Genomic DNA, 55,326 nt, shown 5'->3' with positions numbered 1-55,326 from the left:
GAGAAGAACTTCGTACGCGCCAGCAGCGTCATCACGGGCTTGGTGAAGAGGAACACCACGACCACGTCGAGCAGGGTGGTCAGACCCAGCGTGAAGGCGAAGCCCTGCACCTTGCCGACGGTGACGATGAACAGCACCGCGGCGGCGAGGAACGACACGAAGTCGGAGACCAGGATCGTGCGGCGGGCACGCGGCCAGGCGCGCTCGACGGCCGGACGCAGGGTGCGGCCCTCGCGGATCTCGTCGCGGATGCGCTCGAAGTACACGATGAACGAGTCCGCGGTGATACCGATGGCGACGATCGCACCGCAGACGGCCGGCAGGTTCAGCGCGAAGCCGATGCCCTTCCCGAGCAGCGCCATGATCGTGTAGGTCAGGATCGCGGAGACCAGGAGGCTGACGATCGCGATGAAGGCCAGGCCGCGGTAGTAGACCAGCAGGTAGACGACCACGAGCAGGAGGCCGATCGCACCGGCGATCAGGCCGGCCCGCAGCTGCTCGCCGCCGAGCGCGGCGGTGACGGTGGTGACGCTGTCCTCCTGGAAGGACAGCGGCAGGGCGCCGTACGAGAGCATGTTGCCCAGGTCCTGCGCGGACTGCTGGTCGAAGCCGCCGGAGATCTGCGCGTTGCCGCCGGTGATCGCCGTGCTGACGGACGGGTCGGAGATGACGTCGCCGTCGAGGACGATCGCGAACTGGTTCTGCGGCATCTGCTTCGCCGCCAGCTCGCCGGTGACCTTGGCGAAGGCGTCCGCGCCGTGGTCGTTGAAGTTCATCGTGACGATCCACTGACCCGACTGCGGGTCGATCTCGCCCTTGGCGCTCTTCACGTCCTTGCCCTCGACCGCGGCGGGGCCGAGGAGCCACTTGCCCCACTGCTCACCGCGCTGGCCGCAGGCGAGCGTCGGGTCGGTGGGCTTGACGCCCTTGCCCACGTCCGCGCGCTGCGCCTCGTTCGTGCAGTCGAGCGCGGCGAACTTGGCCTGCAGGTCCGCGGCGGCCGGATCTGGCGCGGGGGCGCTCGCGGACGGCGACGGGGCCGCCTTGTCGTCTGCCTTCTTCGACTCGCTCGCCGACGGCGTGGGAGTGGGCGCGTTCGGGGCCTTGAGGCCCTCGCTGAGCGCGCGGCCCTGGGAAGTGGCGCTGGACGACGGGGTGGCGGACGGGGTGGTCTTGTTCCCGTCCTGGGCCTTGGGAGCGCCGGAGCCGCTCGCGGAGGGGCTCGGGCTCTGGGTGCCCTCGGGAGCGGCGGGGGCGCCGTCCGCGAACGCGATGACCGGGCGGAAGTAGAGCTGGGCGGTGGTGCCGACCTGCTCGCGCGCCTGCTTCTCGTTCATCCCCTTGGGGATGTTGACGATGATGTGGTCGCGTCCCTGCGTCTGGACCTCGGCCTCGGAGACGCCGAGTCCGTTGACGCGGCGCTCGATGATGCCGACCGCCGTGTTCATGTTGGTCTCGTTGACGGCGTTCTCTTTGCCGGGCTCGCTCTTGGCCTTGAGCGTGATGCTCGTGCCGCCGGCGAGGTCGATGCCCAGCCGGGGAGTCGTCTGCTTGGAGATGAACATCCCCGCGGTGAGCGCCACCATCGCGATCAGGATGATCGCCAGGGCGCGCCCCGGCCTCCCCTGAGCCCCCGTGGGCCGCCGGCCCTTCTTCGGTGCTGCCACCTTGTCGTTTCTCCCTGTCCAACCGCCCCGCGCCGGGTCAGCGCGCGGACGGCCACGAAATGTGTGGTGGGGACCCCTGCCCCCCGCAGAAGTGTCACTGACGGGGACCGCGCCGACCGCCGGTCGGGCGCCCGCACGGTCCCCGGCCGCGCGCTACTTCGCGCCGGCCTCGCCGTCGGTCTTGCCGTCCTTGGGCTCGTCGTCGCCCGTGGACTGATCCTTCTTGCCCAGGTCCAGCTTCGGCGCCTCGTCCTCGCCCTTGCCGAGGTCCGTCTTCGGGGCCTCGGTGAGGGACGACGCGTCGTCCGGGACGGCCGGGGTGTCGGTCGTCACGTCGTCGATGCCGTGGACGATGCGGTTGTACTCCGCGTCCTCCAGGACGGCGCCGATGGCGTTCTTCGCGTAGATCGCGTGGACACCGGGAGCCACCTCGAGGGTGACCGTGTCGTCGCCGATCTCCTTCACCGTGGCGTACATGCCGCCGATGGTGCGGACGCCCGTGCCGGGCGTCATCTGGTCGCGCATCTGCGCGGCCTGCTGCTGCTTCTTCTTCGCGGAGCGGGTCATCAGGAACATCGCCGCGATGATCGCGATGAACGGGAGGAGTGTCACGAGATTCACGGGACGGAAATCCTTCGCACGACCGCACGCGGACGGCGGCCTTTTCTACGGGGGGTGGGCACGCCGACCCGAAGGGTCGGCATCGGCGGAGTCTAGGCGAGTCCGCACCGATGGAACAACGCCCAGCATGGCACCGCAGTTCCTGAGGGGGCGAACCTCCGCGCCGTCAGGCCCCGAACAGGCCCTGTTGCCCCGTTGATCCACTTCCGCCGTGCTGCGGCGCGACAAGCCCCAGGTGAGCCCATGCGGCGGGGGTCGCGACCCGCCCCCTGGGGGTACGGGCGAGCAGGCCTTCGCGGACCAGGAAGGGTTCCGCGACCTCCTCCACGGTCTCCCGTTCCTCCCCCACCGCCACGGCGAGGGTCGACAGCCCGACGGGCCCGCCGCCGAACAGCTTGAGGAGAGCCTCCAGAACGGCGCGATCCAGTCGGTCGAGCCCGCGGGCGTCCACCTCGTACACCTGGAGGGCGGTGGCGGCCACCTCGCGGTTGATCACACCGTCCGCCCGGACCTGGGCGTAGTCGCGCACGCGGCGCAGCAGCCGGTTGGCGATGCGCGGGGTGCCGCGGGAGCGCCCGGCGATCTCGGCGGCGCCGTCGGTGTCGATCTCCACGTCGAGGAGGCGGGCGGAGCGGTGGATGACGCGTTCCAGCTCCTCGGGCGCGTAGAACTCCATGTGGCCGGTGAACCCGAAGCGGTCCCGCAGCGGCGGGGGCAGCAGTCCGGCCCGGGTGGTGGCGCCGACCAGGGTGAAGGGCGGCAACTCCAGCGGGATCGCGGTGGCCCCGGGCCCCTTGCCGACGATCACGTCGACGCGGAAGTCCTCCATGGCCATGTAGAGCATCTCCTCGGCGGGCCGGGACATGCGGTGGATCTCGTCGAGGAAGAGGACCTCGCCCTCCTGGAGGGAGGAGAGGATGGCGGCGAGGTCGCCGGCGTGCTGGATGGCGGGGCCGGAGGTGATCCGGATGGGCGCCCCCATCTCGGCCGCGATGATCATCGAGAGGGTGGTCTTGCCGAGTCCGGGCGCGCCGGACAGCAGGACGTGGTCCGCGGTGGCCCCGCGCTGCCTGGCCGCCTTCAGGACCAGGTCCAGCTGCTGGCGGACCTTCTCCTGGCCGACGAACTCCCCGAGGTCCTTGGGGCGCAGGGCCGCCTCGACGGCGGTGTCCTCCCCGTCGGCGGCGGCCGCCACGATCCGGTCGTCGCTCTCGTCGTCCCAGTTCACGGTGTTCAGTCTGCCTTCTACGTCGTTGCGTTGGTCGACCCGGGCCCCGCTGCGGCCTTACCGGTCCCGCGCGGCGGCGGCAGCGGCGTCAGCGGGCGCGGTTCAGGGACTGCAGGGCGGCTCGCAGCAGCTGCGGGACGGGGGCCGAGCCGCCGGCGGCGATGGCCGCCTCCGCCTGCGGGGTCACCGCCACGACCGCCTCGTCCGCCTCGCGCGACGCGTAGCCGAGGCCGATCAGCGCGGCCGAGAGCTGCTCGGTCCAGGGGGCGGGCCCCGAGGCGACCGCGCGCTGGGCGCCCACCACCGGGGCGGGGGCGCCCAGCTTGCCCTTGAGCTCCAGCAGCAGCTTCTGCGCGCCCTTCGGCCCGATGCCCGGCACCGCGGTCAGCGCCTTCGCGTCGCCCGCGGCGAAGGCCGCGCGCAGGGCGTCCGGGCTGTGCACGCCGAGCATGGCCTGCGCCACGCGCGGTCCGACGCCGCTCGCGGTCTGGAGGAGCTCGAAGACCTGGCGCTCGTCGTCGTCGGCGAAGCCGTACAGGGTCAGCGAGTCCTCCCGTACGACCAGGGAGGTGGCCAGCCGGGCCTGCTCGCCCGTCCGCAGGCCGGCGATGGTGTTCGGGGTGCAGTGCACGGCCATGCCCACTCCCCCGACCTCGATCACGGCGAGGGTGGGGGTGAGCGCGGCGACCGCGCCGTTGACGAAGGCGATCATCGGGTACGGCCTTTCGAGGCGTGCTGGGCGACCGCCCGCTGGAGGCGGTTCTGGGCGGGGGCCCGCCAGATGTGGCAGATGGCGAGGGCGAGGGCGTCGGCGGCGTCGGCGGGCCTGGGCGGTTCGGCCAGCCGCAGCAGGCGGGTGACCATCGCGCCGACCTGCGCCTTGTCGGCCCGGCCGCTGCCGGTGACGGCGGCCTTTACCTCGCTCGGGGTGTGCAGGGCGACCGGTATGCCGCGGCGGGCGGCGCACAGCATCGCGACGGCGCTCGCCTGGGCGGTGCCCATCACCGTGCTGACGTTGTGCTGGCTGAAGACCCGCTCCACGGCGACGATCTCGGGCCGGTGCGTGTCGAGCCATTCCTCGATGCCCTGCTCGACGGCGACGAGCCGGTCTCCCAGCTCCGCGTCCGCGGGCGTGCGTACGACCCCCACCCCGAGCATGGTGAGGGGACGGCCGGCCACGCCTTCGACGACGCCGACACCGCATCGCGTCAGCCCCGGGTCCACGCCCAGTACCCGCACCGCCCACCCCTCTTCACCGCACGACCGTGCCGCCTTCGCGGGCCCGACGGGCCGCGCACGCCGACGGTGATCGCCGGCGCCGTCAGGCTATCCGCTGCCACTGACAACGACGGCGGGCCGGTGGGACGTGTCCCACCGGCCCGCCGCCGACCGCTCGGTGCGCGGCAGCGTTACGCGTCGACCTTCTCCATGACCTCGTCCGAGACGTCGAAGTTGGCGAAGACGTTCTGGACGTCGTCGCTGTCCTCGAGCGCGTCGATGAGCTTGAAGATCTTGCGGGCGCCCTCTTCGTCGAGTTCGACCTGCATGGTCGGGACGAAGCTGGAGTCCGCCGAGTCGTAGTCGATGCCGGCTTCCTGGAGCGCGGTGCGGACCGCGACCAGGTCGGTGGCCTCGCTGATGATCTCGAAGGTGTCGCCGTTGTCGTTGACCTCTTCGGCGCCGGCCTCCAGGACCGCGCCGAGGACGTCGTCCTCGCTCAGCTCGGCCTTGGGCAGGATGATGACGCCCTTGCGGTTGAACAGGTAGGAGACCGAGCCCGGGTCGGCCATCGAGCCGCCGTTGCGGGTCATGGCGACGCGGACGTCGGAGGCGGCGCGGTTGCGGTTGTCGGTGAGGCACTCGATGAGCACCGCGACACCGTTGGGACCGTAGCCCTCGTACATGATCGTCTCGTAGTCGGCGCCGCCGGCCTCGAGGCCGCCGCCGCGCTTGACCGCGGAGTCGATGTTCTTGTTCGGGACCGACTGCTTCTTGGCCTTCTGGACCGCGTCGAAGAGGGTCGGGTTGCCGTCGATGTCGGCACCGCCCATACGCGCCGCGACCTCGATGTTCTTGATCAGCTTCGCGAAGAGCTTGCCGCGCTTGGCATCGATCACGGCCTTCTTGTGCTTCGTCGTAGCCCATTTAGAGTGGCCGGACATCCGCCTGTCTCCTTCGCGTAACCAACAGTGTTCGCCTCAGATCCTACCGGGAGCTCGTCACAGCCCGGCGCGCACCATCTCGACGAAGTACGCGTGGACGCGGTCGTCGCCGGTCAGTTCGGGGTGGAACGAGGTCGCCAGGACGTTGCCCTGGCGCACGGCGACCGTGTGGCCGTCGTAGGTGGCGAGCACCTCGGCGGCGCCGCCGACGGACTCGACCCACGGGGCGCGGATGAAGACGCCCTCGACCGGGCCGCCCTCGATGCCGGTGAAGTCGATCTTCGCCTCGAAGGACTCGTTCTGGCGGCCGAAGGCGTTGCGGCGCACGATCATGTCGATGCCGCCCAGGGTCTCCTGGTCCTCACGGCCGTCGAGGAGCTTGTCCGCCAGCATGATCATGCCGGCGCACGTGCCGTACACCGGCATGCCCGCCGCCACGCGCTCGCGCAGCGGCTCCAGCATGCCGAAGAGCACGGCGAGCTTCGACATCGTCGTGGACTCGCCGCCGGGGATCACCAGGGCGTCGACCTCGGCGAGCTCCTCGGGGCGCCGGACCGGCCTGGCCACGGCGTCCGCCGCGGCCAGGGCGATCAGGTGCTCCCGTACGTCGCCCTGGAGGGCCAGGACACCGATCACGGGGGTGTTCGTCATGTCGGTACTACCAGCCGCGGTTGGCGTAGCGCTCGGTCTCGGGGAGGGTGTCGCAGTTGATGCCGACCATGGCCTCGCCCAGGTTGCGGGAGGCGTCCGCGATGATCTTCGGGTCGTCGAAGAAGGTGGTCGCCTTGACGATGGCGGCGGCGCGCTTGGCCGGGTCGCCCGACTTGAAGATGCCGGAGCCGACGAAGACACCCTCGGCGCCGAGCTGGCGCATCAGGGCGGCGTCGGCCGGGGTGGCGACACCACCGGCGGAGAACAGCACCACGGGAAGCTTGCCGAGCTCGGCGACCTCCTTGACGAGCTCGTACGGGGCGCGCAGCTCCTTGGCGGCGGCGTACAGCTCGTTGTTGTCGAAGCCGCGCAGCTTGGCGATCTCGTTCTTGATCTGGCGCAAGTGGCGGACGGCCTCGACGACGTTGCCGGTGCCGGCCTCGCCCTTCGAGCGGATCATGGCCGCGCCCTCGGCGATACGGCGCAGGGCCTCGCCCAGGTTGGTGGCGCCACAGACGAAGGGGGTGGTGAACGCCCACTTGTCGGAGTGGTTGACCTCGTCGGCCGGGGTCAGGACCTCGGACTCGTCGATGTAGTCGACGCCGAGGGACTGCAGGACCTGGGCCTCGACGAAGTGACCGATGCGGGACTTGGCCATCACGGGGATGGACACGGCCTCGATGATCTCTTCGATCATGTTCGGGTCGGACATGCGCGCGACGCCGCCGTCCTTGCGGATGTCGGCCGGAACCCGCTCCAGGGCCATGACGGCCACGGCGCCGGCGTCCTCGGCGATCTTCGCCTGCTCGGCGTTGACCACGTCCATGATCACGCCGCCCTTGAGCTGCTCGGCCATGCCGCGCTTGACGCGCGAGGTGCCGATCGCCGACTCGGCGGACTGGGGGGAGGTGGGAAGCGTGCTCACGGATTGACCTCACTCGAAAGGAAGACGGGTACTACTCCCGCTGAGGAAACCCCAGAGGATCAGTCCACTACAAGGGCCAATGTGGAGCCAGTGGCTCTTTCATTTGTCCCTTGTGGCCCTAGGGAGTGTCGTCGAAGTGGCGTCGGCCGCCCGAAGGGCGTGGCCGGCGGGACTTTGACGACACGACCCAGAGGTCCCGGACCTGCGCCCCAAGGGGTGTCTAGGTCGGCCGGTCCGCGAGGTCCGCCGGGGGCTCGTCGTCCATTTCGAAGGCCAGCGGGAACGGCGCGTGTCCGGCCAGTCTGAACCAGCGGACCTTGCGGTGGCGGCGCAGCGCGCGGGCGGCCCGTACGGCGTCGTTGTGGAAGCGCCGGGCCATCGGTACCCGGCGGACGGCCGCCGCCAGCTCCTCCGTGGCCTGCGCCCCGCCGGGAGCGGCCTTCAGCACCTCGACCTGGTCCGCGTCGGCGAAGACCGCCCGCAGCGCCTGGCTCAGCTCGCTCTCGGCGACCTCGCGCTGGTCCTCCTCGGCCTGCCGGGCCGCGTGCGCGGCCTCGTACAGCACCAGCGAGGAGGCGGGGTCGAGGGCTCCGGAAGTGGCCACCTCCAGTGCCACCGAGGCCCGCCGGACGAGCTGCGCGTCGAGCGCGGCCCGCGCGGCGTCCATCCGCGCGTGCAGCCGGTCCAGTCGGCCGGCGGTCCAGCTGAGGTAGACGCCGATGACGGCCAGGGCCAGGGCGATCCAGACAAGGGTTTCGATCACGCTGCGCGACCCTACCGCTCCGGGGGCAGCGGGCTCCCATCGGGCCCTGCCGGGCCGGACCCGGTCCCGCAGGGTGCATGATCATCGACGACCCGGGGGGACGCGGCCGGTCAGGAGGCCGTGGTGTCCTTCGAGAAGCCCAGGCGGGTGCGGAGCGGGACGCGTTCGTCGGCGCCGACCGCCGCCGCGCCGTCCGTGACCGTCTCGTAGACCGCCAGGATGTCCGCCCCGACCGTGGACCAGTCGAAGCGGCGCACGTGCGCCGAGCCGCTGGCGCTGAGCCGTGCCCGGCGCTCCGGGTCCCGCAGCAGGGTGATCGCGCCCGCCGCGAGGGCGTCCGCGTTCTCGTTGGCGAAGAGGTCGCCGGCCCCGCCCTGGTCCAGGACCTGCGCGAAGGCGTCCAGGTCGGACGCCAGCACCGCGGCGCCCGCCGACAGGGCCTCGACCAGGATGATGCCGAAGCTCTCGCCGCCCGTGTTGGGGGCCACGTAGACGTCGACACTGCGCAGCAGACGCGCCTTGTCCTCGTCCGAGACCATCCCGAGGAATTCGACCCGCGAGCGGATCTCGGCGGGCAGCGTGGCCACCGCCTCCTCCTCGTCGCCGCGGCCCGCGACCAGCAGCCGTACGTCCGGGCAGGCCTCGACGATCTTCGGGAAGGCGGCCATGAGCACCGGCAGGCCCTTGCGCGGCTCGTCGATGCGGCCGATGAAGCCGAGCGTCTGACCGCCCCACTCCGCCTTGGGCCGGGCCTTCGCGAAGAAGTCCACGTCCACGCCGTTGGGGATCACGACCGCGTCCCCGCCCAGGTGCTCCACCAGCGTGCGCCGCGCGTACTCGCTCACCGCGATCCGCGCGCTGATCTTCTCCAGCGCGGGCTGCAGGATCGGGTAAGCGGCGATCATGGCCCGGGAGCGCGGGTTCGAGGTGTGGAAGGTGGCCACGATCGGCCCCTGCGCCGCCCAGCAGGAGAGCAGTCCCAGCGAGGGCGAGGCCGGCTCGTGGATGTGGATCACGTCGAAGGTGCCGTCGTGCAGCCAGCGCCGGACCCGGGCGGCCGACAGGAATCCGAAGTTCAGCCGCGCCACGGAGCCGTTGTACGGGACCGGCACGGCCCGCCCGGCGGAGACCACGTACGGCGGCAGCGGGGTCTCGTCGTCGGCCGGGGCCAGCACGGACACCTCGTGGCCGAGGCCGATCAGGTGCTCGGCGAGGTCCCGGATGTGGAACTGGACGCCGCCCGGCACGTCCCACGAGTACGGGCACACGATGCCGATCTTCACTGCGTGCGCTCCTCCAGGTCTTCCAGCCAGAGCCGCTGCAGCATGTGCCAGTCCTCCGGGTGCTCGGCGATGCCCCACGCGAAGGCGTCCGCCACCGCCTGGGTCATGGCGGTGGTCTTCTCGGCCCGGGTCCCGGTCTTGGGGACCTCCACCTCGGGGTGGATCCGGCCGTACATCTTCGGCGTCTCGCCGTAGTACAGGGTCGCCGGGAGCAGCACCGCGCCCGTCTGCTGGGCCAGCAGCGCCGGCCCGGCCGGCATGCGCGCCTTCGCGCCGAAGAAGTCCACCTCGACGCCGGAGGCCGACAGGTCCCGGTCCGCCACCAGGCAGACCAGGCCTCCGGAGCGCAGCCGCCGGGCGAGGGTGCCGAAGGCGGCGCCGCCGCTGTGCGGCAGGACCTCCATGCCCAGGCTCTCCCGGTAGGCCACGAAGCGGTCGTAGAGGGTCTCCGGCTTGAGCCGCTCGGCGACCGTGGTGAACGGCACGCCGATGTGGCCGATGGCCCAGGCCCCGGCGAGGTCCCAGTTGGCGAGGTGCGGCAGGGCCACGACGACTCCGCGCCCGGAGGCGAGGGCATCGCGCAGGATGTTCTCGTCCTTGAACTCGACGTCCGTACCGAACCGCCGCGGGTCCATGGTCGGCAACCGGAAGGACTCCATCCAGTACCGCATGTACGAGCGCATGCCGGCCTTGGACAGCTCGCGCAGCCGCTCCGGGCCGGCGTCGGGCACCACCCGGGCCAGGTTCGACTCCAGCCGCAGCACGCTCTTCCCGCGGCGCTTCCACGCATAGTCCGCGATCCGTCGGCCGAGGGCGACCGCGGCGGGCTCGGGCAGCTTCTTGACTCCGGCCCAGCCCAGCCCGTACAGCCCGTCGACCAGCTTGTCCTGTGCGGTACCCATCAGGCGGCGCCGCCCTCGGGAGCGGCCGCGGCGTCGGCCTCGGCGGACTCGCGCCGTACCGTGACCACGCGCTGGATCAGCGTGACGAGCGAGCCGGCGGCCACCACCCACAGGCCGATCGGCAGGAGGACGCCGATCCAGGACGGCACCCCGAAGGCCTGCAGTCCGGACAGGCCGGCCGCGACCAGCGAGATCACCAGCCGCTCGGCGCGTTCGATGAGCCCGTTGACGGCCACCGGCAGCCCGATCGACTCGCCGCGCGCCTTGGTGTAGGACACCACCTGGCCGCTGGCCAGGCAGAAGATCGCGACCGCGCACAGCGCGTTGTCGTTGCCGGAGCCCGCGTACCAGAGGGCCAGGCCGCCGAAGATCGCCGCGTCGGCCACCCGGTCGAGGGTGGAGTCGAGGAAGGCGCCCCACCGGCTGGAGATGCCGGCCTGGCGGGCCATGTTCCCGTCGACGAGGTCGGAGAAGACGAAGAGGGTGATGGTGATGGTGCCCCAGAAGAACTCCCCGCGGGGGAAGAAGACCAGTGCGCCCGCCACCACTCCGGCCGTGCCGATCAGGGTGACCGCGTCCGGGCTCACCCCCCGCCGGAGCAGAAATGCGGCGAATGGCGTGAGAACACGCGTGAAGAATGCACGCGCGTACTTGTTCAGCATGGCCTTCCCGGAGGGTCGCTGGGCCGCACGGCCACCACGGCCACCGGCTGGCCCATCGTAGCCAGCACGCCGCCGCCGGAACGCCGCGCACCCACCGGTTCTCGCCCGTAAGGCGTTCTTCATGCCGTGGACCGCTGCCCGTGCGCCACGGGTACGGCCCCGGTACGACGTATGGACGCGATGTGACAGCAGTGCAAAGCTCGTAGAACCGCGCATTCCTCATGCGCGGGGACAAGGAACCCACCTCCTCACCGTCACCACCGGGAGGCACGAGCACCATGGGAGCCACATCACACCAAGCCGGAGCCGCCGGCAGGGCACTGACGGCCGACCGCCCCTCTTCCGTACGGAACGTCGTGCTGGTCGGCCACAGCGGATCCGGCAAGACCACGCTGGTCGAAGCCCTCGCCCTGACCGCCGGAGCGGTCAACCGGGCCGGTCGGGTCGAGGACGGCGCCACCGTCTCCGACTACGACGAGATCGAACACCGACGCCACCGCTCCATCCAGCTCTCCCTCGTCCCCGTCGAATGGGACGGGATCAAGATCAACATCGTGGACACCCCCGGATACGCCGATTTCGTCGGGGAACTCAGGGCCGGTCTGCGCGCGGCGGACGCGGCCCTTTTCGTCGTCTCGGCCTCGGACGGGATCGACGGCGCCACCCGCATGGTCTGGGACGAGTGCGAGGCCGTCGGCATGCCCCGCGCCATCGTCGTGACCCACCTGGAGGCCGCCCGCTCCGACTACACGCAGATGACCGCCGTCTGCGGCGAGATCTTCGGCGCCGACGACCCCGACGCGGTCATCCCCCTCTACCTCCCCCTGCACGGCCCCGCCGGCCCGGACGGCCACGCGCCCGTCACCGGCCTGCTCGGCCTGCTCTCCCAGCGCGTGTACGAGTACGCCTCCGGCGAGCGCGTGGAGCGCGACCCGGACCCGGCGGAGCTGGCCCTCATCACCGAGGCCCGTTCGCGCCTGATCGAGGGGATCATCGCCGAGAGCGAGGACGAGACCCTCATGGACCGCTACCTCGGCGGCGAGGACATCGACCTGAAGACCCTCGTCGACGACCTGGAGCGCGCCGTCGCCCGCGGCACCTTCCACCCCGTCCTGATGGCCGCGCCCGCCGCCGACGGCGCCCGGCAGGGCCTGGGCACGGTGGAACTGCTCGAACTGATCACCGGCGGCTTCCCCACGCCCCTGGAGCGCCCCGCCGTCCCGGTCACCCGTCCCGACGGCTCCGCCCGCCCCGACGTCACCTGCGATCCCGCCGGGCCCCTGGTCGCCGAGGTCGTCAAGACCTCCTCCGACCCCTACGTCGGCCGCGTCTCCCTCGTGCGCGTCTTCTCCGGCACCCTGCACCCCGACGAGACCGTCCACGTCAGCGGGAACGGCGTCGCCGACCGCGGACACGAGGGCCGCTCCCTGCACGAAGCAGACGAGCGGATCGGCACCCTCACCGCCCCCTTCGGCAAACAGCAGCGCGTCCTGGACCGGTGCATCGCCGGCGACCTGGCCTGCGTGGCGAAACTGAGCCGTGCGGAGACCGGCGACACCCTCTCCGCCAAGGACGACCCGCTCCTCATGGCGCCCTGGACGATGCCCGAGCCCCTGCTCCCCCTCGCCATCGAGGCCCACAGCAAGGCCGACGAGGACAAGCTCTCGCAGGGTCTGGCGCGGCTCGTCGCCGAGGACCCCACCATGCGGTTGGAGCAGAACCCGCACACCCACCAGGTCGTCCTGTGGAGCCTCGGCGAGGCCCACCAGGACGTCGCCCTGGAGCGGCTGCGCACCCGCTACGGCGTCCAGGTCGATCCCGTCCCGCACAAGGTGAGCCTGCGCGAGACCTTCGGGGCCAGGGCGGCCGGCCGCGGCCGGCACGTCAAACAGTCCGGCGGCCACGGCCAGTTCGCCATCTGCGAGATCGAGGTGGAGCCGCTCCCGCCCGGCAGCGGCATCGAGTTCGTCGACAAGGTCGTCGGCGGCTCCGTGCCCCGCCAGTTCATCCCGTCCGTGGAGAAGGGCGTGCGCAGCCAGGCCGCCCGCGGGGTCGCGGCGGGCTACCCGCTGGTCGACGTACGCATCACCCTCCTCGACGGCAAGGCGCACTCGGTGGACTCCTCGGACGCCGCCTTCCAGACCGCCGGCGCCCTCGCCCTGCGCGAGGCCGCCGCCGAGGCCCGCATCGACCTGCTCGAACCGGTCGCCGAGCTCGACGTCCTGATCCCCGACGAGTACGTCGGCCCCGTCATGAGCGATCTCGCGGGCCGCCGCGGCCGTGTCGTCGGCACCGACCAGGCCGGGTCCGGGCGTACTCGGGTCCGCGCCGAGATCCCCGAGATCGAGATCAGCCGCTACGCCGTCGAGCTGCGCTCGGTCTCGCACGGCACGGGCCGCTTCGCCCGCGCCTACGCCCGGCACGAGCCCATGCCGCCCCAGATCGCGGAGAAGGTGCGCGAACAGGCGGAGAAGGGAAGCTAGTTGGGGTGATCCCCAGGAAGAGCCGCCCACCCGACCAGCTTGCGGTGGGCGGCATTTCCCTGTCCCATGACCGTGGGGCGAGATCCGCCGATAGGCTCGTCGGCGCACCAAAAGAGCAGGAACGCACAGCGATGGGGGCAGCGGTGGCGGACGACGGATTCGACTTCAGGCCCGGCGCGCAGATTCCTCTGCAGAACGGCGGGGGGCAGACGGCGGCGACCAACGCCCTCGCCTCGGCCGCGTACCGCGACGGCGGCAAGGACAGCAAGCTCGACGCGATACTCGGGGCCAACAGCGAGAACCACCCGGCCACGGTGAAACCCCCGAAGCTCTCGCTCTTCGAGCCGAGCCTCGGTGAGGCCTTCTGCCGGGCCGTCGAGGCGCGCACCCTGGGGGCCGGCCGCAAGCCGCTCATCCAGTCCTTCGGCGCCGACCCGCAGACGGTCGTGGAGCACTGCCTGGCGGCGTCCCGGATCCGCAAGGAGCGGGACCGCAGGCTCCGCCTGATCATGCTGGTCTGCGGTGTGCTGTTCCTGCCGGGGCTGCTGCTGTGGCTGGGCCTCTTCCAGCTCCGCAAGTCCCTGTCCTCGAAGGACGGCAAGCACTCCTGGCTGGGCACCGTGCTGCTGGTGGGCGTCGGCCTCGTGGTGGCCGTCCTGATGTTCAGGCTGCCGCTCACCGGGTTCCTCGGCCTCTACGTCCGCGGCATGGTCATCGCGCCCGCACTGGGCTGGCTGCTCGCCCGCCGCATCTGCGAGTCGACCGCCCGCGACCTGCGCGAGCGCTGGGACGGGCTGCTGTCCGGCGGCGGGGTCGCCGCCAAGATCCCGGAGGCCGTGCCCGGCAACCCCGACGAGAAGGCCCGTGAGGACCTGCGCCACCAGCTGGCCAAGCTCACCGCGGAGGACCGCAGCAACCAGGTCTTCTACGCGGGCCCCAAGGGCATCCTCGGCATGGGCACCCGCTGGGGGAACTGGCAGATGGCCGAGGAGCTCGCCCCGAAGGACGAGGCCAAGGAGATCCACCCCTTCCGGGCCTGGGACGTCATACGCGCGATCGACGCCCAGCTGCGCAAGCTGGAGCGCGGCCCGCTGCACACCGGGGGCTTCCCGCCCGCCGCGATCCAGCACTGGATCGTCACCCCGGTCGGCGAGGGCGCCGCCGAGGTGGCCCGCCCCACCGGCGAGAACGTCGACGCCTTCCTCGTCAAGCCCCACGAGGTCACCCGGATCTGCAACGAGCAGCAGTTCAACTCCGGGAACCGGCACTACCTGGGCATCCAGTACCCGCTCTGGGACGGCCAGCTGATCATCAACATGCTGGTCACGGTCACCGTGCTCTACAAGACCCTGCGCGTGGACGTCACCGCGCACGCCCTGGGCCCCGTACACGGCCTGTTCACCACCAAGTCCAAGGCCCCGGTGGTGGAGGTGCCCAAGAGCATCCGCTTCTGGGAGACCGTGGAGAAGCCGCTGCCGCTGGTGGACACCCAGGAGGTGGTGCGCCTCGCCGTACGGGCACCGCTGACCTGGTACCCGCCGGTCCTCGACTTCTTCGGCGGCAAGCTCGTCCTGCCCGAGCCGTTCGGCCTGCGCCACGTCTGGGCGAGCTCGATGTGGCGCCACCGGTTCATGGCAGACGACGCCCTGCGCACAGTGGCCCCCGTCCTGAGGTCGATCCACACGGCGACCTTCAAGGTCCTGGAGGAGAACGGCGTGGACACCGAGCGCTTCACCAACCGGTCCTCGATCATGAGCGGCCTCATCCAGGAGCCGTCGCCGCGGAAGGCGGACGTGTACGACGCCTAGCAGGGGAGGGCCTGGCTAGGGTGGAGGAGGAGACGGCCCGAGGAGGCAACCGTGACCGAGCGCAAACCGCCTGGCGTGGACTTCGAGTCCTTCGTGGACCGGCAGATCAGACAGGCCACCGCACGCGGCGACTTCGCGGAGCTGCCGGGCTTCGGCAAGCCGCTGGCCTCGCTCGACGCGCCCTACGACGACCTGTGGTGGGTCAAGGACAAGATGCACCCGCGAGGGCCTCGCCGTCCTGCCCCCGGCGCTCGCGCTGCGCAAGGAGGCCGAGGACGCCCTGAGGGCGGCCCTGGCGGCGCGGACCGAGCAGCGGGCCCGGACGGTCCTCACGGAGATCAACGAGAAGATCCGCGCGGCCCTGCGCATGCCGCCGCCGGGGCCGCCCCTGGGCCTGAGCGAGTTCGACGTCGACGAGGTGCTCGGCACCTGGCGCGCGTCACACCCGGACAGCGCCTGATCGGCGCCCGATCAGCCGACCGGCCAGGCGTCGGCGAGCATCTGGCGGGTGTCCGCCAGGAGTTGGGGCAGCACCTTGGTGTGCCCGACCACCGGCATGAAGTTCGTGTCCCCGCCCCAGCGCGGCACGATGTGCTGGTGCAGGTGCGCGGCGATGCCGGCGCCGGCCGCCGCACCCTGGTTCATGCCGATGTTGAACCCGTGCGCCCCCGAGGCCTTGCGGAGCGCCACCATCGCGCGCTTCGTGAGGTCGGCCAGCTCGGCCGTCTCCGGGGCGTCGAGCTCGGTGTAGTCGGCGACGTGGCGGTACGGCACGACCATCAGGTGGCCGCCGTTGTACGGGTAGAGGTTCAGTACGGCGTAGACGTGCCGGCCCCGCGCCACCACCAGGCCGTCCTGGTCGGACATCTCCGGAATCCCGCAGAAGGGACAGCCGTCCCCGGCCTCCGGGCCGGTCGGCTTGTTCTCCCCTTGGATGTAGGCCATCCGGTGGGGCGTCCACAGACGCTGGAACGCGTCCTGCGTGCCCACCCCGATCTGCTGCTCCGGCTCAGTCGTCATGGCATGCAGCATATGACCTTGCCCGCGCGGACGAGGAAGGCCCCCGGAAAGTGATCACTTCCGGGGGCCCTCGTCACTATCAGACCTGGACGCGGTCGGCGACGACCTTCGCCAGCTTGGCGAGCGCCTCGTCCTTGGGGATGCCGTTCTCCTGCGAACCGTCGCGGTAACGGAAGGAGACCGTCCCCGCCGCCATGTCCTCGTCACCGACGATGATCATGAACGGCACCTTGAGCTTCTGGTGGTTGCGGATCTTCTTCTGCATCCGGTCGGAAGAGGCGTCCACCTCGACCCGCAGGCCCTGCTTCTTCGCCTCGGCGGCGAACTCCTGCAGGTACTCCACGTGCCCGTCGCCGATCGGGATGCCGACGGCCTGGACCGGGGCAAGCCACGGCGGCATGGCACCCGCGTAGTGCTCCAGCAGCACGGCGAAGAACCGCTCGATCGAGCCGAACAGCGCGCGGTGGATCATGACCGGGCGCTGGCGGGAGCCGTCCGGGGCGGTGTACTCCAGGTTGAAGCGCTCCGGCAGGTTGAAGTCGAGCTGCACGGTCGACATCTGCCAGGTACGGCCGATGGCGTCGCGCGCCTGCACGGAGATCTTCGGGCCGTAGAAGGCCGCGCCGCCCGGGTCGGGGGTCAGCGGGAGGCCCTGCTTCTCGGCGACCTGCTGGAGGACCGAGGTGGCCTCCTCCCAGACCTCGTCCGAGCCGACGAACTTCTCCGGGTCCTTGGTGGACAGCTCCAGGTAGAAGTCGGTCAGGCCGTAGTCGCGCAGCAGGTTCAGCACGAAGGTGAGCGTGCGGTCGAGCTCCTCCGCCATCTGCTCACGGGTGCAGTAGATGTGCGCGTCGTCCTGGGTGAAGCCGCGGGCCCGGGTCAGGCCGTGCACGACGCCGGACTTCTCGTACCGGTACACGGTGCCGAACTCGAAGAGGCGCAGCGGCAGTTCGCGGTAGGAGCGGCCGCGCGCGTCGAAGATCAGGTTGTGCATCGGGCAGTTCATGGGCTTGAGGTAGTAGTCGGTACCACCGTCGAGCTGCATGGGGGGGTACATGCCCTCCGCGTACCAGTCCAGGTGGCCGCTCTTCTCGAAGAGGGCGCCCTTGGTGGCGTGCGGCGAGTAGACGAACTCGTAGCCCTCCTCCTCGTGCCGGCGGCGCGAGTAGTCCTCCATGGTGCGGCGGATGATGCCGCCGCGCGGGTGGAAGACGGCGAGGCCGGAGCCGATCTCGTCCGGGACGGAGAAGAGGTCGAGCTCGTTGCCGAGCTTGCGGTGGTCGCGCTTCTCGGCCTCGGCGAGGAAGTCGAGGTGGGCCTTCAGCTCCTCCTTCGACGGCCAGGCGGTGCCGTAGATGCGCTGGAGCATCGGGTTCTTCTCGCTGCCGCGCCAGTAGGCGGCCGCGTTTCGCATGAGCTTGAACGCCGGGATGTTGCGGGTGGTGGGCAGGTGGGGACCGCGGCAGAGGTCCTTCCAGCACAGCTCGCCGGTCTTGGCGTCCAGGTTGTCGTAGATGGTCAGCTCGCCGCCGCCCACCTCGACGTTCGCACCGTCGTCGGTGGACGCGGAACCCTTGATGCCGATGAGCTCCAGCTTGTACGGCTCGTCCGCGAGCTCCTCGCGGGCGGCCTCGTCGCTGACGACGCGGCGGGAGAAGCGCTGGCCCCGCTTCTGGATCTCCTGCATCTTCTTCTCGACGGCCTTGAGGTCCTCCGGGGTGAAGGGCCGGGCCACGTCGAAGTCGTAGTAGAAGCCGTCACGGACCGGCGGGCCGATGCCGAGCTTGGCCTCGGGGAACAGCTCCTGCACGGCCTGCGCCATCACGTGCGCGGTCGAGTGGCGCAGGATGTTGAGGCCGTCCTCGGAGGAGATCTCCACCGGCTCGACGGTCTCGCCGTCCTGCACCTCGTACGCGAGGTCCTTGAGCTCGCCCGCGACGCGGGCGGCGACGATGGTGCGCTCGCCGGCGAAGAGCTCCGCCGCCGTAGTGCCCGTGGCCACCACGCGCTCGTCCCGCTCGGAATCGCGTTGGATGATCACACGGACGTCTGACACCGGTCTCTCCTGACTCAGGGGATGCGCGAGCGAACGCCGCGCGCCTGAATCGTACCGAGCGGAGTGGCTGCGCCGCTAAACGGTTCCTCCCGGGCCCGGCCCGGACCCGTGCTCGCGAGCCGTGGCCAAGGCCCCGGCCCGTGGGGCGGGGTAGTCCCCACAGGCCGGGCGAACCCACCGCCGACCAGCGGGCCGGACCGGCGCAGGGTTCGCGAGCCGAGGAGACACCCCGGAGGGGCACCACCCCGCCCCGAAGCCCGGCCTCCTGCCCGAACCGCCATGGCCCGCGCAGCCCCAAGGCACCGCCCCACACGGACCCGCCCAGCCCGAGCCATGCCCGCGCAGCAAGGGCACCGCCCCGCACCGAGCCCCCGCCCGACCCGAACCGGCATGCCCGCGCAACCCAAGGGGCCCGCCCCAGGCGAGCTCCCGCTCGGCCCGAGCGGGGGCATGGCCGGGCAGGTCCGGAGGTCCCGGCCGTCTCCGGCCCGGACGGGCAGGCGCCGCCAGCGGAAATTGCGGGCCGCCGCCGGGGGCCACCGGTAGCGTGGGGGCGCCCCAGCCCCCGGAGGGACCCGTATGCCGAGCCCCCAGATACGCCCGCTCGACCTGGCCGACGACGCCACCGCCCGCGCCGTGCACCGGATCGGCCGGGCCGCGTACGCCGTCGAGGCGGAGATCATCGGCTTCGACGGGATCCCCGCCCTGCACGAGAGTCTCCCCGAGATGCGCGCGCAGGACCTGCGCTGGGTCGGGGCCGTCTCCGAGAGCGGGGAGCTGGCGGGCTTCCTCGCCTGGGAGGAGGTGCCCGACGGCGGCACCGGCACGGGCGCAGGCATCGGCATCGACCGGCTCTGCGTCGCCCCGGCCTTCTTCCGCCGCGGCGTCGCCTCCCTGCTGCTGCGCCACGCCCTCGCCGAGCTCTTCCCCGGCCGCCCCGTGAACGTCACCACGGGCGCCGCCAACGCCCCCGCCGTCCGCCTCTACGAAGGCCTCGGCTTCGTCCGCGGCGCGGACTTCTCCCCCGCCCCGGGACTGACCATGGCCTCCTTCAGTCGTCCGACGGCAGTACGTCCGCCGGGTCGAAGGACTCGTCCAGCGACTTCATGAGGCGGTCCCGCTCGACCTCGTCCAGGGGTACGGGGCTCACGTCCCTGGCATCGGTGAGCCTCCGGAAGCCGCCCCGCCGCTGCAGCCGCCCGCTGATCCGGATCGGCAGGCCCACCAGGTGCGCGTGGCCCGCCACCCGGTACGCCTCCTCGTCGAGCGCGGCGCGTACGTACGGGACCTCCGCCCCGGCGAGGACCCGCAGCCGGACCGTGCCCCCGCCGCCCGGGGCCGAGCGCCGCATCCGGACCACCGCCCCCGCGACGCGCACCGGCACGGCCGGCTCGCCGCGGGTGTAGCGCGCCGCCGCCTCCCGCAGGACCGGCAGGTCGCCCGGGGAGAACTCCACCGGCTCGGGCCGCGCCGCGCAGCCCGCCGGAACCCCCGCCGCCGGCGCCCAGGCCAGCCCGACGCGGGCACCCTCCGAGCCCCGCACCAGCGCGATCAGCGCCTCGGCGAGCTCCCGGCTGACCCCCGCGCCCACGGCGGCGTCGAAGGCCTCCATGCCGCCGGTGGCCCGCTGGTAGTCCGCGGCCTCGCGGGCCGCGTGCAGGGCGTGGTGCAGCCGCGTCACGATGCCCCGCCCGCCGTCCACCGGCACGTACGCGCTCAGATGCCGCCCGCCCGGCTGCGGCCCCACCAGGACGGGGTCCAGGGCCCGTTCGGCCTGGGCCCGGTGGCGGGCGCCGTAGTAGCCGGCCCTCGCCCGTACGGCGAGCGCCCCGGCGAGCAGCAACTGCCGTGCGGCCGAGCGCAACTGCTCCTGCACGGTCCAGGCGGCCTCGCCCTCCAGGCCGTACGCCCCGGGCGGGACCTCCCGCTCCCAGCGGATCTCGTCGCTGGGCACGCTCAGCCCGTAAAGGACCTCCCGCGCGGACGGGAGCGTGCTGCGCGAGAGCGCGGTCAGCGCCTCCTCCAGGAGGTCGGCGCAGTCGGGGAAGGCCCGGTTCTCGGGGACGAGCACGCTGGTGCCGGCGTACCCGGGCGGTGTCCAGCGCCCGTACCGGCCGGCTGCCCCGCCCCGGCGCAGCCATCCGTGCCGGTGCAGCAGCGCGCCGAGCACGGCCGGGTCGACCTGTGCGGGATCGGGCACGGCGGACTGCGGGAAGGCCGGGAAGTGCCCGGGGCGGGCGTGGTCCGGGGGCAGGAGTGGTTCGAGGTTCGACGGGTGCCAGTGCATCAGGGTGTCCCTCCCGACCCGACCCGGGTCATGATCTCGCACAGTGCCCGGTCGTCGAAGATCCGCGCGGTCGGTATCCGTACGGTGGTCCGGCGCCGGCCGGTCACCGGGTGTCCGGCGAGATTGGTCCAGTAGCAGCAGTGCCGCAGGTCGAGCCGGTCGTGTCCGGCGGCGAGCCACTGGTCGCGCTCCCGCGGGACGAGCATCACGACGAGGATCTTGTGGACGGCGACCGGGGTGCGGGCCAGCTTCACCAGGTGCTCGTTGTCGAGGGTGAAGGCGAAGGTGGGGCCGGGCGGCCGGGGCGGTACCTGGTAGGTCGCCTTCAACTGCACCTTGACGGTGACCTCGTCGTCGACGACGTGCTCGGGGGCCCCGTGACTGACGTGCCAGTCCACGCCGTTGTCCGGGAAGGGCTGGGACAGCGAGCAGCCGGCCGCGGCGGCGACGGCGTGCAGGTATCCCACCTGGAGGGTCTCCATGCAGGCGGTGGTGGCGAGTGTGCCGCGCAGCGGTACGGCCCGCGTCCCGTCCGGTGTACCTGTACCGGTACCGGTCCGCGGTTCGATCCGCCCCGCCAGCACCCCGCCCGGTTCGGGCTGTGCGAGCGCCATGGCCGGCTCCCCGTGCCTTCCGGGCTCTGCCTTCGGTGGTGGGTGGGTGACGACCGGTCATGTGTACGGCCTCCCATGAAGGTTGTCTCCGCACCCGGGTCGCGGCAAACGGCGTACGGAACAAACAGCCCGGGTATCACCGATTCGGGCAGGGGCGGCACGTTCCGAGGCGGCGGCGCCCGGCTGCACCCCAACTGCCGACCGGGGACGAGGAGTTCGCCATGAACCGCTGGTATGAGGGCCCGCTGGCCGCATTCGACACGGAGACGACCGGGGTGGACGTGGAGCAGGACCGGATCGTGTCCGCCGCGCTCATCGTGCAGGAGTGCGCGGGCGGCCGGGTCCGCACGACGCGCTGGCTGGTCAATCCCGGCGTGCCGGTGCCCGCGGGCGCGACGGAAGTGCACGGCCTCACCGACGAGCACCTGCAGCGCCACGGGCGCTGGCCGGCGCCGGTGGTGGAGGAGATAGCCCGCGCGCTCGGGGAGCAGCAGATCGCGGGCCGGCCGGTGGTGGTGATGAACGCCCCGTTCGACCTGACGCTGCTGGACCGGGAGTTGCGCCGGCACCGGGCGTCGTCGTTGTCGCGATACCTGGACAACCGGCCGCTGACGGTGCTGGACCCGCGGGTGCTGGACAAGCACCTGGACCGGTACCGCAAGGGCCGCCGGACGCTGACGGACCTGTGCGCGCACTACGGGATCGAGCTGGAGGGCGCGCACGACGCGGCGGCGGACGCGCTGGCCTCGCTGGAGCTCGTACGGGCGGTGGGGCGCCGGTTCGCCTCGCGGCTGGAGCGGCTGACGCCGGCCGAACTCCACACGCTGCAGGCGGTGTGGCACGCGGCGCAGGCGCGCGGTCTGCAGGCGTGGTTCGCGCGGCAGGGGACCCCGGAGCCGGTTGATCCGCACTGGCCGCTGCGGCCGGACCTGTCGGCGGCCGCGTAGCCGGGCAGGAGGCCCGGACATGCGGAAGGCCGGTCCGTCGTCGACGGACCGGCCTGACCCGGTGGGCGATACTGGGATCGAACCAGTGACCCCTTCGGTGTGAACGAAGTGCTCTCCCGCTGAGCTAATCGCCCGGGAACGCACTGAACAATACAGAAGCCTCGGGGCTGGTTCAAACCGCTTCCCCGGCCGGGCCCGCCCGGGGGTACTCAGGGCGTACTTGAGTACCCCCGCCCATGCCCCGACCGGGTGACGGGCGCCACACTCCGCATATGAACTCCCCTCTGCCGCCGGCCGAAGAGCTGGCGCTCATCGACCGTGAGCTGGCCCAACTCGATGCCCGGCGCCTGTATTTGCTGGCCCGCCGGGACTGGCTGCTGCGTCTGCTCCAGCAGTCGGGTGCGGCGGTGGCCCCCTGGGGGCCCGCCGCGTCCGGTTCGCCGGCCCCGCCCGCCCGGTCCGCCGGCCCGGCGAAGGAGGCTTCGGCTCCCGGCGCGCAGAACGTGCTGCTCACCCTGGGCGCGGTGCTCCTGGCCGTGGCCGCGCTGGCGTTCACTCTGGTCAGCTGGGGGTCCATGGGGATCGCCGGGCGTTCGGCGGTGCTGGCCGTGGTGACGGCGGCGGCGCTGGCCGCCCCCGCGGTGCTGCTGCGCCGCGGGCTGCGGTCGACGGCGGAGTCGGTGGCCGCCGTGGGGCTGCTGCTGACGGTGCTGGACGCGTACGCCCTGTACGCGGTCGGCATGCCGGACGCGGACGGCACCGGGTACGCGGCCGGCGCGGCCGCGGTGCTGGCGGCGGTGTGGGCCGGGTACGGGTCGGCGCTGCGCACGCTGCGGATACCGCTGCCGGCGGCGGTGGTCGCGGCGCAGCTGCCGCTGCCGCTGGCGGCGGTGGCCTGGCAGGCGGGCCCGCTGGGGCTCGGCTGGGCGCTGCTGGTGACGGCGGCGCTGGACGCGGCGCTGGCGCTGCGGGTCCGGGCGGCGGCGGTCCCGGCGGCGCTGCTGGGCTCGGCGGCGCTGCTCGTCGGGGCGGTCCAGTCGTGGTCGGCGGGGTCGGCGGTGCAGGCCCTGGCTCCGGCGGCGCTGCTGCTGGCGGGCGCGGCCCTGGGCGCGGCGGCCGCCTGGCGGGAGCCGCGGGTCTGGGGTGCCGCGCTGGTGGGCGGCGTGGCGGCCGTGGTGGCCGTGGCCGGCGTGGCCCGGCCGGAGCTCGCACCGGGCTGGGCGGTGGTGGCGCACCTGCTGGTGGGTCTGCCGCTGCTGGCGGCGGTACGGGTGCCCGCGCTGCCGGAGGCGGTGCGGCGCGGAGCGGTCGCGGCCGGTGCGGTGGTGGGCGCCCTCGGCGCGCTGGCGGCCGGCGCGGCGGTGGCTCCGGTGCTGGCGGCCCGGCTGCGGGTGCTGGAGGAGGTGTGGGCCGCGACCACCCCGGCGGCGGACCCGTACGGTCCGGGGGCGTCGCCCGCGGTGGGGCTGCTGCTGACGGCGGCGGCGGCCTGGTGGCTGTCGCGGGTGTCGGCGCGGCCGGAGCCCGGAGTTCTGGCGGTGGTGCCGGCCTGGGCGGGCCTGTTCTCGGCGCCGGTGCTGCTGGGGTTCCCGGTGGCGGCGGTGTTCGCGGTGCAGCTCGCGGTGACGGGCGCGGCGGGGGCCCTGGCCCTGCGCTCCTCCGGGCGGGGGGCCGGGATCGCAGCGGCCGGGTGTGCGCTGGCGGGGGCCGTGAACGTGTCCCTGGGCGCGCTGGACGGCCGCACGGCGACCTTCGCGGTCTGGGGCCTGCTGGGCGCGGCCTGTGCGGCGGGAGCGGCGTACGGGGCCGCCGCGCGGTGGGTGCGCTCGGGGGCGGCCGTGTGCGCGGTCGGTTACGCGACGGGGCTGCTGGTGGCGGCTGCCGCGGTGACGGACCTGGCGGTGGTCTGGTGGGCGCTGCCGGTGCTCGCGGTGCCGGCGCTGGTGGCGGCCCTCGGGCCGCGGCTGGGGGCCGTGCGGCTGCCGGCCGAGATCGCGGCGGCCGTGTCGGGTGTCCTGGCCCTGGCCCTGTCCGCGGGGCGGCCCGGGACGCTGGCGCTGGTCCTGGCGCTGTCCGGGGTGGTCTGCGCGGGGGCCGCGGTGCGGCCGGAGCGGCGGGTGCTGGGCTGGGCGGCGGGTGCGCTGTTCGCGGCGGCGACGTGGGTACGGCTGGCGGAGGCCGGGATCACGGCCCCGGAGGCCTACACGCTGCCGGTCACCGTGTCCGCGCTCGCGGTGGGCTTCCTGCGCAGGCGCCGGGACGCGCGGGCCTCGTCCTGGACGGCGTACGGACCGGGGCTGGCGGCGACGCTGCTGCCGAGCCTGCTGGCGGCCTGGGGCGACGCGGGCTGGGTGCGCCCGCTGGTGCTGGGGGTGGCCGCGCTGGCGGTGACCCTGGCGGGCGGCCGGTGGCGGCTGCAGGCCCCGCTCCTGCTGGGCGGCGCGGTGCTTGCGGCGGTGGCGGTGCACGAGCTGGCCCCGTACGTGGTGCAGGTCGCGGGGGCGCTGCCGCGCTGGGTGCCGCCGGCCCTGGCGGGCGTGCTGCTGCTGGCGGTGGGCGCGACGTACGAGAAGCGGCTGCGCGACGCCCGCAGGCTGCGGTCCGTGATCGGGCGGCTGCGCTAGGTCGTGTCCGGGCGGGAACGCCAGAGGCCCGGAGACGGTGAAGTCTCCGGGCCTCTGGTCCGGGTGGGCGATACTGGGTTCGAACCAGTGACCCCTTCGGTGTGAACGAAGTGCTCTCCCACTGAGCTAATCGCCCGGACGCACCGCAAACATTACCCCATGTCAGCGGTGCTCTTTGACCGTCACTGGTCCTTGAGGTCCCAGGGCAGGACGAGCCCGTACTTCCACAGGTAGAAGCCGATCAGGGCGCCCGCGATGACGAGGCCCGCGGTGGTCAGGATGATGTTGCGGCGGCGCACCTTCGGGTCGAGCGCCTTCTGGGCGGCCTCGGTGACCTTGCGCTTGGTCCAGCGCAGCACGAGGTGTGCCCAGGCGAACTCGGTGGCCCAGATCGCCAGGCCCGCGAAGATCGCGACCCAGCCGGGGCCGGGCAGGACGAGCATGGCGACGCCGGCGGCGATCACCGCGAGTCCGACGACGAAGACTCCGACCTGCCAGCTGAGGTGCAGGCTCTTGCGGGCCTTGATGAAGGCGGGCGCCTTCGAGACGTGCGGCTTTTCCTCCGCCGCCTCCTTGCCGTTCTCGCCGGCGGCCTGTGCGGTGGCTTCCGTGGCGGCGTCACCGGTAGCGGACTCGTTCGTTCCGCGGTCACTCCCCGTATTCATAGGTCGAATCTACCCGAGCGGGAAGCACACGGGAACGGCGGTTTGGATCCGCCGTCCGAGGGACCCAGAGGTCCGCAAAACGGTCAGAGGGGTTTACAACGACACCGTAGGTGGCATGTCGATTTCGCCGACGTGCGAATCCCCGAGCGCACACTGAGCGAAAGGCCCTGGCGCTTATGAACACCACGGTCAGCTGCGAGCTGCACCTGCGCCTCGTTGTGTCGAGCGAGTCCTCACTGCCTGTTCCCGCGGGCCTGCGGTATGACACGGCCGACCCCTACGCCGTGCACGCCACCTTCCACACCGGCGCCGAGGAGACGGTCGAATGGGTGTTCGCCCGCGACCTCCTCGCGGAGGGCCTCCACCGGCCCACCGGTACCGGCGACGTCCGCGTCTGGCCCTCCCGCAGTCACGGTCAGGGCGTCGTCTGCATCGCCCTGAGCTCACCGGAGGGAGAAGCGCTTCTCGAAGCACCCGCCCGAGCCCTGGAGTCGTTCCTCAAGCGGACGGACGCCGCGGTTCCACCCGGGACCGAGCACCGGCACTTCGACCTCGACAAGGAGCTCTCCCACATCCTGGCCGAAAGCTGAGCCAGGCTCTCAGCCGCTCGGCACCGTCCGACTCGGGGCGACGGTGCGGAGCGGACAACCACATACGCCTGCGCCCGGCGCTGTTCCCGCGGAAGCCACCCGCGAGGACGGCGCCTGTGTGCTGTGCGGGGACCGGCTATTGTCGGGCGGCATCGGCGGCGCCCGTCGCCGCAGGCCCGGCCCCCAGGGAGACACCGTGCAGATCCCACACGACACCCGTCGCGCGCTCGACGTCGTCGTCGCGCTGGTGAACACCGCGGCCGAATCTGACCAGCCCGACGGGCTCTCGGACATCGGCGCGCTGCGCGACTTCGTCCAGGAGTACTCGATCAGCGACGTCGGTGAGCTCGGCGCCCGCGATCTGGCCGGTGTGCGGACCGTGCGCTCGAAGTTCGCCCAGGTCTTCGCGGCGCCGACCGCCCGCGCCGCGTCCGTGCTGATCAACGAGCTGGTGGCAACCGCGGGCACCACCCCGCAGCTGACCGACCACGACGGCTACGACTGGCACGTGCACTACTTCGCGCCGGGCGCGTCGGTGGGCGACCACCTGGCGGCCGACGGCGGCATGGCACTGGCCTTCATCGTGGTCTCCGGGGAACAGGAGCGGCTGCGCCGCTGCGAGGCCCCCGACTGCCGGCGCGCCTTCGTGGACCTCTCGCGGAACCGGTCCCGGCGCTACTGCGACAGCCGGACCTGCGGGAACCGGCTGCACGTGGCGGCGTACCGGGCCCGCCGCAAGGAGGCCGACGCGGGACCGTCAGAGCAGGAAGAGATCGTGCACGGCGGCGAGCAGCAACAGGATTCCGATCACCGCTAGGAAGATCATCAGGGGTGGCTGGGAAAGCGCGAACAGACAGCCCCTCGGCTCGTCGGCGACAGGGTCGGGTACCGCGACGGGCACCGCGGGGTCACTCTGCGATGTCTCGAACATGTCGGGGCGATGATGGCGCAGCGCGCCGCCCCGCACCCCTCAACACGCCAACACTCGCGCGGCAGTTCGCTCGATCTCGTGGACGCACCGCCCTCTCCGCCCCCGTTTCACCCCCCGGCGTGCATTCCGCGCCGACACCGCGCGCCGAGGCCGCGCCCGCAACCTGCACCGCGTGCCCCTGGCGTGCGCCCCCGCTTCCGCCCGAGGACTCGACCACTGTCACTCGGTGACAGAGACCCGAGAGCGTGGGATCCGTGCGGGCGCGCCTCGGCGGGCGGGTCAGATGCCGTGCTTCTTGAGGATGGCCTCGATGTCGGAGAAGTCGTCCGCGGGGGCCCGGGTCGGGCCGGCGCTGCCCAGGGAGGGCTTGGAGGCGGCCGGGGCGACGGCCTCCGGGGAGGGGCCGGTCTTCGCCTTCTTCACGGGCTCGCCGGCACCGCCAGGGCGGCGCCGCTCCACGGCCCGGGTGGTGGCGAGGATCAGCCAGGCCAGGCCCAGCAGCCCGAATCCGAGCCAGACGGTCGGGTTGAAGACGATGCCGGTCAGCCACTCCACGACACCCGTCATCACGAGGCCGACCGGCACCAGCGCGTACGCCGTGATCCGCGCGGCGGCCAGGAACCGCCTGCGGTAGGCGGTCACAGCGGCGATGCCCAGGCCCGCCGCGGACACCGCGGAGCAAATGGTCTCGGCAAGCATGCGGTCCTCCGGACTCTCGGTGGCGGGGCGATCTGTCCCCGTCCGTCCATCGTGCACCGCCCGCCGCCGTACGGGCCAGGCGCTGGGCCGCTTCCGTACGGATCTCCGGGGGATCTCGGGGTCGGGGTCCTCCGCAGGTGCCGGTCGGTGGGGCGGGCGGGGGCTGGGAGACTGTTCGCATGACCGATTCCGTGATCCTCGACGTCTGGTGCGAACTGCAGTGCCCGGACTGCCACCGCGCCCTGGACGACGTCCGCGCCCTGCGGGCCCGCTACGGCGACCGGCTGGACATCCGGCTGCGCCACTTCCCCCTGGAGAAGCACAAGCACGCGTTCGCCGCCGCGCAGGCGGCCGAGGAGGCCGCCGAGCAGGGGCAGGGCTGGCCCTACGCGGAGGCCCTGCTGGCCCGTACGGCGGAGCTGGCCGAGAAGGGCGAGCCCGTGCTGCTGGACGTGGCCCGCGGTCTGGGTCTGGACGTCGAGGAGTTCGACACCGCCCTGATCGACGGACGGCACATCCTGATCGTCGACGCCGACCAGGCCGAGGGCAAGGCGATCGGCGTGACCGGCACCCCGACGTACGTGATCGACGGCGAGCGTATCGACGGCGGCAAGAGCCAGGAGGGCCTGCGCGCCCGCATCGAGGAGATCGTCGACCGTCTGACCGCGTCCTAGATCGCGTCGTCAAAGTCCCGCCTGGCCGGCGGGGCGCCCGCCCCGCCCTTCGGCCGGCCGACGCCGCTTCGGCGACACTCCCTAGATCAGCTCCTTGGAAGCGTTCACCGCGATGTCCCGGTAGCCGAGCGACTCGTAGAGCCGCCGGGCCGGGGTGTTGCCCTCGACCACGTGCAGGCCCAGCCGGCAGCCTCCGGCGGCCAGGACGGTCCGCTCGGCGAGGAGCATGAGGGTCCGCCCGTGGCCCTGCCCGCGGTGCTCGGGGGCGACCTTGACGTCGTACACGTACGGGACGGCGCCGAGGCCGGGCAGTTCGCACTCCCCGATCCACACCGTGCCCAGGGTCTCCCCCGCCGGGGTCTCCAGCAGGAGGAAGTCCGCTCCGGGGGTGTCCGGGCCGTCGGGCAGCATCCTGGCGTGTTCGGCTCGGGAGGCGGCCACACCCTGCTCGTCGGTCATGCCCGGGGCCACGAGCCGGCGGCCGTACTCCACGATGCCCGGTTCGAGCCAGGCGTCGAACTCGGCCCGGGTCATCGGCCGGCCGACGCTGCCCGCCGGGAGGCCCGGCGGCTGCGCCGGCAGTTCCTTGACCATGATCCGGCCGGTCTCCCGGTAGCCCAGGGCCGCGGCCATCCGCAGCGCCGGTTCGGCGTCGGCGGGCACCGACACCGCGATCCCGGTGCAGCGCCAGGAGCGCAGCACCTCCTCGGCGGCGAGCGCGGCGACCGTGCCGCGGCCGCGCCGGCGGTCGCCCTCCTCGATCCGCAGCCCCCGGATCACGCCGATGGAGGGCTGGGCGGCGGACCGGGTGGCCAGTTCGAGCGTGCCGACCCGACGGCTGTTGACCCGGACCTCGTAGGTCTGCCGCCGGGTGCCGTCACTGTTTCGCTGGAGCGGCTGCGCGGGCCGCAGGGTGGTGGTCATCACTTGGAGTTCTACCTGCCCCGCGGCTCCACGTCACTGGTGTGCGCGGACCGGTGTTCACGGATCGGGGGGCTCACGGGTCGAGGTCCGCGCCGGCCTTCACCTCGAAGATCCGCATGACCTCGGCCGTGACGGGTCCGGGACCGGTTCCCGTTCCGGTTCCGAGTTTGCGGCCGTCGAGGCGGACGACCGCCTGGGCGTCGCGCAGCGAGGAGGTCACGAAGACCTCCTCGGCCTCCGCGAGCACCTCGAAGGGCAGGTCGGTCTCCTTGGCGCCGGCCCAGTCGACGATGAGGGCCCGGGTGATGCCGGCGAGGCAGCCGGATTGCAGGGGCGGGGTGTGCAGTTCCCCGTCGAGCACGACGAACACGTTGGAGCCCGTGCCTTCACAGAGCCGCCCGACGGTGTTGGCCAGCAGCGCCTCGGAGGCCCCTGCCCGGTACGCGGCGGCGAGCGCGACCACGTTCTCGGCGTACGAGGTGGTCTTCAGGCCGGCCACGGCGGAGCGCTCGTTGCGGACCCAGGGAACCGTGACGACGGAGGTGGTGTCCGGGCGGCGGGGGGACGCGGCGACGGCGGCGATCAGGGTGGGCGCGGCGTCGCCGCGGTCGGAGCCGAGCGGGGCGACGCCGCCGGTGTAGGTGAGGCGCAGCCGCCCGTGCTCGACCGGTTCGGCCTCCAGGACGGCGGCGCAGGCGCGGCGCACCTCGTCGAGGTCGGGGTCGGGGAGGCCGAGGCCGCGGGCCGAGCGGGTCAGCCGTTCCAGGTGGCGGGTGAGCGCGAAGGGCCGGCCGCGAACGGCCTTGAGCGTCTCGAAGACGCCGTCGCCCACGGTGAGCCCGTGGTCCAGGACGGACACCGTCGCGCTGTCGACGTCCCTCAGGGCTCCGTCGAGCCAGATTCTCATGGTGCTGTCCTTCCGGTGGTGCCGTTCGCCCCCTGGGTCGCGCTGGTCTCCCGGCCCGCCGCGACCCGCAGCAGGCGGGCGGCCTTGAGCTCGGTCTCGGCCCACTCGCGGTCGGGGTCGGACCCCCAGGTGATGCCGGCCCCGGTGCCGAAGAGCAGGCGGGGACCGCCGGGGGCCGCCCGGTCGATCCAGAAGGTACGGATGCCGACGGCGAGCTCGCCGGCGCCGCGGTCGGCGTCGACCCAGCCGATGCCTCCGCAGTAGGGGCCGCGCGGGGCGGTCTCCAGGGCCTCGATGATCCGCAGGGCGGAGGACTTGGGCGCGCCCGTGACGGATCCGGGCGGGAAGGTCGCGTCGAGGAGTTCGGGCCAGCCGGTGCCGTCGGCCAGTTCGCCGCTCACGGTGGAGACGAGGTGTACGAGGCCGGGGTGCTCCTCGACGGCGCACAGCTCGGGAACGGATACGGAGCCCGTGGCGCAGACCCGGCCGAGGTCGTTGCGTACGAGGTCCACGATCATCACGTTCTCGGCGTGGTCCTTGGGCAGGAGGTCGGCGACGGTGCGGCCGGTGCCCTTGATGGGTCCGGACTCGACCCGCCGGCCGTTGCGGCGCAGGAAGAGCTCGGGCGAGGCGGTGGCGATCTCCACGCCGTGAGCGGCGAGGCGAATCGTTCCTGCAAAGGGTGCGGGGTTGCCGCGGGCGAGGAGCGCGGTGAGGGCGTCGACGTCGGCGCGGTCCGGGTCGGGCAGCGGCGCCGACAGCACCCGGCAGAGGTTCGCCTGGTAGACCTCGCCGGCCGCGATGTGCTCGCGGATGCGGCGTACTCCGGCGAGGTACGCGGCGCGATCGAGCGAGGAGGTCCACCGGTCGGCGTCGGGACCGCTCCAGGCACCGGGCGCGGGATCGGGGACGGGGTCGGGTCGCACGTCCCCGAAACGCGCGCAGACGAGGCGCCCTTCGAAGTCGGCGGCCACCGCCCAGAAGCCGGTGGAGTCGAGGGCGGCGGGGTCACTGGTGACATCCCGCAGGTCGGTCGCGAGGAGGCCGCCGAAGCGGGCCATGGGGGGCAGGTCGTGCACGGCTGCGAGTCTATGACCGGCGACGCGACCGCGCCGGTGCGGTGACGGCCGGGTGACCTGTGGTGATCGAGCGGCAGCACGCTGCGGAAACGCGTTTTTGAGCTGGACGGGGAATCCGCTAGAGTTCAACACGTCGCCAGGGAGCGAAGGGGGAACACCCCGGAGCGAACAAGGTGACCTGCGGACGTAGCTCAGTTGGTAGAGCACCACCTTGCCAAGGTGGATGTCGCGAGTTCGAGTCTCGTCGTCCGCTCGAAGTGGGGGATCTTCCCGAGAACCCCTGCAGCTCCATGGTGGAGTGGCCGAGAGGCGAGGCAACGGCCTGCAAAGCCGTCTACACGGGTTCAAATCCCGTCTCCACCTCCAAGGACGATTAGCTCAGCGGGAGAGCGCTTCCCTGACACGGAAGAGGTCACTGGTTCAATCCCAGTATCGTCCACTGGTCCGCAAGGATCCCCGCGCGATTAGCTCAGCGGGAGAGCGCTTCCCTGACACGGAAGAGGTCACTGGTTCAATCCCAGTATCGCGCACGCAGTACACGTACCACCTGCGGTTTCGCACCGCGGTCCCGCGCGATTAGCTCAGCGGGAGAGCGCTTCCCTGACACGGAAGAGGTCACTGGTTCAATCCCAGTATCGCGCACCACCGGAGAGCCCCGGCCGTTTCGACGGCCGGGGCTCTCGCGTTCCTCCACACGGGTGTGCGGGCGTCAAAAAGGGTGCTGCCCGTACGACTCCCCAGTCGTACGGGCAGCACCCTTCACCTGCCGTCCGTCGCGCCCCCGTCCCCACGGGGTACGACAGGCCGATGTCCCGGCCCGGGCCGCTCTCCCGGGCCCGGGGCGCCGCTCAGCGCCCCGGCATCATGCCCACGGACGACGCCTGTGCCGCCAGCTGATCGAATCCTCCGAAGAGGAAGAGCAGCAGCGCGGCCAGGGGGAGCACCATGGCCGCGGCCACCAGTGGGTGGCGGGTGCCGGACTCATGGCTGTTGAACGCGAATGCCTTGCGTCCCTGCCGTGCGATGCCCGCCATGGCCCTCTCCCTGTCGTCTGGCAGCGGCGGGCTCTTGACCTCGGGGGACGAGTGCATCACCCGCCGCTTGACTTCAACACTAGGCGGGCGGGCGGCCGCCGGCCTCATGCCCTCGTACCCATTGCCGGGCCTCCAGGAGGATGACGGCGGCCCCGCCGTGTACACCCCTGGGTGGAGAGCGTCCCCCTTGCGTCGGGGTCTTCCCCGAGGGGATGACCGGAGGGTAGTGACTTCCCTCACTTCCGTCACTCCCTGTTCATGCGTGTCCGTCGACCGGGCATCCGCAAGATCGACTCGGGTCGCGGCGGCTCCGGCGCGCGCTCCGGTGCGCGCCGGCCTGCCGTGGTGCGCCAATCCCCTTGCCTGAAGGGCCGTTTGAGCCCCCCGTCGGCCACGGCCGGACCGGGTCCGCGGATCCCTGAGACTCCCTCAAGTGTGCTGTGCCGCACTGACGATCGAATCTCCCGACGAGGGCGCGGCCTCTGAGCACGCATGGCGGATGGTCCGTAAGCTGTGCCACGTCAACAGGACGACCGTCAGCGGGGTGGACATGGCGATGATGCGGCTCCGGCGCGAGGACCCGCGTGTCGTCGGCTCGTTCAGACTGCACCGGCGGCTCGGGGCCGGCGGCATGGGCGTGGTCTACCTGGGTTCGGACCGGCGCGGGCAGCGGGTCGCCCTCAAGGTCATCCGGCCGGACCTCGCCGAGGACCAGGAGTTCCGCTCGCGGTTCGCCCGCGAGGTGTCCGCGGCCCGGCGGATCCGGGGCGGGTGCACGGCACGCCTGGTCGCCGCGGACCTGGAGGCCGAGCGGCCGTGGTTCGCCACGCAGTACGTGCCCGGGCCCTCGCTGCACGACAGGGTCGCCGAGGAGGGCCCCCTGACGGCCGCGCAGATCGCCGCCGTCGGCGCCGCGCTCTCCGAGGGGCTGGTCGCCGTCCACGAGGCGGGGGTCGTCCACCGGGACCTGAAGCCCTCGAACATCCTCCTGTCCCCCAAGGGCCCGCGGATCATCGACTTCGGCATCGCCTGGGCGACCGGGGCGAGCACCCTCACCCATGTGGGTACGGCCGTCGGCTCCCCCGGGTTTCTCGCACCCGAGCAGGTTCGGGGCGCCGCCGTCACCCCGGCCACCGACGTCTTCGCGCTCGGCGCCACCCTCGCCTACGCGGCGACCGCCGACTCGCCCTTCGGGCACGGCAGTTCCGAGGTCATGCTGTACCGCGTGGTGCACGAGGAACCGCACCTGCAGGGCGTCCCGGACGCACTGGCGCCCCTGGTACGGGCCTGCCTGGCCAAGGACCCCGAGGAGCGGCCCAGCACGCTCCAGTTGTCGATGCGGCTCAAAGAGATCGCGGCCCGCGAGGCTCAGGGGCTGTCGGACGGCCGCCCGCCCGCGCAGCGGGCGAGGACGGAACGGCTGCCCGAGGGCGCCCCGGACCACTCGGAGCAGCGTGCGGAGCGTCGTACGGGCGGCAGCGCGCCCAGGGCGGCCCAGGGCGGCGCACCCGGCGGCCCGCACTCGCGGCCCTCCTCCTCGCGCAACTCGCGCAGTCCCGGCGGCCCGTCCTCCCGGCCGACCGCGGGACGCACGGGCGGCCGCCCGGCGCCGAGGACGACGGGCACGGGACGGCGCCCCTCGCGGCCGGACCCGAAGCTGATGCGCCAGCGCCTGATCGTGTTCATCGTGGTCACGCTGGTCGTGGCGCTGGGCATCGCGGCCGCCCAGAAGCTGTAGCGCCAGGGGGCGGCTACCGGCCCTGGGCCACCGCGTAGAAGGCGACCGCCGCGGCGGCGCCCACGTTCAGCGAGTCCACACCGTGGGCCATGGGGATGCGCACCCACTCGTCGGCAGCGACCAGCGCCCGCGTCGACAGGCCGTCGCCCTCGGCACCGAGCATCAGGGCGACCCGCTCCAGGGACTGCGGAGCGGCCACCTCGATCGGCGTCGCCTTCTCGTGGGGGGTCAGCGCCAGCAGTTTGAAGCCGGCCTCGCGCACCGAGTCCAGGCTCTTGGGCCAGGCCTCCAGGCGGGCGTAGGGCACGGAGAACACCGCGCCCATGGAGACCTTCACCGAGCGCCGGTATAGCGGGTCGGCGCAGTCGGGCGACAGGAGCACCGCGTCCATGCCGAGGGCGGCGGCGCTGCGGAAGATGGCCCCGATGTTGGTGTGGTCGTTGACCGCTTCCATGACGACCACGCGGCGGGTCGTGGCCAGGAGTTCCTCGGCCGTGGGCAGCGGCTTGCGCTGCATGGAGGCGAGGGCCCCCCGGTGCACGTGGTAACCGGTGACGCGTTCGGCAAGGTCGGGGCTGACGGCGTAGACCGGTGCCGGGAGCTCGTCGATGACGTCGCGCATGACGTCGACCCACTTGGCGGAGAGCAGCATCGAGCGCATCTCGTACCCGGCGTCCTTGGCCCGTCTGATGACCTTCTCGCCCTCGGCGATGAAGAGGCCTTCCGCGGGCTCTCGCCTGCGCCGGAGTTCGACGTCGGTCAGGCCCGTGTAGTCGCGCAGGCGCGGGTCGTCGGGGTCGGTGATGGTGATGAGATCAGCCACAGGGTGATACTGCCTTGTCCTGGGTGCGGTGCCAACGGCCTGTCAGGCGCTGGTGGGGGGAAGGTCCGGGGCTCCGACACGGACGACCTCGCCGATGACGATGACGGCGGGCGGGCGGACCTCCTCGGCGCGGACCGTCTCGCCGACCGTGGCGAGGGTGGCGTCCACCCGGCGCTGGGCGGCGGTGGTGCCCTCCTGGACGACGGCGACGGGGGTGTCGGCGGAGCGGCCGTGCCGGACGAGCGCCTCGGCGATCAGGCCGATCTTGTCGACGCCCATGAGGACCACCAGGGTGCCGGTGAGCTTGGCGAGGGAGGCCCAGTCCACGAGGGACCGCGGGTCGTCGGGGCCGACGTGGCCGCTGACCACGGTGAACTCGTGGGCCACGCCCCGGTGGGTGACCGGAATGCCGACGGCCGCGGGCACCGAGATGGAGCTGGAGATGCCGGGCACGACGGTGCAGGGGATCCCCTCCTCGGCGAGGGCCAGCAGCTCCTCCATCCCCCGTCCGAAGACGTACGGGTCGCCGCCCTTGAGCCGGACCACGGCCTTGCCGGCCTTGGCGTGCTCGATCAGCGCGTTGTTGATGGCCTCCTGGGCCATGAACCGGCCGTACGGGATCTTCGCGGCGTCGATGACCTCGACGTGCGGGGGGAGTTCGTCGAGCAGGTCGCGGGGGCCGAGCCGGTCGGCGATGACCACGTCGGCCTCGGCGAGGAGGCGGCGGCCGCGCACGGTGATCAGGTCGGGGTCGCCGGGGCCGCCACCGACGAGGGCGACGCCCGGGGTGGACTTGTGGCGGTGGCCGGGGGCGGCGAGGCTGCCGTCGCGCAGGCCCTCGATCACCGCGTCCCGCACGGCGGCGGAACGGCGCGGGTCGTTGCCCGTCAGCACGGCGACGGTGACACCTTCGATGCGGCCGGTGGCCGGGGTCCAGGCGGTGGCCGCCGAGGCGTCGTCGGCGCGGACGCACCAGACGCGCTCGCGCTCGGCCTCGGCGGATGCCTGCTCGTTGACGTCGCGGTGCTGCGTGGCGATGAGGGCGTACCAGGCACCGGCGAGGTCGCCGTCCTGGTAGCGGCGGCGCTCCCAGCGGATTTCGCCGGTCTCGGCCATGGCGTCCACGGAGGGCGTGGCGGAGGGCGAGACGAGCAGGACGTCGGCGCCGGCCGCGATGAGCGCCGGGAGGCGGCGCTGGGCGACCTGGCCACCGCCGATGACGACGACGCGGCGGCCGGCGAGGCGGAGTCCTACGGGGTAGGCGGGGGTGTCGGCCATGGCGGTGCGGCTCCTGAAGGCGGCGGTTCTGTGCGTGCCGCTGCGGCGTTGGAGCGGCGGTGTACTGACGTGCGGTGATCCGGTGCGGGTCCACCATACGGCGCGGGCCGTCCCGTAGCGCGGACGGGGGCTGCGCCCGGCCTCCCGGGGCTCCGCCCCGGACCCCGCGCCTCAGACGCCGGCGGGGCTGGATCTGCGCCGGTCCGGCTCAAGGATCGGGGCTCCTCCCGGACCCGGGTGTCCCGGCCCGGAGGGCGGGGTTCGAGGCGGCTTCGCGGTGGGGCGGTGCCCCTCCGGCAGGTCTCCTCGGCTCGCGGACCCTGAGCCGGACCGGACCGGCGCTCGGCGATGGGTTCGCTCGGCCTGCGGGGACCTCTTGCGGGGGTGCGAGGCGGAGCACCGCTCCTTGAACGGCGCCCGCCCGCAGGGCCCGGGCCGGGCCTACTTCTCCGTGACGCCCGCCGAGTCGAACGTGGCGACCTCGTGCATCGCGCGGGCCGCGCTCTGGACCAGCGGGAGGGCCAGCAGGGCTCCGGTGCCCTCGCCGAGGCGGAGGTCCAGGTCGACCAGGGGGCGCAGACCCAGCTTGTTCAGGGCCGCCACGTGTCCCGGCTCGGCGCTGCGGTGGCCGGCGATGCAGGCCGACAGCGACTCGGGCGCGATGGCACGGGCCACCAGCGCGGCGGCCCCGGCGCTGACGCCGTCCAGGATCACCGGCGTGCGCAGGGACGCGCCACCCAGGAGGAGGCCCACGATCGCCGCGTGCTCCAGGCCGCCGATCGCGGCGAGGACGCCGATCGGGTCCGCCGGGTCGGGCTGGTGGAGCTCCAGGGCACGGCGTACGACGTCGACCTTGCGGGCGTGCGTCTCGTCGTTGATGCCGGTGCCGCGGCCGGTGACCTCCGCCGGGTCGACTCCCGTGAAGACCGAGATCAGGGCTGCGGAGACCGTGGTGTTCGCGATGCCCATCTCGCCCGTGAGGAGCGCCTTGTTGCCCGCCGCGACCAGGTCGCGGGCCGTCTCGATGCCGACCTCGATCGCCGCGATCGCTTCCTCGCGGGTCATCGCCGGGCCGGTGGACAGGTCGGCCGTGCCCGGGCGTACCTTGCGGGGCAGGAGGCCCGGGGTGGCGGGCAGGTCGCCCGCGACGCCGACGTCGATGACGCAGACCTCGGCGCCCACCTGGTTGGCGAAGGCGTTGCAGACCGCGCCGCCGCCCAGGAAGTTGGCGACCATCTGCGTGGTGACCTCCTGCGGCCACGGGGTGACGCCCTGGGCGTGCACGCCGTGGTCGCCCGCGAAGATCGCGACGGCGGCCGGCTCGGGGATCGGCGGCGGGCAGACCCGGGACAGGCCCGCCAGCTGGGCCGAGATGATCTCCAGCATGCCCAGCGCGCCGGCCGGCTTGGTCATGCGCTTCTGGCGCTCCCAGGCCTCGCCGAGCGCCTTCGCGTCGAGCGGGCGGATGCCGGCGACCGTCTCGGAGAGGAGGTCGTGCGGTTCCTCACCGGGCAGCGCGCGGCGGCCGTAGGTCTCCTCGTGGACCACCCAGGAGAGGGGGCGGCGCTGCGACCAGCCGGCCTGGGCCAGCTCGGGCTCCTCCGGGAACTCGTCGACGTAGCCGACGCACAGGTACGCGACGACCTCCAGGTGCTCCGGCAGGCCGAGCTCGCGGACCATCTCGCGCTCGTCGAAGAAGCTCACCCAGCCGACGCCGAGGCCTTCGGCGCGCGCGGCGAGCCACAGGTTCTCGACGGCGAGGGCCGAGGAGTACGGGGCCATCTGCGGCTGGGTGTGCCGGCCGAGGGTGTGGCGGCCGCCGCGGGTGGGGTCGGCGGTGACGACGATGTTCACCGGGGTGTCGAGGATGGCCTCGATCTTGAGTTCCTTGAACTGCTTCGCCCGGCCCTTGGGCAGCGATTTCGCGTAGGCCTCGCGCTGGCGCTGGGCGAGCTCGTGCATCGTCCGACGGGTCTCGGCGGAGCGGATGACGACGAAGTCCCAGGGCTGGGAGTGGCCGACGCTGGGCGCGGTGTGGGCCGCCTCCAGGACGCGGAGCAACACCTCGTGCGGGATCGGGTCGGTGCGGAAGCCCTTGCGGATGTCGCGGCGCTCGCGCATCACGCGCAGGACTGCCTCACGCTCGGCGTCGGCGTAGCCGGGGGCCGGCTCGCCGGCGGCGGCGGGCTCCGCCTCGACGACCGCCTCGGCGGCCTCGGATTCGGCTTCGGATTCGGCCTCGGGGCCGGGCTGGGGCGCGGGCTCCGCCTCGGGCTGTGCCTCAAGCTGTGCCTCGGGCTCGACGGCCTCAACCTGCCCGACCGGCTCCTCGGGGGCGGCCGCCACGGGCTGCGGCTCGACCGGGACGGCAGCGGCTACGGCCGCCACCGGCTCCGCAGGGGCGACCGCCACGGGCTCCGGCTGGACGGGCTCGGGCTGAACCGGCTCGGGCTGAACCGGCTCGGGCGCGACAGGCGCCACCGGCTGCTCTTCGGGGGCGGCCGCCACGGGCTGCGGCTCGACGGCCACCGGCTCGGCCGGGACGGGGGCTGCCTCGACCGGCGCCGACTGGACCGCCTCGGCGGCGACGGCCCCGACCGGTTCGGCGGCCTCGACCGGCTCCACGGGAGCGACCGGAGCGACGGCCACGGGTACGACGGCCGGTGCCTCGGCAGCGACCGGCTCGGGGCCCTCCGCCACGGGGAGCGCCTCGGCCGGTACGGCCTCGGGCTGCGTCTGGGCGTGAGCCACCGTTTCTGCGGGCACCGGCTCCGGCTCCACGGCGGCCTGGACGGGCTCGGCAACCTGGACGGGCTCGGGGGCGGCCACCGGCTCGGGGGCCTGTGCCGCCTCTGCCGACGGCGGCTCCGGCGCGGCAACCGGCTCCGGCGCGGGCACCGGCTCCGGCGTCCACGGCGTGCCGGCCTGCGGCGGGACCTCGCCGAGCTGCGGGGCAGCGGGGTCCTGGGCGGCCTCCGCACGCGGGACGTCCAGGTACTCGGGCCCGATGGTCGGGGGGCCGGCCTGGTGGAGCGGGGTCGTGGGCGCCGCGGGGGCGAGGGGGGCGGCCGGCGCGGGCGTGGCGGGCGTCGCGGCCGGGCCGCGGTCCGCGAGGGAGCGTACGACTCCGCCGGTGGCATCGGGCACGGGCGGCCCCATGTGCAGCGGGCGCCGGACGGGGGACGCGGGGGCGGCGGGGGCGGCGGGCGGCGGCACGAGCCCGCCGAGGTCGAGCGCTCCGGAGTCCCGGCCGCCCGTCTCGTGGGCGCCCGCGCTGTAGGAGCCCTCGGGGAAGGCGGGCTGGGGGAACTCGGTGTACGCGGCGGGTTCCGGGTACGCCGCCGGGGCGCCCGCGTACGCGGTCCCCGCGCCGTAGGAGGCGTCGGCGTACATCTGCTGCTCGGCGTGCTGGGGCTGCACGGGGAAGGCGGGGGCCTGCGGAACGACCTGCGGGTCGCTCCAGGAGCCCTGGGCACTCGGCATCAGCAGGAGTTCCTCGTCCTCCGGCTCGGCCGGATTGTCCATGAGGTCCTGGAAGGCATAACCGGGCATGGGTGCGGGGATCTGGACCGGGGCGGGGATGCCCTGCTGATCCACCATGCCCGTGTTGTCCGGGAGACCCTCGCCCGGGACCTGGCCGGTGTCAGTCATGCTTACCCCTCGCCCATCGTGTTGCCTCTTCGATCACCCGGTCGCCCACGAGGCCTCCGAGCGGAGTTGCCGTGCGGTGTCGCGGGTGCGACGAGTCCGTCTCACGTGCGCCTGCGCGACAACCAGTAAGCATTGTCGCGCCCGTTGGCGATCGTGGCGGCCATAACCACCACGGTCCTCTGTGGACTGCGCCACGTCGCGCGTCCAGGCCGTGTCGTGATGCCCGGAACGTCCGCGCGGTACGACGATCGGCCAGCCTACCCCGGCCCTGGTCTCAGCGGGCGACAGGGCGCTGAGCTGCCAGGAGGAACACCACGGAACGGTCCTGTTCGGCCCACGTGCGGGGGTCCAGGCCGACGGCCTGGAGGAGGGCGCACTCGACGTCGTAACCGTGTTCGGTGAGTACGCGGCCGATGGCTTCCGCCTCGTCGCGGGTGGAGGCGTGGCTGACGATCCGTTCGGGGCGGCGGTCGGCGACGGCCGCGACGACCTCGGCGCCGCCGCCGCCGACGCGGACGACGTCGGGTTCGGGCAGGCTCTCCAGGACGTGCGGGGCGCGCCCGGCGACGAACTGCAGTTGCACTCCTCGCTTGCGCGCGGCGGCGGTTACCTGCTCGCGGGCCCCGGGGGCGGCGTCCACGGCGATCACGGCCGCGCCGAGGGCGGCCGCGTCCACGGCCACGCCACCGGATCCGGTGCCGATGTCCCAGACGAGGTCGCCGGTACGCGGGCCGAGCCGGGCGAGTTGGGCCGCGTGCAGCAGTGCCGACTCCCCCTCGCCCTCCCCCGCCCCGGTCTGCGGGCGGGCCCAGCCGCGGTCGGCGCCGTGGGCGGCGCTCTGGCCGAGCAGCCAGCCGGGGTCGGCGGCCGGGGCCTGGCCCGCGCCGCCGATGACGATGACGACGTTCGGGTCGCGCCAGCTGTGGTCGGCGGCCTTGTCGGAGGTGAGGACGCTCACCTGCTCGCGGTCCGTGCCGAGTTCCTCGCAGACGACGAAGGTGCGGTGGACTCCGTCGAGGAGCAGGGCGAGTTCGGCGGGGCCGGCGCCGGGCGAGGTGAGGACCGCGACCTTGGGGTGGGCGCGGCAGACGTTGACGGCGCGCCGCAGGGTACGGGGGTGGGCGACGACCACCTGGGCGTCGTCCCAGGGCATGCCGGCGCGGGCGAAGGCGGCCGCGACGGAGGAGACGGCGGGGACGACCTCGACCTCCAGGCCGTGCTCCGGAGCGCGCAGGGTGCGTACGACGCCGAAGAAGCCGGGGTCGCCGTCGGCGAAGACCACCGCGGTGCCGCGGTGGCCGGCGATGCGGCGGGCGGCCAGGCCCAGGCTGCCGAGGCGGATGCGCTCGGCGGCGGGCGGGACTTCGGGGAGTGCGAGGTGGTGGGCGGCTCCGGCCACGAGGGTGGCGGCGGAGAGCGCGGACCGGGCGGCCGAGGTCAGGGGCGAACCGTCCCAGCCGATCACCGTGACCCGGTCGGCCATCGTCGTCTGTCTCCTGATGTGGGGGGGCGGGAGGGAGGGGCGGGCACGGTGAGACTACCCGGTCATCGGTTCATTTCCGGTCGGCGCCGACGGGGTGGCCGTGCGCGTCGGACCGCTGCCCGGCGACCGCTCCGCCCGGCCGTCCGCCGTGGCCGCCGTGGCCGCCGTGGGTGTCGTGGCTCTCGTAGCTCCCGTAGCCGTCGTACCCGTCGTAGTCGTCGCCTTCGTCCAGGTCCTCGGGCAGGAGGCTCCAGACGATCAGGTCGGTACGGGTGTCGGCCCAGCCGCCGTCGGCGGTCTGCGTGCGCACCGTCCACGCGTTGCGCAGGACGCCCTCGCTGATGCAGCCGATCTTCTGGGCGACCTGCTGGGAGGCGGTGTTGTCGGCGGCGGTGCGCAGTTCCAGGCGCTCGAACGCCTGCTCACGGAAGAGCCATTGGGCGACGGCGAGGACGGACTCGCTGGCGTAGCCCTCGCCGCGGGCCCATGGCGCGGTGACGTAGCCGACCTCGGTGGCGCGGGTGCGCCAGTTGGTGTTGCGGAGGTGGACGATGCCGACGAGGCGCTGGGTGAGGAACTCGGTGACGGCGAAGACGATGCCGCGGCCCTCGGCGCGTTCGGTGTGGGAGTCCCGGGTGGCCCAGGCATACGCGTCGGCCTGGGTGTAGGGGTGCGGCGCGGAGGTCCAGGCGGTGATGTGCTCGTCGTTCATCATCTCGGCGAGCGCGGTGACGTCCTCCTCCTCGAACGGGCGCAGCACCAGCCGGTCCGTGCTGATGGTGACGTCCGGGAAGGTGGTAGTCATGCGCAGCTCCATGCCTGAGAACGTGGTGCGACCGTGTTGCGAGGCGACCGTGTGGTGCGGGGCCGTTGGTGCGGGACCTGATCCACGGGTCGTAGGCCACAGCATGCAGCATCGAACGGGGGATGTGCAGGGCCGGGTTGCCCGGGAGCGGGCAGGACTCGGCGCCGGGGGCGGGCAGGACTCGGCCCCGCACGCCGACAGGGGCGTGCGGGGCCGAGATGCATGACCGTCCGGGCCCGACAGGGGTCGGGCGGCGGGGTCAGGAGGCGGGGGTGCCGAAGGCCGGGACGACCGAGCCCTGGTACTTCTCCTCGATGAACTTCTTGACGTCGTCGGAGTTCAGGAGCTTGGCGAGCTTCTGGACCCGCGGGTCGTTCTGGTTGCCGTCCTTGACCGCGAGGAAGTTGGCGTAGGGGTTGCCCTCGGCCTTCTCCAGGACGAGCGCGTCCTTGGCGGGCGACAGGTCGGCCTCGATGGCGTAGTTGCCGTTGATCACCGCGGCGTCCACGTCGCCCAGGGCGCGCGGGACGGTGGCGGCCTCCAGCTCCTTGAACTCCAGGCCCTTCTTGTCGGTGATGTCGGACAGCTTCGCGCTGGTGCCGACGCCCTCCTTCAGGGTGATCAGGTTGTTCGCGGCCAGCAGCTGGAGCGCGCGGCCCTCGTTGGTGGTGTCGTTGGGGACGGCGATGGTCTGGCCGGCCTTGATGTCGGAGAGTGCCTTGACCTTCTTGGAGTAGAGGCCGAGGGGCTCCAGGTGCACGTTCACGACGGGAACGACGTGGGTGTTGTTCTTCTTGTTGAAGTCGTCGAGGTACGGCTTGTGCTGGAAGTAGTTGCCGTCGACCTGGCCCTGCTCGGTGGCGGTGTTGGGCAGGACGTAGTCCGTGAACTCCTTGACCTCCAGCTTGAGGCCTTCCTTGGCCGCGAGCTTGTCCCTGACGAAGTTCAGGACGTCGGCGTGGGGGCTCGGGGAGGCCGCTATGACGAGCGGCTTGCTCTCGTCGGCCTTGCCGCCGTCGGCCTTGGCGGAGGACGGGTCCGAGGAGCTGCCGCAGGCGGTGAGGCCGAGGGTCAGCGCGGTGGCGGTGGCGGCGAGGGCGGTGAGCTTGATGTTCTTACGCACGAAGAGTGCCTTTCTTGCTGAACAAGTACCGAGGACTTGCTGGTGGTGGCCCAAGCACGACAAGTGCGGGCTCTGGGGGGAAATCGGTGGGGCCGGGGCCGTGGTGGAGGTCAGACCGTCCGGCCGCGGCGTGCCAGGAGCCGTACGACGCCGTCGCCGATCAGCTGGACCACGGTGACGAGGACGATGAGGACCACGACGGTGGCGACCATGAAGCCGGTCTCGAAACGCTGGAAGCCGTAGGTGATGGCCTTGGAGCCGAGGCCTTCGCCGCCGACGGCGCCCGCCATGGCGGAGTAGCCGACGAGGGTGATGACGGTGGTGGTGACGCCGGCGACCAGGGAGGGCAGGGCCTGCGGCAGGAGGACCTTGCCGACCAGGGTCGGGATGCCGCCGCCCATGGACTCGACGGCCTCGATCAGGCCGTGGTCCACCTCGCGGACGGCGGTCTCGACGAGCCGGGCGAAGAAGGGGATGGCGCCGATGGCGAGCGGGACGATCATGGCGGTGGGGCCGATGAAGGTGCCGACGACCGCGGTGGTGACCGGGATCAGGAAGATCAGCAGGATGATGAACGGCAGCGATCGGCCTATGTTCACGATCACGCCGAGGACCTTGTTGAGCGGCTGGTTCTGCAGGAGGCCGCCCTTGTCGGTGAGGACCAGCAGGATGCCGATGGGCAGTCCGCCGAGCACGGTCACCAGGGTGGACCACAGCACCATGTAGAGGGTGTCGTAGGTGCCCTGGGTGAGCAGGGGCTGCATCTCGGACCAGGTCACTTGGCACCATCCTCGGCCAGCTCGGCCTGTTCGGTCAGTTCGGCCAGTTCGTTGTCGATCCCGTCGGCCTCGTCGACGACGTCGACCTGGAGGCCCTGCTCGCGCAGGAAGCCCACCGGCACGACGTTCTCCTCGTAGCGGCCGGGCAGTTCGATGCGCATGCGGCCGATGAGCCGGCCGGCGACGGTGTCCATCGCGGCGCCGAGGATCGAGATGTCGATGTTGTACGTGCGCGAGAGCTGCGAGATGACCGGCTGGGCGGCGGCCTCACCGTGGAAGGTGACGTCGACGACCGTGCGGTCGGGGCCGGAGGCGGCGCCGGTGACCGGGAACAGCTCGCCGGCGAGTTCGGAGCCGGGGGTGGCGAGGAGTTCGGCGACGGTGCCGGACTCGACGATGCGGCCCTTCTTCATCAGGGCGGCCGAGTCGCAGACGGTCTTGACGACGTCCATCTCGTGCGTGATGAGCAGCACGGTCAGGCCGAGCTGCTCGTTGAGGTCGCGCAGCAGCTTCAGGATGGAGCGGGTGGTCTCGGGGTCGAGGGCGCTGGTGGCCTCGTCGGAGAGCAGCACCTTGGGGTCGCCGGCCAGGGCGCGGGCTATGCCGACGCGCTGCTTCTGGCCGCCGGAGAGCTGGGTGGGGTAGGCCTTGGCCTTGTCGGCGAGGCCGACGAGGTCGAGGAGTTCCAGGGCCTTGCGGGAGCGCTCGCGGCCGGAGACGCCGAGGATTTCCAGGGGCAGCTCGACGTTGGCCTGGACGGTGCGGGAGGACAGCAGGTTGAAGTGCTGGAAGACCATGCCGATCCGACTGCGGGCCTCGCGGAGTTCCTTGCCGGCGCGGCGGCCGCGGCCGGCGAGCGCGGTGAGGTCGACACCGTCGACGTGGACGGTGCCGGTGGTGGGGCGCTCCAGCAGGTTCACGCAGCGGATCAGGGAGGACTTGCCGGCGCCGCTCTGGCCGATGACTCCGTACACCTCGCCCTCGCGGACGTGGAGGTCGACGCCGTCCAGGGCGGTGACCTCGCGGCCACGGGACTGGTAGACCTTCGTGAGGCCCGATGTGGTGATCACAGGAATTCCGTCGCTGTCGAGTGCACGGCGCAGCGGGGTGCCGGGCACGGGGCAAACATCTGGGACGCGATACGGGACGAACCGTCAGGAAACGATGGCTTCGACGCGTGCGCCGGGCATGAGTGGGCCGTGCTGTCCATCAGGTGGTGACGTACTGGCGCGGCCGGTCTCGCTTCGGGGCGCGAGGCTCAGGAAGGGGCCCTCAGAAGGCGCACATTCGACACATACAGCGAGCACCGGGCGTCATCGTCGCCTCGGTCGCAAGGGTGCGGCTGCTCGTCGTGGTCATGGGCCCCAGTAAACCAGACGTATCCCGTCACCGATCAAAGCTGTCCGGATAGCGGACGCAATCTGGCCGCATACCGGACAACGCCGGTCGGCCGACGCCCTCCGTCCCACCCTGCCGTCATCATCGCTGACCTGCGCCGACACGCTCCGCCGGGCTTGTGGCGGGGTCGCTGCGGGGGCCGCCGGTGGGGGCCTTCGCAAGGTGCCCTGTGGTCAAGACCACGACCTCGGCGAGGGACGCGGCCGCGCCGGAGCGGTCGTACGGGAAGGGGCGCGCGCATCGGGTCTTTCGGCCCGTAATACCCTCGCTGCATGCTCGACGCCCTGACGGTCGCCATCGGCGTGGCCGCACTCGCCCTCGCCGCCTGGTGCGGTTTCGCCGCGTTGCGGGACCAGCCCACGAAGGACTGGCACTTCATCGGCATGGCCGTCGTGACCGTTCTGGTCCTGGCCCAGCTGGTGATCGGGCTGGTCCAGTTGGCCAGGGGCGAGAAGCCCGACGAGGGCACGGTGATCTTCGTGGCCTACCTGCTCGGCGCCTTCGCCGCGGTACCGGCCGCCGGGCTGCTCTCGCTGACCGAGCGGACCAAGTGGGGATCGGTGACGGTGGCCGCCGGCGCGGTCGTCCTCGCCGTCCTCGAAGTACGGCTCTACGACATCTGGGGAACGACCGGTGCCTGACGTCGAGACGACGACCGCCACTCCCGCCGGGCGCAAGCGGCTGGTCTCCGGGCCCGGGCTGCTGCTGGTGTGGCTGTACGGCGTGATGGTGGTGGGCGCGGTCTCGCGGTCGGCCTTCCAGATCTCCACCGAGTTCGACCGGGCGCCGCTGGCCTACTCGCTGTCGGCGGTGGCGGCGCTGGCCTACGCGTTCATCACGTACTCGCTCGTGCGCGGCGGCGAGGCGGCGCGCAGGGCGGCGCTGGTGTGCTGCGCCGCGGAACTGGCGGGCGTACTGGCCGTGGGCACGTGGACGCTGGTGCGCCCGGAGTCCTTCCCCGACACGACCGTCTGGTCGCAGTTCGGGATGGGCTACCTGTTCATCCCGGTGATCCTGCCGATCACCGGGATGCTCTGGCTGCGCAAGCGCCAGGTCCCGTCGTCGAAGTAGCGCCGGCGGGACTTTGACGACAGGACCTGGGCGGGCTCAGGCGCTGACCGCGAAGTCGGTCGGGTCCTTGGCTTCCTTCTCCAGGATCACCAGCTGCACGCCGTCGGACGCCGTACGCCCGCCGACCTTGACGTAGCCGGCCTTGCGGTAGAGGCGCAGGTTGGACTCGCTCTTGTGACCCGTGTGCAGGCGGAAGCGGGTGGTGGTGCCGGGGCTCGCGAGGGCCTCCTCCACGGCGCGCAGCAGGCGGGCGCCGAGCCCGTGTCCCTGCAGGCGCGGGTGGACGCAGAGCTTGGCGATCTTGGCGGTGCCCTCTTCGTCCACGCTGCCGCGTACGGTTCCGACGATCTCGTCGCCGAGCCGCGCCACCAGGACGGTGTCCGTCGCGAGCTCTCCCTTGAGGGAGTCCAGGGACTGGGTGAGCGGCTGGATGAGGTAGTTGCCGTACAGCTCCGCCTCGCGCTGGAAGGCCAGGTACTGCAGTTTGAAGATCTGCTCGGCGTCCTCGGCAGTCGCCGCCGAAATGGTCACGCTCATGCCCATGTGCGCATGCCTCCAGCTCACCTGGTAGCCCGTTGGTCTACCGCTCCATTCCCCGAAGGCCAGGAGCCGCAACCTCTGCCGCGAGCATTCTGCGCAGACATCCCAGGCAACGGGAACGGACGGGCCCTAAACTTCCTTGTGAGATACCCAACTCTCCTGCGATTTCACGGTATGTGAGGTCTCTGGGCGAAAGAAGTGCCTTCATCAGTTCGGGACAGCGCCCTGGCAACCGGGCGACGGCCGATCGGAGGGCGCGGTTCTCCTCACCGTGCAGCAGGGCGTCCTCGGGCTCCGGCCCGGGCCCGCCGGCGGCGCCCGCCCGCGGCCGGCGGTCCTCCACGCGGTGACGGCGGTGGTCGTACGGGATCTCGCGGCGGGCGCGGCGCCGGGCGAGCCGGGCCTCGGCCCGTACCGCGCGGCGCAGCCAGCGGGCCGGCTCGGCCGGGTCCGCGGGATCGGGTGCGCCCCGGCCGCTCTCCAACAGCCTGACCCAGACGGCTTGTTCCAGGTCGGCCGCGTCCACTCCGGCGCCGGGGGCCTCCGCCGCCGCCTCCGCGGAGAGCAGCGGGCCCAGTTCGTTGACGAGGTCGGGGTCCATCAACAGGTCCATGCCGAGCGGGACGAGTGGGCCGCGCCCGGCGGTTTCCCCGCCGGGCGCGGCCCACTCGTTCGGGAAGCGGCGCTCAGCCGTTGACGGGGCGCCGGCCCGGGCGGAAGGCCTCGGCGGCGAGCAGTCCGGTGTCCGGGTTGTCGGTGAAGATCCCGTCGATGCCCTGTTCGAAGTACGTGCGGAAGGCGCCGAGGGCGTCGCCGTACGCGGCCGGATCCGTACCCCTGCGGTACTCGGCGGGCAGGAAGCTGTTCTCGTTGCGCGCGGTATAGGGGTGCAGCAGCAGCCCGCGGGCGTGGGCGTTCTTCACCAGCGTGGTCGGAGCGCCGAGCCGGCCGGCCGCGTCGCGCGGGAGGATCAGGTCCATGGTGGGGCCGATGCCCTGGGCGAAGCCGGCGATCCACTTCAGGCCCTCGGGCTTGACCAGGTCGGCGACCGTACGCGGGTCCTTGGCCTGTTCGAAGTCCCAGGGACGGGTGTCGGCGGCGGAGAGCAGGACCACGCGGGGCGCGGAGACCAGCCGGGAGAGCCGCTGGATGCTGGAGGGTTCGAAGGACTGGAGGAAGACGGCGGCGTCGCGGCCGTCCCGGCGGTACCGGCGCAGCAGCCGGGCCAGGGGCTCCTCCAGGCCGAGGCCCAGGCCGCGGAAGTAGCTGGGGTGCTTGGTCTCGACGTGCAGCCAGACGCGCCGGCCGCGCCGCCTGCCCTCACGGTCGGCCCAGCGGAGCACCTCTTCGAAGGTGGGGACCGCCCACTGGCCGTCGTAGAGCGTGTTGCGCTGGCGGACGGCGGGGATACGTTCCTTCGCGCGCAGGGTCTTCAGCTCGGCGAGGGTGAAGTCCTCGGTGAACCAGCCGGTGACCTGGACCCCGTCGACGGACTTGGTGGTGCGCCGGGAGGCGAACTCGGGGTGGGCGGCGACGTCGGTGGTGCCGCCGATCTCGTTCTCGTGGCGGCACACCAGGTGGCCGTCCCGGGTGGGGACCAGGTCCTGCTCGACGACGTCCGCCCCCAGGTCGAGGGCCAGCTGGTAGGAGCCGAGCGTGTGCTCGGGCCGGTAGCCGCTGGCGCCGCGGTGGCCGATGACCGTGGGGTACGGAAGGTCCCGGAAGCCGCCGTCGCCGCCGTGCCCGCCACCCTCCCCGGAGGCGGCGGCCGGTCCCGCCGCGAGTCCGGTGATCCCGGCCCCGGCGGCCATCACGGCCGCCCCCAGGACCGTGCGCCGCGCTGCCCCACCCTGCGTCATGAGTGCCACTCCTCGTCGTGAAGGCCCCGAGGGCCGTGAAGCGTGCCGGTCGTGATCGGCGTGCCGATGGTAGGCAAACGGGGGTGGCCGCGGGGGGTGCCGCGTGGGCACATCCGGGGAACTTGGCGAAAACGCGCGTCAACAATACGTATCCGACACGTGAACCCGATGTGCGCTCGGAGCTGACCCGCGAGTATCGTCCTCACCTGCGCTACTGCCGAGTGGTGGGTGCGCGAGCCGCTTTTCGATGCCGGAGGGCCCACGTTGTTCCGTACGAAGCTCATCAAAGCCACTGTCGGACCGGTCATGCGCACGATGTTCCGCACCCGCGTGGAGGGCGTCGAGAACATCCCCGGCTCCGGACCGGTGATTCTGGCGGGCAACCACCTCACCTTCATCGACTCCATGATCCTGCCGCTGGTGTGCGACCGCACGGTCCACTTCATCGGCAAGGACGAGTACGTGACCGGCAAGGGGCTCAAGGGCCGGCTCATGGCGTGGTTCTTCACCGGCTCCGGCATGATCCCCGTCGACCGTGACGGTGCGAACGGCGGCGTCGCGGCCCTGATGACCGGCCGCAGGATCCTCGAAGAGGGCAAGATCTTCGGCATCTACCCCGAGGGCACCCGCTCCCCCGACGGCCGGCTGTACCGCGGCCGCACCGGCATCGCCCGCCTCACCCTGATGACCGGTGCCCCCGTGGTGCCGTTCGCGATGATCGGCACCGACAAGCTCCAGCCCGGCGGCGCCGGCATGCCGCGCCCGGGCCGGGTCACGGTCCGCTTCGGCGAGCCGATGGAGTTCTCCCGCTACGAGGGCATGGACCGCGACCGGTACGTGCTGCGCGCCGTCACGGACTCGGTGATGGCCGAGGTCATGCGGCTCTCGGGCCAGGAGTACGTCGACATGTACGCGACCAAGGCGAAGGCCGCCTAGTCCCCCGGCTCCTCACGGCGTCACTGCCGCCTCAGTGACCGGCTGACGCCCGCCGCCGTCGTGGTGGCGAGGATCCAGCCGGTCACGATCAGCAGGTACGAGAGCCACTGGTGCCAGCCGCTCGGTGCGAAGGCCTGCTCCTGGCCGAAACCGATGATGGGCAGCATCAGGTCGATGGTGTAGAAGACCGCGTTGAAGTCCGGCGCCTCGCCCTGCTTGAGCGGGCGCGGCTCCTCCAGCGCGAACGCGACGGCCCCGGTGAGCAGCAGCGCCGTCAGCCAGCCCGCCGCGCGCAGCGGCCGGAAGCCGTAGCCGACCGTCGCGTCCTGGAGGAGGCCCCACAGGCGCGCGTGCCGGGGCAGTGTGCGGCGGTGCCTGCGCAGCTTGGCGAGCTGGACGGTCCGGGCGGCCGCCTCGTCGCCCGCCGTGCGGTAGGCCGCGGCCAGCTGTTCGTACGGGTACGGGAGGTATCCGGGCTCGCCGGTCTCCAGTGCGGCCAGCCGCTCCTCGGCGGGCAGGTGGGGGCCCAGTGCGCGGTAGGTCAGGCCGTCGAGGCGCAGCGGGTCCCGCCAGGTCCCGGGCCGCATGTTCAGCAGGTCGAACTGCGAGCGCCGCAGGTTCACGGTGCCCCGCACGTCCTCGCAGGCGGGCAGCCACGTCTCGCCGACCGTGCAGCTGGAGGCGCGAAGGGCGACGCCGCCCGGGTTGTCGAGGACGGCTCGGGCGAGGTTGAGGCGGCCGGGTATGCGCGATCCGGTGAGGTTGAGGCGGCCCTGGGTCCGGGCCCGCGCGGCCTGGAGGTTGGTACCGACCGTGAGGGTCTCGGCCTGCAGGGCGGTGCCGTCCGGGGCGAGCAGGCAGGCGTCGTCGAGGTTGATCTGGCCGCCGACGACGGCGCCGTTGAGGCGCAGCTGGCCGTGGACGGTCAGGTCGTTGGCGATGATGTCGGTGCCGATCTCCGCGTGGTTGAGCTGGAGCGGCGGTTCGTCCGCCTCCTCGCCCGTCGCGGGGCCCACCACCGCACCCTGGAGGAAGAGGCCGCCGGATATCTTGGCTCCCTGGAGCCGGACCGGACCGCTGATGTGGCAGCAGGAGAGCCGCAGGACGACGTCGACGCGCACGGTGGCCGCGGTGAGGCCGGGCAGGGTGGAGTAGCCGAGGACGAGGGCCTTCAGCTGGGCTCCGTACAGGAGCGGTTTGCGTTCGAACCAGCAGTCACGCATCCGGATCGGGTGGTCGATCACCGCGTAGCGCAGGTCGAGCTTCCCGATGATCCGCGCGCCCTTGATCTTGAGCCCGGCGACCCGGCCCTCCGCGGCGGGGGCGGCGCCCAGCAGGAGGGCCCGCAGCACCTCGGCCCGCAGGGTGCGTCCCGGGCCCCAGCCGGCCCCGTCCACGGAGCTGTCCTCGGGGTGCTCCCGGAAGTCGACGCCGTCGCCGCGCGGGAAGGCGTCCCAGACGCGGCGCTCGGCCGGGGTCAGATCGTTGATCTCCATCGCCGGGATGGTGTCCCGGGTTCCATGGACTGTCAACTCGGTCCGGGACAGCGCCCCTTGGCGTCGGGTCAGTGCTCGACGCCCCCCTGGAGGCGCTGGCCCCGCAGCAGGAACCAGGCGGCCGCGGCGGTGGCCAGCAGTACGGCCGCGCCGACGCCGGAGGCGAACCGCAGGCCGTCGACGAAGGCCTCCTGGGCGGCGCCGACCATGCGGGCGGCGGTGTCCGGGTCCAGCGTCCTGGCGGCCTCCACGGCTCCGCCGAGGGATTCGTGCGCGGCGTCGGCCACCGGTCCGCTGACGGACGCCGGGGCGGTGAAGCCCCGGTAGACGCCGGTGACGATGGAGCCGAGCAGGGCGATGCCGAGGGCGGCGCCGAGTTCGTACGCCGTCTCGGAGACGGCGGAGGCCGAACCGGCCTGCTCCTTGGGCACGCTGGAGAGGATCACGTCGGCGGTGACGGTGAAGGAGAAGCCGGCGCCGAGGCCGACGACGAGCAGGGCCGCGCCGAGCAGCGGGTAGCCGCTCTCCTTGTGGATCACGGTCAGCACGGCGAGGGCCAGGCCGATGGCGGCGAGGCCGCCGGTCACGACGGAGCGCACCGAGTACCGGCGGGCGTACCGGCCCGCGACCAGGCCGGTGGCCACCGCGCCGATGGCGGCGGGCAGTTCGGCCAGGCCGGCCTCCAGCGGGCCGCGGCCCTGCACGAGCTGGAGGAACTGGGAGAGGAAGAAGACCAGTCCGGAGAGGCCGAAGACGGTGAGCAGGTCGGCGAGGACCGCGCCGGAGAAGCCGCGGTGCCGGAAGAGCCGCATGTCGAGCAGCGGGGACGGCAGGGTGAACTGGCGGCGGACGAAGGCGTAGAGCGCGCCCGCGCCGAGGGTCGCGGCGAGGGCGACCTCCCAGGTCATGCCGTGCGTGGCGGCTTCCTTGACGGCGTAGACCACACCGATCACGCCGACGAGGGAGAGGGCGACGCTGACGAGGTCCCAGGGGCCCGCGACCGGGTTCTTCGATTCGGGCAGCAGCTTGATCCCGACGAGGACCAGGGCGATCATCACGGGGAGGTTGATGAGGAAGACCGAGCCCCACCAGAAGTGCTGGAGCAGGGCTCCGCCGACGACCGGGCCGACGGCCGCGCCGGCCGAGGCGGTGGCGCCCCAGATGCCGATGGCGAGGCTGCGTTCCTTGGGGTCGGTGAAGATGTTGCGGATCAGCGCGAGGGTGGACGGCATCAGGGTGGCGCCGGCCACGCCGAGCAGGGCGCGGGCGACGATCATCATCTCGGGGCTGGTCGCGTAGGCGTTCAGGACCGAGACGGCGCCGAAGGCGGTGGCGCCGACGAGGAGCAGCTTCTTGCGGCCTATGCGGTCGCCGAGGGAGCCCATGGAGACCAGGAGTCCGGCGATGACGAAGGAGTAGATGTCGCCGATCCACAGCAGCTGGGTGCCGGAGGGTTCGAGGTCTTCACTGAGGGAGGGTGTGGCGAGGCCGAGGACCGTGGCGTCGACCGCGACGAGCAGCACGGCCAGGACGAGCACGGAGAGTGCGAGCCAGCGGCCGCGGCTCTTCTCCTCCACCCCCGTCTGACGTATCAGCTGTTCGGTACGGCTCATTTCTCCACACTCCGTCGGGCGCCACCGAGCAGCAGCTCGGTGATCATGTACTGGAAGTCCTTGGCGGCGACCCGGCCGTCCATGACGGCCCAGGCGCAGCTGCCGATGAGGCCGTAGAGGGCCTCGGTGAGCCACGCGGGGCTCAGGTCGATCCGGATGTCGCCCTCTTCCTGGCCGCGCCGGAACAGGGCGGTGACGCGGGCGTCGAGCCGGGCCCAGCCCTCGTTGACCTCGTCGCCCTCGAAAAGCTGGTTCTCGGTGACGAGGAAGGCCAGCAGCTGGGCATTGGGCTCGGCCTCGGCGACGAGGCGTCTGAGCGCTTCCACCGCGGTGCCCTCGTCGAGGCGGGCATGGTCGAACGCCACCTCGAACTCCCGGATGCCGAGCTCTTCGAGGGCGCGTACGAGGGCGTCGCGCCCGGCGAAGTGCCGGTGGAGGGTCGCGCGGCCGATTCCGGCGGCGCGGGCGACCTCGTCCATCGTGGCGGTCGACTTGCGGGAGAGCAGGGCGGCCGCGTCGCGGAGCACCTGGTCACGATCCATGGCCATGAGACAAGCATACACCGATTGAGACACGCACGTCTCAGTCTTGCGGAAAATGGGCTGCCCGCGGGCGGCCGGAAGGGAATCCTGCCCGGATGAAGCCACTGCTGCTGATCGACGTCGACGGACCACTGAACCCCTACGCCGCCCAGGTGCAGCGCCGGCCGGAGGGGTACTCCACCCACCGGATGCGGCCGACGGGCTGGACGGAGAAGGAGAGCGCGAAGCCGCTGCGGGTCTGGCTGAACCACGGCCACGGGGCGGAGCTGCTCGCGCTCGCGGACGCGTACGAGCTGGTCTGGGCGACCACGTGGAAGGACGAGGCCAACGACTGGATAGGCCCTCACCTGGGCCTGCCCCGGCTCCCCTACATCGACTGGCCGGTGATGCACGGCCGGGCGCCGCACGGCACCTTCTGGAAGACGCAGTACATCCTGGAGTACGCGGGCGAGCGCCCCTTCGCCTGGATCGACGACGACATCACCCCACTGGACCGCGAGTACGTCGACCTGCGCCACCCGGCGCACACGCTCCTGCTGCGCATCGACGAGCAGATCGGCCTGGCCCGCGGGGACTTCGACACCCTGGCGGACTGGGCCGCGGGGCACGGACGTGGCGCGGGGCGGTGAACGGCCGCCGCGGGCCGGGGTTTTGATCATGCTCCGGCCGCGACTTAGCATGCACATGCCCCCCGGACGTTACCGACGAAAGCGACCCATGCGCCTCCAGCGGACCCTCGCCGCGACAGCCACCCTCGGATGCCTCGCCACACTTGCCGCGTGCAAGGAGGGCGAGCCTCCGGCCGCACCGGCCGCATCGTCCTCCACGGCGGCCGCCACCGGTACGGGCCCGCTCGCCGAGGCACAGCGGCACCTGCGGCAGTTCGCCAACTGCGACGACCTGAGCGACAACCCCGACGACCCCCGGATGCCCTCGGGCGACTTCCCCAAGGCCGGGCAGTGGTCGGTGAAGGAGCTGGGCGTCTGCAGCGACAAGGTCCGGCAGGGCGAGATCGTCATCGCCGTTCCCGGGGACATGAAGCAGTTCCAGGAGGGCTACAAGAAATACGTCCTCGGCAGGATCGACGGCGGTGACGGCGCGTACGGGCTGGAGAGCCGGGTCCTCGTCGGCAAGGGCTTCGTCGCGTTCCCGACCAGCACCAAGACGGCTCTCGCGCTGGTCCGCTCCGACCTGCGGGTCCTGACCTGCAACCCGACCGCTCCCGTCCCCAAGGGCTACAAACGGGAGAAGCCGCTGGTCGAACACTGCAACCTCAGCGACTTCGTCGGCTCCGAGGACGGATCGGGCAGCCCGAACCTGGAGACCCCGCAGGATCCCGCGGGCGAGGGCGAGAAGCTGGGCCAGCCCAAGACGGGCAGCCTGGGGCTCCCGCGCGCCGGCAGCATCGCCGAGCTGCGCAAACTCGTCGGCAACAGCCTCGACTGCGAGCAGCACTTCTCGACCGACCCCGCCGCGGTCGCCATCGAGTCGATCGACTACGCGCCGGTGGTGGAGGGCAGTGGCCTGGACTGGGGCGTGACCGGCCGCGCCCTGTGCGGGCAGCCCGCGACGGGGCAGCGCGCCCGCGACCTGAGCTGGCTCGACACCGTCGGGAACATGAAGCTGCTCCAGACCAAGGCGAAGGCCGCCCAGTTGGCCGACTACAAGGACGACGGCAAGCTGAAGCAGACCGCGAGCCGGCTGCTCGTCGGGGAGAACATCGCCGTCGAGACCAACAGCCCGTCGTCCCGCCGCGGCCTCTACCAGCTGCAGTTCCTTTATCTGAACTGCATTCCCGGCTTCTCCGCCCCGTCCGGGTACCGGCTGGAGAAGTCCAGCGTCGACGGCTGTGTCCTGACCAACTACGAGCCGGACCACCCGCTCGACTGAGCCGGAGCCGGACGCGCCGGAGGGGCGGCCGGAGCACAGTGCTCCGGCCGCCCCTCCGGCATTCCGCCGCGTGCGGACGTACAGGCCCGGACCCG

The 55,326-nt window shown here is 72.5% G+C and carries 50 protein-coding genes, 7 tRNA genes and 1 pseudogene (1 of these 58 running past the window's edge); 20 read left to right on the top strand and 38 right to left on the bottom strand.

Annotation, left to right across the window (positions count from 1 at the left end; translation table 11 throughout):
- From secD to pgsA, 12 genes are all read right to left on the bottom strand, one after another.
- Positions 1-1,667, bottom strand: partial view of a protein translocase subunit SecD gene (gene secD, locus AB0F82_RS11895; RefSeq protein WP_356813162.1) — the 5' portion only. The gene continues 115 nt to the left of window position 1, outside the view; the window shows 1,667 of its 1,782 coding nt (coding positions 1-1,667); the start codon lies at positions 1,665-1,667; its stop codon lies off the left edge, out of view.
- 153 nt (positions 1,668-1,820) lie between these two features.
- Complete coding sequence (yajC, locus tag AB0F82_RS11890) at positions 1,821-2,288, bottom strand: preprotein translocase subunit YajC (RefSeq protein WP_356813161.1); 468 nt, start codon at positions 2,286-2,288, stop codon at positions 1,821-1,823.
- 166 nt (positions 2,289-2,454) lie between these two features.
- On the bottom strand, positions 2,455-3,516 hold the full coding sequence (gene ruvB / locus AB0F82_RS11885) for a Holliday junction branch migration DNA helicase RuvB (protein ID WP_356813159.1): 1,062 nt from the start codon (positions 3,514-3,516) through the stop codon (positions 2,455-2,457).
- Between the two features lie 88 nt (positions 3,517-3,604).
- Positions 3,605-4,228 (bottom strand): Holliday junction branch migration protein RuvA, encoded by a 624-nt coding sequence (gene ruvA / locus AB0F82_RS11880; RefSeq protein ID WP_356813158.1) that lies wholly within the window; start codon positions 4,226-4,228, stop codon positions 3,605-3,607.
- Complete coding sequence (ruvC, locus tag AB0F82_RS11875; protein ID WP_356813157.1) at positions 4,225-4,755, bottom strand: crossover junction endodeoxyribonuclease RuvC; 531 nt, start codon at positions 4,753-4,755, stop codon at positions 4,225-4,227. Before ruvC ends, ruvA begins: the two co-directional genes overlap by 4 nt.
- Positions 4,756-4,925: 170 nt before the next feature.
- Complete coding sequence (locus AB0F82_RS11870; protein ID WP_030656159.1) at positions 4,926-5,678, bottom strand: YebC/PmpR family DNA-binding transcriptional regulator; 753 nt, start codon at positions 5,676-5,678, stop codon at positions 4,926-4,928.
- A gap of 57 nt (positions 5,679-5,735) precedes the next feature.
- Complete coding sequence (gene pdxT, locus AB0F82_RS11865; protein ID WP_356813155.1) at positions 5,736-6,329, bottom strand: pyridoxal 5'-phosphate synthase glutaminase subunit PdxT; 594 nt, start codon at positions 6,327-6,329, stop codon at positions 5,736-5,738.
- Positions 6,330-6,336: 7 nt separating this feature from the next.
- Complete coding sequence (pdxS, locus tag AB0F82_RS11860) at positions 6,337-7,254, bottom strand: pyridoxal 5'-phosphate synthase lyase subunit PdxS (protein ID WP_030027911.1); 918 nt, start codon at positions 7,252-7,254, stop codon at positions 6,337-6,339.
- A gap of 220 nt (positions 7,255-7,474) precedes the next feature.
- Complete coding sequence (locus tag AB0F82_RS11855) at positions 7,475-8,017, bottom strand: hypothetical protein (protein WP_356813154.1); 543 nt, start codon at positions 8,015-8,017, stop codon at positions 7,475-7,477.
- A 110-nt stretch (positions 8,018-8,127) separates the two neighbouring features.
- Positions 8,128-9,300, bottom strand: a complete 1,173-nt coding sequence (locus AB0F82_RS11850) for a glycosyltransferase family 4 protein (RefSeq protein ID WP_362626013.1) — start codon at positions 9,298-9,300, stop codon at positions 8,128-8,130.
- On the bottom strand, positions 9,297-10,202 hold the full coding sequence (locus AB0F82_RS11845; RefSeq protein ID WP_362626010.1) for a phosphatidylinositol mannoside acyltransferase: 906 nt from the start codon (positions 10,200-10,202) through the stop codon (positions 9,297-9,299). Before AB0F82_RS11845 ends, AB0F82_RS11850 begins: the two co-directional genes overlap by 4 nt.
- The gene (gene pgsA, locus AB0F82_RS11840) at positions 10,202-10,864 is read right to left on the bottom strand and encodes a phosphatidylinositol phosphate synthase (protein ID WP_362626007.1); all 663 of its coding nucleotides are present in this window, start codon (positions 10,862-10,864) and stop codon (positions 10,202-10,204) included. Before pgsA ends, AB0F82_RS11845 begins: the two co-directional genes overlap by 1 nt.
- Positions 10,865-11,142: 278 nt before the next feature.
- On the opposite strand from pgsA, the gene AB0F82_RS11835 reads away from it, so the two are divergent.
- The 3 genes and pseudogenes from AB0F82_RS11835 to AB0F82_RS11825 all read left to right on the top strand — a co-directional run bounded on the left by AB0F82_RS11835 (position 11,143) and on the right by AB0F82_RS11825 (position 15,615).
- The gene (locus tag AB0F82_RS11835; RefSeq protein ID WP_362626004.1) at positions 11,143-13,347 is read left to right on the top strand and encodes an elongation factor G-like protein EF-G2; all 2,205 of its coding nucleotides are present in this window, start codon (positions 11,143-11,145) and stop codon (positions 13,345-13,347) included.
- 131 nt (positions 13,348-13,478) lie between these two features.
- A complete protein-coding gene (locus tag AB0F82_RS11830) occupies positions 13,479-15,155 on the top strand; it encodes a hypothetical protein (protein WP_356813149.1) in 1,677 nt (558 codons plus the stop codon).
- 51 nt (positions 15,156-15,206) lie between these two features.
- Positions 15,207-15,615 (top strand): annotated as a pseudogene (locus AB0F82_RS11825) (DUF1992 domain-containing protein).
- A gap of 11 nt (positions 15,616-15,626) precedes the next feature.
- Here the strand turns inward: AB0F82_RS11825 and AB0F82_RS11820 are convergent.
- Both AB0F82_RS11820 and thrS read right to left on the bottom strand, forming a co-directional pair.
- A complete protein-coding gene (locus tag AB0F82_RS11820) occupies positions 15,627-16,187 on the bottom strand; it encodes an HIT family protein (RefSeq protein WP_362626001.1) in 561 nt (186 codons plus the stop codon).
- Between the two features lie 67 nt (positions 16,188-16,254).
- Positions 16,255-18,231 (bottom strand): threonine--tRNA ligase, encoded by a 1,977-nt coding sequence (gene thrS / locus AB0F82_RS11815; RefSeq protein ID WP_356813146.1) that lies wholly within the window; start codon positions 18,229-18,231, stop codon positions 16,255-16,257.
- 579 nt (positions 18,232-18,810) lie between these two features.
- On the opposite strand from thrS, the gene AB0F82_RS11810 reads away from it, so the two are divergent.
- Positions 18,811-19,341 (top strand): GNAT family N-acetyltransferase, encoded by a 531-nt coding sequence (locus AB0F82_RS11810; RefSeq protein ID WP_362625998.1) that lies wholly within the window; start codon positions 18,811-18,813, stop codon positions 19,339-19,341.
- On the opposite strand, the gene AB0F82_RS11805 is transcribed toward AB0F82_RS11810, so the two are convergent.
- Positions 19,283-20,518, bottom strand: coding sequence for a hypothetical protein (locus AB0F82_RS11805; protein ID WP_362625995.1), 1,236 nt, complete (start codon positions 20,516-20,518; stop codon positions 19,283-19,285). The two genes, AB0F82_RS11810 and AB0F82_RS11805, sit on opposite strands and share 59 nt — an antisense overlap.
- Entirely contained in the window at positions 20,518-21,132 is a 615-nt protein-coding gene (locus AB0F82_RS11800; RefSeq protein WP_356813143.1) for a DUF4365 domain-containing protein, read from the bottom strand. The genes AB0F82_RS11805 and AB0F82_RS11800 overlap by 1 nt, the downstream gene beginning before the upstream one ends.
- 221 nt (positions 21,133-21,353) lie before the next feature.
- Between AB0F82_RS11800 and AB0F82_RS11795 the strand changes: the two genes are divergently transcribed.
- Positions 21,354-22,079: a 3'-5' exonuclease gene (locus tag AB0F82_RS11795; protein ID WP_356813142.1), complete on the top strand. Its 726-nt coding sequence runs from the start codon at positions 21,354-21,356 to the stop codon at positions 22,077-22,079.
- Positions 22,080-22,141: 62 nt separating this feature from the next.
- On the opposite strand, the gene AB0F82_RS11790 is transcribed toward AB0F82_RS11795, so the two are convergent.
- A tRNA-Val gene (locus AB0F82_RS11790) sits at positions 22,142-22,213 on the bottom strand.
- 138 nt (positions 22,214-22,351) lie between these two features.
- Here AB0F82_RS11790 and AB0F82_RS11785 point away from each other — a divergent pair.
- Entirely contained in the window at positions 22,352-24,703 is a 2,352-nt protein-coding gene (locus AB0F82_RS11785; protein WP_362625991.1) for an SCO7613 C-terminal domain-containing membrane protein, read from the top strand.
- A 64-nt stretch (positions 24,704-24,767) separates the two neighbouring features.
- Here the strand turns inward: AB0F82_RS11785 and AB0F82_RS11780 are convergent.
- A tRNA-Val gene (locus tag AB0F82_RS11780) sits at positions 24,768-24,839 on the bottom strand.
- A 46-nt stretch (positions 24,840-24,885) separates the two neighbouring features.
- On the bottom strand, positions 24,886-25,368 hold the full coding sequence (locus tag AB0F82_RS11775; protein ID WP_362625989.1) for a TIGR02611 family protein: 483 nt from the start codon (positions 25,366-25,368) through the stop codon (positions 24,886-24,888).
- 176 nt (positions 25,369-25,544) lie between these two features.
- Here AB0F82_RS11775 and AB0F82_RS11770 point away from each other — a divergent pair, with 176 nt between their 5' ends.
- The gene (locus tag AB0F82_RS11770) at positions 25,545-25,958 is read left to right on the top strand and encodes an SsgA family sporulation/cell division regulator (protein WP_030011909.1); all 414 of its coding nucleotides are present in this window, start codon (positions 25,545-25,547) and stop codon (positions 25,956-25,958) included.
- A 196-nt stretch (positions 25,959-26,154) separates the two neighbouring features.
- Entirely contained in the window at positions 26,155-26,775 is a 621-nt protein-coding gene (locus AB0F82_RS11765; RefSeq protein ID WP_356814565.1) for a CGNR zinc finger domain-containing protein, read from the top strand.
- 393 nt (positions 26,776-27,168) lie between these two features.
- Here the strand turns inward: AB0F82_RS11765 and AB0F82_RS11760 are convergent, their stop codons facing one another.
- Positions 27,169-27,588 carry a hypothetical protein gene (locus tag AB0F82_RS11760; protein ID WP_362625985.1) on the bottom strand — a complete coding sequence of 140 codons (420 nt, stop codon included), beginning with the start codon at positions 27,586-27,588 and terminating at the stop codon, positions 27,169-27,171.
- 179 nt (positions 27,589-27,767) lie between these two features.
- Here AB0F82_RS11760 and AB0F82_RS11755 point away from each other — a divergent pair, with 179 nt between their 5' ends.
- Positions 27,768-28,262, top strand: coding sequence for a DsbA family protein (locus AB0F82_RS11755; protein WP_362625982.1), 495 nt, complete (start codon positions 27,768-27,770; stop codon positions 28,260-28,262).
- 81 nt (positions 28,263-28,343) lie between these two features.
- On the opposite strand, the gene AB0F82_RS11750 is transcribed toward AB0F82_RS11755, so the two are convergent.
- The 3 genes from AB0F82_RS11750 to AB0F82_RS11740 form a co-directional block, all read right to left on the bottom strand.
- Positions 28,344-29,186, bottom strand: coding sequence for a GNAT family N-acetyltransferase (locus AB0F82_RS11750; protein WP_362625979.1), 843 nt, complete (start codon positions 29,184-29,186; stop codon positions 28,344-28,346).
- Positions 29,187-29,259: 73 nt separating this feature from the next.
- Complete coding sequence (locus AB0F82_RS11745; RefSeq protein WP_356814561.1) at positions 29,260-30,093, bottom strand: aminotransferase class IV; 834 nt, start codon at positions 30,091-30,093, stop codon at positions 29,260-29,262.
- On the bottom strand, positions 30,090-31,172 hold the full coding sequence (locus AB0F82_RS11740) for a chorismate-binding protein (protein ID WP_362625975.1): 1,083 nt from the start codon (positions 31,170-31,172) through the stop codon (positions 30,090-30,092). The genes AB0F82_RS11745 and AB0F82_RS11740 overlap by 4 nt, the downstream gene beginning before the upstream one ends.
- 180 nt (positions 31,173-31,352) lie before the next feature.
- Here AB0F82_RS11740 and AB0F82_RS11735 point away from each other — a divergent pair.
- The 5 genes from AB0F82_RS11735 to AB0F82_RS11715 all read left to right on the top strand — a co-directional run bounded on the left by AB0F82_RS11735 (position 31,353) and on the right by AB0F82_RS11715 (position 31,817).
- Positions 31,353-31,425: transfer RNA gene (locus tag AB0F82_RS11735), tRNA-Gly, on the top strand.
- Positions 31,426-31,464: 39 nt separating this feature from the next.
- Positions 31,465-31,538: transfer RNA gene (locus tag AB0F82_RS11730), tRNA-Cys, on the top strand.
- Position 31,539: 1 nt separating this feature from the next.
- Positions 31,540-31,611, top strand: a tRNA-Val gene (locus AB0F82_RS11725).
- Positions 31,612-31,630: 19 nt separating this feature from the next.
- Positions 31,631-31,702, top strand: a tRNA-Val gene (locus tag AB0F82_RS11720).
- A 40-nt stretch (positions 31,703-31,742) separates the two neighbouring features.
- Positions 31,743-31,817: transfer RNA gene (locus AB0F82_RS11715), tRNA-Val, on the top strand.
- A gap of 203 nt (positions 31,818-32,020) precedes the next feature.
- On the opposite strand, the gene AB0F82_RS11710 is transcribed toward AB0F82_RS11715, so the two are convergent.
- Positions 32,021-32,206 carry a hypothetical protein gene (locus AB0F82_RS11710; protein WP_030032802.1) on the bottom strand — a complete coding sequence of 62 codons (186 nt, stop codon included), beginning with the start codon at positions 32,204-32,206 and terminating at the stop codon, positions 32,021-32,023.
- A gap of 550 nt (positions 32,207-32,756) precedes the next feature.
- Here AB0F82_RS11710 and AB0F82_RS11705 point away from each other — a divergent pair.
- Entirely contained in the window at positions 32,757-33,944 is a 1,188-nt protein-coding gene (locus AB0F82_RS11705; RefSeq protein WP_436842075.1) for a serine/threonine-protein kinase, read from the top strand.
- Between the two features lie 13 nt (positions 33,945-33,957).
- Here AB0F82_RS11705 and AB0F82_RS11700 read toward each other — a convergent pair whose 3' ends face one another.
- The 8 genes from AB0F82_RS11700 to AB0F82_RS11665 all read right to left on the bottom strand — a co-directional run bounded on the left by AB0F82_RS11700 (position 33,958) and on the right by AB0F82_RS11665 (position 44,956).
- Positions 33,958-34,767 (bottom strand): TrmH family RNA methyltransferase, encoded by an 810-nt coding sequence (locus AB0F82_RS11700; protein ID WP_356814559.1) that lies wholly within the window; start codon positions 34,765-34,767, stop codon positions 33,958-33,960.
- Between the two features lie 42 nt (positions 34,768-34,809).
- Positions 34,810-36,045 carry a uroporphyrinogen-III C-methyltransferase gene (gene cobA, locus AB0F82_RS11695; protein WP_356814558.1) on the bottom strand — a complete coding sequence of 412 codons (1,236 nt, stop codon included), beginning with the start codon at positions 36,043-36,045 and terminating at the stop codon, positions 34,810-34,812.
- A 441-nt stretch (positions 36,046-36,486) separates the two neighbouring features.
- On the bottom strand, positions 36,487-39,696 hold the full coding sequence (cobT, locus tag AB0F82_RS11690) for a nicotinate-nucleotide--dimethylbenzimidazole phosphoribosyltransferase (protein WP_362625970.1): 3,210 nt from the start codon (positions 39,694-39,696) through the stop codon (positions 36,487-36,489).
- A gap of 274 nt (positions 39,697-39,970) precedes the next feature.
- Positions 39,971-41,179 (bottom strand): precorrin-6y C5,15-methyltransferase (decarboxylating) subunit CbiE, encoded by a 1,209-nt coding sequence (gene cbiE, locus AB0F82_RS11685; protein ID WP_362625967.1) that lies wholly within the window; start codon positions 41,177-41,179, stop codon positions 39,971-39,973.
- A gap of 70 nt (positions 41,180-41,249) precedes the next feature.
- Positions 41,250-41,984, bottom strand: a complete 735-nt coding sequence (locus tag AB0F82_RS11680; protein WP_362625964.1) for a GNAT family N-acetyltransferase — start codon at positions 41,982-41,984, stop codon at positions 41,250-41,252.
- 259 nt (positions 41,985-42,243) lie between these two features.
- On the bottom strand, positions 42,244-43,107 hold the full coding sequence (locus AB0F82_RS11675; RefSeq protein WP_356814554.1) for a MetQ/NlpA family ABC transporter substrate-binding protein: 864 nt from the start codon (positions 43,105-43,107) through the stop codon (positions 42,244-42,246).
- Positions 43,108-43,217: 110 nt separating this feature from the next.
- Positions 43,218-43,886, bottom strand: coding sequence for a methionine ABC transporter permease (locus AB0F82_RS11670; protein ID WP_356814553.1), 669 nt, complete (start codon positions 43,884-43,886; stop codon positions 43,218-43,220).
- A complete protein-coding gene (locus AB0F82_RS11665) occupies positions 43,883-44,956 on the bottom strand; it encodes a methionine ABC transporter ATP-binding protein (RefSeq protein ID WP_362625959.1) in 1,074 nt (357 codons plus the stop codon). The genes AB0F82_RS11670 and AB0F82_RS11665 overlap by 4 nt, the downstream gene beginning before the upstream one ends.
- Before the next feature lie 600 nt (positions 44,957-45,556).
- Between AB0F82_RS11665 and AB0F82_RS11660 the strand changes: the two genes are divergently transcribed.
- Together AB0F82_RS11660 and AB0F82_RS11655 are read left to right on the top strand one after the other, a co-directional pair.
- Positions 45,557-45,925, top strand: coding sequence for a hypothetical protein (locus AB0F82_RS11660; RefSeq protein ID WP_030656088.1), 369 nt, complete (start codon positions 45,557-45,559; stop codon positions 45,923-45,925).
- Positions 45,918-46,355 carry a hypothetical protein gene (locus tag AB0F82_RS11655; RefSeq protein WP_362625956.1) on the top strand — a complete coding sequence of 146 codons (438 nt, stop codon included), beginning with the start codon at positions 45,918-45,920 and terminating at the stop codon, positions 46,353-46,355. Before AB0F82_RS11660 ends, AB0F82_RS11655 begins: the two co-directional genes overlap by 8 nt.
- Positions 46,356-46,391: 36 nt before the next feature.
- Here the strand turns inward: AB0F82_RS11655 and AB0F82_RS11650 are convergent, their stop codons facing one another.
- The 3 genes from AB0F82_RS11650 to AB0F82_RS11640 form a co-directional block, all read right to left on the bottom strand.
- Complete coding sequence (locus tag AB0F82_RS11650; protein WP_030656084.1) at positions 46,392-46,898, bottom strand: GNAT family N-acetyltransferase; 507 nt, start codon at positions 46,896-46,898, stop codon at positions 46,392-46,394.
- 37 nt (positions 46,899-46,935) lie between these two features.
- Complete coding sequence (locus AB0F82_RS11645) at positions 46,936-47,496, bottom strand: sigma-70 family RNA polymerase sigma factor (RefSeq protein ID WP_362625953.1); 561 nt, start codon at positions 47,494-47,496, stop codon at positions 46,936-46,938.
- Positions 47,497-47,581: 85 nt separating this feature from the next.
- Positions 47,582-48,754 (bottom strand): glycerophosphodiester phosphodiesterase, encoded by a 1,173-nt coding sequence (locus AB0F82_RS11640; protein ID WP_362625950.1) that lies wholly within the window; start codon positions 48,752-48,754, stop codon positions 47,582-47,584.
- Positions 48,755-49,060: 306 nt separating this feature from the next.
- Here AB0F82_RS11640 and AB0F82_RS11635 point away from each other — a divergent pair, with 306 nt between their 5' ends.
- A complete protein-coding gene (locus tag AB0F82_RS11635; protein WP_037696105.1) occupies positions 49,061-49,690 on the top strand; it encodes a lysophospholipid acyltransferase family protein in 630 nt (209 codons plus the stop codon).
- A 20-nt stretch (positions 49,691-49,710) separates the two neighbouring features.
- On the opposite strand, the gene AB0F82_RS11630 is transcribed toward AB0F82_RS11635, so the two are convergent.
- The 3 genes from AB0F82_RS11630 to AB0F82_RS11620 form a co-directional block, all read right to left on the bottom strand.
- On the bottom strand, positions 49,711-51,186 hold the full coding sequence (locus tag AB0F82_RS11630; RefSeq protein ID WP_356814547.1) for a membrane-associated oxidoreductase: 1,476 nt from the start codon (positions 51,184-51,186) through the stop codon (positions 49,711-49,713).
- Positions 51,187-51,254: 68 nt separating this feature from the next.
- Positions 51,255-52,799: an MFS transporter gene (locus AB0F82_RS11625; protein WP_362625945.1), complete on the bottom strand. Its 1,545-nt coding sequence runs from the start codon at positions 52,797-52,799 to the stop codon at positions 51,255-51,257.
- On the bottom strand, positions 52,796-53,347 hold the full coding sequence (locus tag AB0F82_RS11620; protein ID WP_362625942.1) for a TetR/AcrR family transcriptional regulator: 552 nt from the start codon (positions 53,345-53,347) through the stop codon (positions 52,796-52,798). Before AB0F82_RS11620 ends, AB0F82_RS11625 begins: the two co-directional genes overlap by 4 nt.
- An 89-nt stretch (positions 53,348-53,436) precedes the next feature.
- Between AB0F82_RS11620 and AB0F82_RS11615 the strand changes: the two genes are divergently transcribed.
- Both AB0F82_RS11615 and AB0F82_RS11610 read left to right on the top strand, forming a co-directional pair.
- The gene (locus tag AB0F82_RS11615) at positions 53,437-53,970 is read left to right on the top strand and encodes an HAD domain-containing protein (protein ID WP_362625939.1); all 534 of its coding nucleotides are present in this window, start codon (positions 53,437-53,439) and stop codon (positions 53,968-53,970) included.
- 88 nt (positions 53,971-54,058) lie between these two features.
- A complete protein-coding gene (locus tag AB0F82_RS11610; protein ID WP_362625936.1) occupies positions 54,059-55,231 on the top strand; it encodes a hypothetical protein in 1,173 nt (390 codons plus the stop codon).
- Positions 55,232-55,326: the final 95 nt, after the last annotated feature.

It is taken from the genome of Streptomyces virginiae, from assembly GCF_040638905.1.
GTDB classification, from domain to species: domain Bacteria; phylum Actinomycetota; class Actinomycetes; order Streptomycetales; family Streptomycetaceae; genus Streptomyces; species Streptomyces virginiae_B.
The sequence above is the reverse complement of the archived record's forward strand: the minus strand, read 5'-3'. Positions and strand labels throughout refer to the sequence as shown.

Coding starts and splice junctions, on each gene's coding strand:
- ruvA (WP_356813158.1), bottom strand. CDS start 4,228: ATGATCGCCTTCGTCAACGGCGCGGTCGCCGCGCTCACCCCCACCCTC.
- AB0F82_RS11870 (WP_030656159.1), bottom strand. CDS start 5,678: ATGTCCGGCCACTCTAAATGGGCTACGACGAAGCACAAGAAGGCCGTG.
- pdxT (WP_356813155.1), bottom strand. CDS start 6,329: ATGACGAACACCCCCGTGATCGGTGTCCTGGCCCTCCAGGGCGACGTA.
- AB0F82_RS11845 (WP_362626010.1), bottom strand. CDS start 10,202: ATGGGTACCGCACAGGACAAGCTGGTCGACGGGCTGTACGGGCTGGGC.
- pgsA (WP_362626007.1), bottom strand. CDS start 10,864: ATGCTGAACAAGTACGCGCGTGCATTCTTCACGCGTGTTCTCACGCCA.
- AB0F82_RS11835 (WP_362626004.1), top strand. CDS start 11,143: ATGGGAGCCACATCACACCAAGCCGGAGCCGCCGGCAGGGCACTGACG.
- AB0F82_RS11830 (WP_356813149.1), top strand. CDS start 13,479: ATGGGGGCAGCGGTGGCGGACGACGGATTCGACTTCAGGCCCGGCGCG.
- AB0F82_RS11820 (WP_362626001.1), bottom strand. CDS start 16,187: ATGCTGCATGCCATGACGACTGAGCCGGAGCAGCAGATCGGGGTGGGC.
- AB0F82_RS11810 (WP_362625998.1), top strand. CDS start 18,811: ATGCCGAGCCCCCAGATACGCCCGCTCGACCTGGCCGACGACGCCACC.
- AB0F82_RS11805 (WP_362625995.1), bottom strand. CDS start 20,518: ATGCACTGGCACCCGTCGAACCTCGAACCACTCCTGCCCCCGGACCAC.
- AB0F82_RS11800 (WP_356813143.1), bottom strand. CDS start 21,132: ATGGCGCTCGCACAGCCCGAACCGGGCGGGGTGCTGGCGGGGCGGATC.
- AB0F82_RS11795 (WP_356813142.1), top strand. CDS start 21,354: ATGAACCGCTGGTATGAGGGCCCGCTGGCCGCATTCGACACGGAGACG.
- AB0F82_RS11785 (WP_362625991.1), top strand. CDS start 22,352: ATGAACTCCCCTCTGCCGCCGGCCGAAGAGCTGGCGCTCATCGACCGT.
- AB0F82_RS11775 (WP_362625989.1), bottom strand. CDS start 25,368: ATGAATACGGGGAGTGACCGCGGAACGAACGAGTCCGCTACCGGTGAC.
- AB0F82_RS11770 (WP_030011909.1), top strand. CDS start 25,545: ATGAACACCACGGTCAGCTGCGAGCTGCACCTGCGCCTCGTTGTGTCG.
- AB0F82_RS11760 (WP_362625985.1), bottom strand. CDS start 27,588: ATGCTTGCCGAGACCATTTGCTCCGCGGTGTCCGCGGCGGGCCTGGGC.
- AB0F82_RS11755 (WP_362625982.1), top strand. CDS start 27,768: ATGACCGATTCCGTGATCCTCGACGTCTGGTGCGAACTGCAGTGCCCG.
- AB0F82_RS11750 (WP_362625979.1), bottom strand. CDS start 29,186: ATGACCACCACCCTGCGGCCCGCGCAGCCGCTCCAGCGAAACAGTGAC.
- AB0F82_RS11745 (WP_356814561.1), bottom strand. CDS start 30,093: ATGAGAATCTGGCTCGACGGAGCCCTGAGGGACGTCGACAGCGCGACG.
- AB0F82_RS11710 (WP_030032802.1), bottom strand. CDS start 32,206: ATGGCGGGCATCGCACGGCAGGGACGCAAGGCATTCGCGTTCAACAGC.
- AB0F82_RS11705 (WP_436842075.1), top strand. CDS start 32,757: ATGGCGATGATGCGGCTCCGGCGCGAGGACCCGCGTGTCGTCGGCTCG.
- cobA (WP_356814558.1), bottom strand. CDS start 36,045: ATGGCCGACACCCCCGCCTACCCCGTAGGACTCCGCCTCGCCGGCCGC.
- cobT (WP_362625970.1), bottom strand. CDS start 39,696: ATGACTGACACCGGCCAGGTCCCGGGCGAGGGTCTCCCGGACAACACG.
- cbiE (WP_362625967.1), bottom strand. CDS start 41,179: ATGGCCGACCGGGTCACGGTGATCGGCTGGGACGGTTCGCCCCTGACC.
- AB0F82_RS11680 (WP_362625964.1), bottom strand. CDS start 41,984: ATGACTACCACCTTCCCGGACGTCACCATCAGCACGGACCGGCTGGTG.
- AB0F82_RS11660 (WP_030656088.1), top strand. CDS start 45,557: ATGCTCGACGCCCTGACGGTCGCCATCGGCGTGGCCGCACTCGCCCTC.
- AB0F82_RS11650 (WP_030656084.1), bottom strand. CDS start 46,898: ATGGGCATGAGCGTGACCATTTCGGCGGCGACTGCCGAGGACGCCGAG.
- AB0F82_RS11645 (WP_362625953.1), bottom strand. CDS start 47,496: ATGGACCCCGACCTCGTCAACGAACTGGGCCCGCTGCTCTCCGCGGAG.
- AB0F82_RS11640 (WP_362625950.1), bottom strand. CDS start 48,754: ATGACGCAGGGTGGGGCAGCGCGGCGCACGGTCCTGGGGGCGGCCGTG.
- AB0F82_RS11635 (WP_037696105.1), top strand. CDS start 49,061: ATGCGCACGATGTTCCGCACCCGCGTGGAGGGCGTCGAGAACATCCCC.
- AB0F82_RS11630 (WP_356814547.1), bottom strand. CDS start 51,186: ATGGAGATCAACGATCTGACCCCGGCCGAGCGCCGCGTCTGGGACGCC.
- AB0F82_RS11625 (WP_362625945.1), bottom strand. CDS start 52,799: ATGAGCCGTACCGAACAGCTGATACGTCAGACGGGGGTGGAGGAGAAG.
- AB0F82_RS11620 (WP_362625942.1), bottom strand. CDS start 53,347: ATGGCCATGGATCGTGACCAGGTGCTCCGCGACGCGGCCGCCCTGCTC.
- AB0F82_RS11615 (WP_362625939.1), top strand. CDS start 53,437: ATGAAGCCACTGCTGCTGATCGACGTCGACGGACCACTGAACCCCTAC.
- AB0F82_RS11610 (WP_362625936.1), top strand. CDS start 54,059: ATGCGCCTCCAGCGGACCCTCGCCGCGACAGCCACCCTCGGATGCCTC.